The 55,175-nt window shown below is 60.0% G+C and carries 58 protein-coding genes and 1 tRNA gene (2 of these 59 only partly in view); 27 read left to right on the plus strand and 32 right to left on the minus strand.

What is annotated here, in order from left to right; genetic code table 11:
• The 4 genes in view from AB1E33_RS02790 to AB1E33_RS02805 are tightly spaced (at most 59 nt apart) and all read left to right on the plus strand, a layout consistent with a single transcriptional unit that may run on beyond the window.
• Window positions 1–994 carry the 3' portion of a peptidoglycan-binding domain-containing protein gene (locus tag AB1E33_RS02790; protein ID WP_372575721.1) on the plus strand. It extends 650 nt beyond the left edge of the window, so 994 of the gene's 1,644 nt are visible here — the last part of the coding sequence; its start codon lies off the left edge, out of view; the stop codon is at window positions 992–994.
• Between the two features lie 59 nt (window positions 995–1,053).
• Window positions 1,054–2,139: a histidinol-phosphate transaminase gene (hisC, locus tag AB1E33_RS02795; RefSeq protein WP_372575722.1), complete on the plus strand. Its 1,086-nt coding sequence runs from the start codon at window positions 1,054–1,056 to the stop codon at window positions 2,137–2,139.
• A complete protein-coding gene (locus tag AB1E33_RS02800; protein WP_372575723.1) occupies window positions 2,136–3,056 on the plus strand; it encodes a prephenate/arogenate dehydrogenase family protein in 921 nt (306 codons plus the stop codon). The genes hisC and AB1E33_RS02800 overlap by 4 nt, the downstream gene beginning before the upstream one ends.
• Complete coding sequence (locus tag AB1E33_RS02805) at window positions 3,053–3,901, plus strand: extensin-like domain-containing protein (protein ID WP_372575724.1); 849 nt, start codon at window positions 3,053–3,055, stop codon at window positions 3,899–3,901. Before AB1E33_RS02800 ends, AB1E33_RS02805 begins: the two co-directional genes overlap by 4 nt.
• Before the next feature lie 78 nt (window positions 3,902–3,979).
• Here the strand turns inward: AB1E33_RS02805 and AB1E33_RS02810 are convergent, their stop codons facing one another.
• The 4 genes from AB1E33_RS02810 to AB1E33_RS02825 all read right to left on the minus strand — a co-directional run bounded on the left by AB1E33_RS02810 (window position 3,980) and on the right by AB1E33_RS02825 (window position 7,320).
• On the minus strand, window positions 3,980–5,155 hold the full coding sequence (locus tag AB1E33_RS02810) for a peptidoglycan DD-metalloendopeptidase family protein (protein WP_372575725.1): 1,176 nt from the start codon (window positions 5,153–5,155) through the stop codon (window positions 3,980–3,982).
• A gap of 69 nt (window positions 5,156–5,224) precedes the next feature.
• Complete coding sequence (locus AB1E33_RS02815) at window positions 5,225–5,872, minus strand: protein-L-isoaspartate(D-aspartate) O-methyltransferase (RefSeq protein WP_372575726.1); 648 nt, start codon at window positions 5,870–5,872, stop codon at window positions 5,225–5,227.
• A complete protein-coding gene (gene surE / locus AB1E33_RS02820) occupies window positions 5,869–6,651 on the minus strand; it encodes a 5'/3'-nucleotidase SurE (protein WP_372575727.1) in 783 nt (260 codons plus the stop codon). Before surE ends, AB1E33_RS02815 begins: the two co-directional genes overlap by 4 nt.
• Before the next feature lie 81 nt (window positions 6,652–6,732).
• On the minus strand, window positions 6,733–7,320 hold the full coding sequence (locus AB1E33_RS02825) for a riboflavin synthase (RefSeq protein ID WP_372575728.1): 588 nt from the start codon (window positions 7,318–7,320) through the stop codon (window positions 6,733–6,735).
• Window positions 7,321–7,449: 129 nt separating this feature from the next.
• Between AB1E33_RS02825 and AB1E33_RS02830 the strand changes: the two genes are divergently transcribed.
• From AB1E33_RS02830 to AB1E33_RS02840, 3 genes are all read left to right on the plus strand, one after another.
• Window positions 7,450–8,766, plus strand: a complete 1,317-nt coding sequence (locus AB1E33_RS02830; RefSeq protein WP_372575960.1) for a capsule polysaccharide biogenesis protein — start codon at window positions 7,450–7,452, stop codon at window positions 8,764–8,766.
• Between the two features lie 95 nt (window positions 8,767–8,861).
• Complete coding sequence (locus tag AB1E33_RS02835) at window positions 8,862–9,992, plus strand: polysaccharide biosynthesis/export family protein (RefSeq protein ID WP_372575729.1); 1,131 nt, start codon at window positions 8,862–8,864, stop codon at window positions 9,990–9,992.
• A gap of 4 nt (window positions 9,993–9,996) precedes the next feature.
• Window positions 9,997–11,997, plus strand: coding sequence for a capsule polysaccharide biogenesis protein (locus AB1E33_RS02840; RefSeq protein WP_372575730.1), 2,001 nt, complete (start codon window positions 9,997–9,999; stop codon window positions 11,995–11,997).
• Between the two features lie 4 nt (window positions 11,998–12,001).
• Here AB1E33_RS02840 and ribD read toward each other — a convergent pair whose 3' ends face one another.
• The 15 genes from ribD to AB1E33_RS02915 all read right to left on the minus strand — a co-directional run bounded on the left by ribD (window position 12,002) and on the right by AB1E33_RS02915 (window position 27,536).
• A complete protein-coding gene (gene ribD / locus AB1E33_RS02845; protein ID WP_372575731.1) occupies window positions 12,002–13,102 on the minus strand; it encodes a bifunctional diaminohydroxyphosphoribosylaminopyrimidine deaminase/5-amino-6-(5-phosphoribosylamino)uracil reductase RibD in 1,101 nt (366 codons plus the stop codon).
• The gene (gene nrdR, locus AB1E33_RS02850; protein ID WP_372575732.1) at window positions 13,099–13,569 is read right to left on the minus strand and encodes a transcriptional regulator NrdR; all 471 of its coding nucleotides are present in this window, start codon (window positions 13,567–13,569) and stop codon (window positions 13,099–13,101) included. The genes ribD and nrdR overlap by 4 nt, the downstream gene beginning before the upstream one ends.
• Before the next feature lie 136 nt (window positions 13,570–13,705).
• Window positions 13,706–14,116, minus strand: coding sequence for a secondary thiamine-phosphate synthase enzyme YjbQ (locus AB1E33_RS02855; RefSeq protein ID WP_372575733.1), 411 nt, complete (start codon window positions 14,114–14,116; stop codon window positions 13,706–13,708).
• 64 nt (window positions 14,117–14,180) lie between these two features.
• Window positions 14,181–14,618, minus strand: coding sequence for a hypothetical protein (locus tag AB1E33_RS02860; RefSeq protein WP_372575734.1), 438 nt, complete (start codon window positions 14,616–14,618; stop codon window positions 14,181–14,183).
• Window positions 14,619–14,792: 174 nt separating this feature from the next.
• Entirely contained in the window at window positions 14,793–15,200 is a 408-nt protein-coding gene (locus tag AB1E33_RS02865) for a hypothetical protein (RefSeq protein ID WP_372575735.1), read from the minus strand.
• A gap of 280 nt (window positions 15,201–15,480) precedes the next feature.
• The gene (locus AB1E33_RS02870; RefSeq protein WP_445758217.1) at window positions 15,481–15,897 is read right to left on the minus strand and encodes a hypothetical protein; all 417 of its coding nucleotides are present in this window, start codon (window positions 15,895–15,897) and stop codon (window positions 15,481–15,483) included.
• Window positions 15,898–15,936: 39 nt separating this feature from the next.
• Window positions 15,937–17,934 carry an RNA polymerase sigma factor RpoD gene (rpoD, locus tag AB1E33_RS02875; protein WP_372575736.1) on the minus strand — a complete coding sequence of 666 codons (1,998 nt, stop codon included), beginning with the start codon at window positions 17,932–17,934 and terminating at the stop codon, window positions 15,937–15,939.
• A gap of 112 nt (window positions 17,935–18,046) precedes the next feature.
• Complete coding sequence (dnaG, locus tag AB1E33_RS02880) at window positions 18,047–19,999, minus strand: DNA primase (RefSeq protein ID WP_372575737.1); 1,953 nt, start codon at window positions 19,997–19,999, stop codon at window positions 18,047–18,049.
• A gap of 1 nt (window position 20,000) precedes the next feature.
• Window positions 20,001–20,336, minus strand: a complete 336-nt coding sequence (locus AB1E33_RS02885; RefSeq protein ID WP_372575738.1) for a hypothetical protein — start codon at window positions 20,334–20,336, stop codon at window positions 20,001–20,003.
• 35 nt (window positions 20,337–20,371) lie between these two features.
• Window positions 20,372–20,917, minus strand: coding sequence for a sarcosine oxidase subunit gamma (locus tag AB1E33_RS02890; protein WP_372575739.1), 546 nt, complete (start codon window positions 20,915–20,917; stop codon window positions 20,372–20,374).
• Entirely contained in the window at window positions 20,910–23,843 is a 2,934-nt protein-coding gene (locus tag AB1E33_RS02895; RefSeq protein ID WP_372575740.1) for a sarcosine oxidase subunit alpha family protein, read from the minus strand. The genes AB1E33_RS02890 and AB1E33_RS02895 overlap by 8 nt, the downstream gene beginning before the upstream one ends.
• Window positions 23,840–24,103, minus strand: coding sequence for a sarcosine oxidase subunit delta (locus AB1E33_RS02900; protein ID WP_372575741.1), 264 nt, complete (start codon window positions 24,101–24,103; stop codon window positions 23,840–23,842). Before AB1E33_RS02900 ends, AB1E33_RS02895 begins: the two co-directional genes overlap by 4 nt.
• 57 nt (window positions 24,104–24,160) lie before the next feature.
• Window positions 24,161–25,414: a sarcosine oxidase subunit beta family protein gene (locus AB1E33_RS02905; RefSeq protein WP_372575742.1), complete on the minus strand. Its 1,254-nt coding sequence runs from the start codon at window positions 25,412–25,414 to the stop codon at window positions 24,161–24,163.
• A 115-nt stretch (window positions 25,415–25,529) separates the two neighbouring features.
• Complete coding sequence (locus tag AB1E33_RS02910) at window positions 25,530–26,099, minus strand: DUF6151 family protein (RefSeq protein WP_372575743.1); 570 nt, start codon at window positions 26,097–26,099, stop codon at window positions 25,530–25,532.
• A gap of 6 nt (window positions 26,100–26,105) precedes the next feature.
• A complete protein-coding gene (locus AB1E33_RS02915) occupies window positions 26,106–27,536 on the minus strand; it encodes a Glu/Leu/Phe/Val family dehydrogenase (RefSeq protein WP_372575744.1) in 1,431 nt (476 codons plus the stop codon).
• A 435-nt stretch (window positions 27,537–27,971) separates the two neighbouring features.
• Between AB1E33_RS02915 and AB1E33_RS02920 the strand changes: the two genes are divergently transcribed.
• From AB1E33_RS02920 to AB1E33_RS02930, 3 genes are all read left to right on the plus strand, one after another.
• Complete coding sequence (locus AB1E33_RS02920; RefSeq protein WP_372575745.1) at window positions 27,972–29,684, plus strand: pilus assembly protein TadG-related protein; 1,713 nt, start codon at window positions 27,972–27,974, stop codon at window positions 29,682–29,684.
• Complete coding sequence (locus tag AB1E33_RS02925; RefSeq protein WP_372575746.1) at window positions 29,681–30,217, plus strand: TadE/TadG family type IV pilus assembly protein; 537 nt, start codon at window positions 29,681–29,683, stop codon at window positions 30,215–30,217. The genes AB1E33_RS02920 and AB1E33_RS02925 overlap by 4 nt, the downstream gene beginning before the upstream one ends.
• 91 nt (window positions 30,218–30,308) lie before the next feature.
• Complete coding sequence (locus AB1E33_RS02930; protein ID WP_372575747.1) at window positions 30,309–30,770, plus strand: pilus assembly protein; 462 nt, start codon at window positions 30,309–30,311, stop codon at window positions 30,768–30,770.
• Here AB1E33_RS02930 and AB1E33_RS02935 read toward each other — a convergent pair.
• Complete coding sequence (locus tag AB1E33_RS02935) at window positions 30,767–31,237, minus strand: hypothetical protein (RefSeq protein WP_372575748.1); 471 nt, start codon at window positions 31,235–31,237, stop codon at window positions 30,767–30,769. The two genes, AB1E33_RS02930 and AB1E33_RS02935, sit on opposite strands and share 4 nt — an antisense overlap.
• A 98-nt stretch (window positions 31,238–31,335) precedes the next feature.
• On the opposite strand from AB1E33_RS02935, the gene AB1E33_RS02940 reads away from it, so the two are divergent.
• On the plus strand, window positions 31,336–32,514 hold the full coding sequence (locus AB1E33_RS02940; RefSeq protein ID WP_372575749.1) for a 4Fe-4S double cluster binding domain-containing protein: 1,179 nt from the start codon (window positions 31,336–31,338) through the stop codon (window positions 32,512–32,514).
• A gap of 9 nt (window positions 32,515–32,523) precedes the next feature.
• On the opposite strand, the gene AB1E33_RS02945 is transcribed toward AB1E33_RS02940, so the two are convergent.
• A complete protein-coding gene (locus AB1E33_RS02945; protein ID WP_372575750.1) occupies window positions 32,524–33,705 on the minus strand; it encodes an adenylate/guanylate cyclase domain-containing protein in 1,182 nt (393 codons plus the stop codon).
• Window positions 33,706–33,843: 138 nt separating this feature from the next.
• Here AB1E33_RS02945 and AB1E33_RS02950 point away from each other — a divergent pair, with 138 nt between their 5' ends.
• Both AB1E33_RS02950 and AB1E33_RS02955 read left to right on the plus strand, forming a co-directional pair.
• Window positions 33,844–34,755 (plus strand): pirin family protein, encoded by a 912-nt coding sequence (locus AB1E33_RS02950; RefSeq protein ID WP_372575751.1) that lies wholly within the window; start codon window positions 33,844–33,846, stop codon window positions 34,753–34,755.
• A 50-nt stretch (window positions 34,756–34,805) separates the two neighbouring features.
• Entirely contained in the window at window positions 34,806–35,096 is a 291-nt protein-coding gene (locus AB1E33_RS02955) for an antibiotic biosynthesis monooxygenase family protein (RefSeq protein WP_372575752.1), read from the plus strand.
• A 3-nt stretch (window positions 35,097–35,099) separates the two neighbouring features.
• Here AB1E33_RS02955 and AB1E33_RS02960 read toward each other — a convergent pair whose 3' ends face one another.
• On the minus strand, window positions 35,100–35,687 hold the full coding sequence (locus AB1E33_RS02960; RefSeq protein WP_372575753.1) for a TetR/AcrR family transcriptional regulator: 588 nt from the start codon (window positions 35,685–35,687) through the stop codon (window positions 35,100–35,102).
• A gap of 94 nt (window positions 35,688–35,781) precedes the next feature.
• On the opposite strand from AB1E33_RS02960, the gene AB1E33_RS02965 reads away from it, so the two are divergent.
• The 5 genes from AB1E33_RS02965 to AB1E33_RS02985 all read left to right on the plus strand — a co-directional run bounded on the left by AB1E33_RS02965 (window position 35,782) and on the right by AB1E33_RS02985 (window position 40,568).
• A complete protein-coding gene (locus AB1E33_RS02965; RefSeq protein WP_372575754.1) occupies window positions 35,782–36,069 on the plus strand; it encodes a hypothetical protein in 288 nt (95 codons plus the stop codon).
• A 107-nt stretch (window positions 36,070–36,176) separates the two neighbouring features.
• The gene (locus AB1E33_RS02970) at window positions 36,177–37,463 is read left to right on the plus strand and encodes a homoserine dehydrogenase (protein ID WP_372575755.1); all 1,287 of its coding nucleotides are present in this window, start codon (window positions 36,177–36,179) and stop codon (window positions 37,461–37,463) included.
• Window positions 37,464–37,566: 103 nt separating this feature from the next.
• Window positions 37,567–38,544, plus strand: coding sequence for a class II fructose-bisphosphatase (gene glpX / locus AB1E33_RS02975; protein WP_372575756.1), 978 nt, complete (start codon window positions 37,567–37,569; stop codon window positions 38,542–38,544).
• Between the two features lie 93 nt (window positions 38,545–38,637).
• Window positions 38,638–40,389 carry a single-stranded-DNA-specific exonuclease RecJ gene (gene recJ, locus AB1E33_RS02980; RefSeq protein ID WP_372575757.1) on the plus strand — a complete coding sequence of 584 codons (1,752 nt, stop codon included), beginning with the start codon at window positions 38,638–38,640 and terminating at the stop codon, window positions 40,387–40,389.
• A 104-nt stretch (window positions 40,390–40,493) separates the two neighbouring features.
• Window positions 40,494–40,568: transfer RNA gene (locus AB1E33_RS02985), tRNA-Glu, on the plus strand.
• Here AB1E33_RS02985 and AB1E33_RS02990 read toward each other — a convergent pair.
• Window positions 40,556–40,678, minus strand: a complete 123-nt coding sequence (locus tag AB1E33_RS02990; protein WP_372575758.1) for a hypothetical protein — start codon at window positions 40,676–40,678, stop codon at window positions 40,556–40,558. The two genes, AB1E33_RS02985 and AB1E33_RS02990, sit on opposite strands and share 13 nt — an antisense overlap.
• A gap of 280 nt (window positions 40,679–40,958) precedes the next feature.
• Between AB1E33_RS02990 and AB1E33_RS02995 the strand changes: the two genes are divergently transcribed.
• Window positions 40,959–41,825 carry an SMP-30/gluconolactonase/LRE family protein gene (locus tag AB1E33_RS02995; protein WP_372575759.1) on the plus strand — a complete coding sequence of 289 codons (867 nt, stop codon included), beginning with the start codon at window positions 40,959–40,961 and terminating at the stop codon, window positions 41,823–41,825.
• A 296-nt stretch (window positions 41,826–42,121) separates the two neighbouring features.
• Here AB1E33_RS02995 and AB1E33_RS03000 read toward each other — a convergent pair whose 3' ends face one another.
• From AB1E33_RS03000 to AB1E33_RS03015, 4 genes are read right to left on the minus strand one after another with little or no spacing between them, the layout of a single operon-like run.
• Entirely contained in the window at window positions 42,122–42,613 is a 492-nt protein-coding gene (locus tag AB1E33_RS03000; protein ID WP_372575760.1) for a hypothetical protein, read from the minus strand.
• 56 nt (window positions 42,614–42,669) lie between these two features.
• Window positions 42,670–42,933 (minus strand): hypothetical protein, encoded by a 264-nt coding sequence (locus AB1E33_RS03005; protein WP_372575761.1) that lies wholly within the window; start codon window positions 42,931–42,933, stop codon window positions 42,670–42,672.
• On the minus strand, window positions 42,930–43,355 hold the full coding sequence (locus AB1E33_RS03010; RefSeq protein WP_372575762.1) for a hypothetical protein: 426 nt from the start codon (window positions 43,353–43,355) through the stop codon (window positions 42,930–42,932). The genes AB1E33_RS03005 and AB1E33_RS03010 overlap by 4 nt, the downstream gene beginning before the upstream one ends.
• Before the next feature lie 14 nt (window positions 43,356–43,369).
• Window positions 43,370–43,639 (minus strand): hypothetical protein, encoded by a 270-nt coding sequence (locus AB1E33_RS03015; RefSeq protein WP_372575763.1) that lies wholly within the window; start codon window positions 43,637–43,639, stop codon window positions 43,370–43,372.
• A gap of 56 nt (window positions 43,640–43,695) precedes the next feature.
• On the opposite strand from AB1E33_RS03015, the gene AB1E33_RS03020 reads away from it, so the two are divergent.
• On the plus strand, window positions 43,696–43,962 hold the full coding sequence (locus AB1E33_RS03020; RefSeq protein WP_372575764.1) for a helix-turn-helix transcriptional regulator: 267 nt from the start codon (window positions 43,696–43,698) through the stop codon (window positions 43,960–43,962).
• Between the two features lie 3 nt (window positions 43,963–43,965).
• On the opposite strand, the gene AB1E33_RS03025 is transcribed toward AB1E33_RS03020, so the two are convergent.
• Complete coding sequence (locus AB1E33_RS03025; RefSeq protein ID WP_372575765.1) at window positions 43,966–44,361, minus strand: hypothetical protein; 396 nt, start codon at window positions 44,359–44,361, stop codon at window positions 43,966–43,968.
• Between the two features lie 870 nt (window positions 44,362–45,231).
• Here AB1E33_RS03025 and AB1E33_RS03030 point away from each other — a divergent pair.
• The gene (locus AB1E33_RS03030; RefSeq protein WP_372575766.1) at window positions 45,232–46,455 is read left to right on the plus strand and encodes a hypothetical protein; all 1,224 of its coding nucleotides are present in this window, start codon (window positions 45,232–45,234) and stop codon (window positions 46,453–46,455) included.
• 577 nt (window positions 46,456–47,032) lie between these two features.
• The gene (locus AB1E33_RS03035) at window positions 47,033–47,278 is read left to right on the plus strand and encodes a hypothetical protein (RefSeq protein WP_372575767.1); all 246 of its coding nucleotides are present in this window, start codon (window positions 47,033–47,035) and stop codon (window positions 47,276–47,278) included.
• Between the two features lie 46 nt (window positions 47,279–47,324).
• Here the strand turns inward: AB1E33_RS03035 and AB1E33_RS03040 are convergent, their stop codons facing one another.
• The gene (locus AB1E33_RS03040; RefSeq protein WP_372575768.1) at window positions 47,325–47,678 is read right to left on the minus strand and encodes a hypothetical protein; all 354 of its coding nucleotides are present in this window, start codon (window positions 47,676–47,678) and stop codon (window positions 47,325–47,327) included.
• Between the two features lie 54 nt (window positions 47,679–47,732).
• On the opposite strand from AB1E33_RS03040, the gene AB1E33_RS03045 reads away from it, so the two are divergent.
• From AB1E33_RS03045 to AB1E33_RS03065, 5 genes are all read left to right on the plus strand, one after another.
• Window positions 47,733–48,389 (plus strand): SOS response-associated peptidase, encoded by a 657-nt coding sequence (locus AB1E33_RS03045; protein ID WP_372575769.1) that lies wholly within the window; start codon window positions 47,733–47,735, stop codon window positions 48,387–48,389.
• A gap of 94 nt (window positions 48,390–48,483) precedes the next feature.
• The gene (locus tag AB1E33_RS03050; protein ID WP_372575770.1) at window positions 48,484–49,281 is read left to right on the plus strand and encodes a family 16 glycosylhydrolase; all 798 of its coding nucleotides are present in this window, start codon (window positions 48,484–48,486) and stop codon (window positions 49,279–49,281) included.
• A gap of 1 nt (window position 49,282) precedes the next feature.
• Entirely contained in the window at window positions 49,283–49,534 is a 252-nt protein-coding gene (locus tag AB1E33_RS03055; protein WP_372575771.1) for a thermonuclease family protein, read from the plus strand.
• Between the two features lie 568 nt (window positions 49,535–50,102).
• Entirely contained in the window at window positions 50,103–50,603 is a 501-nt protein-coding gene (locus AB1E33_RS03060) for a hypothetical protein (RefSeq protein ID WP_372575772.1), read from the plus strand.
• A 510-nt stretch (window positions 50,604–51,113) separates the two neighbouring features.
• Window positions 51,114–51,668 carry a hypothetical protein gene (locus AB1E33_RS03065; RefSeq protein ID WP_372575773.1) on the plus strand — a complete coding sequence of 185 codons (555 nt, stop codon included), beginning with the start codon at window positions 51,114–51,116 and terminating at the stop codon, window positions 51,666–51,668.
• A 275-nt stretch (window positions 51,669–51,943) separates the two neighbouring features.
• On the opposite strand, the gene AB1E33_RS03070 is transcribed toward AB1E33_RS03065, so the two are convergent.
• The 3 genes from AB1E33_RS03070 to AB1E33_RS03080 all read right to left on the minus strand — a co-directional run.
• Window positions 51,944–53,680, minus strand: a complete 1,737-nt coding sequence (locus tag AB1E33_RS03070; RefSeq protein WP_372575774.1) for a hypothetical protein — start codon at window positions 53,678–53,680, stop codon at window positions 51,944–51,946.
• Window positions 53,673–54,365: a hypothetical protein gene (locus AB1E33_RS03075; RefSeq protein WP_372575775.1), complete on the minus strand. Its 693-nt coding sequence runs from the start codon at window positions 54,363–54,365 to the stop codon at window positions 53,673–53,675. Before AB1E33_RS03075 ends, AB1E33_RS03070 begins: the two co-directional genes overlap by 8 nt.
• A gap of 326 nt (window positions 54,366–54,691) precedes the next feature.
• A protein-coding gene (locus AB1E33_RS03080; protein WP_372575776.1) for a hypothetical protein crosses the window boundary here: on the minus strand, window positions 54,692–55,175 show its 3' portion. Its footprint extends 284 nt past the window's final position; the window shows 484 of its 768 coding nt (coding positions 285–768); the start codon falls outside the window, past its right edge; the stop codon is at window positions 54,692–54,694.

A 55,175-nucleotide genomic window follows, 5' to 3' on the forward strand; every position in this document is an offset into this window, starting at 1 on the left:
GGACCTGAAGGCGACCAAGACCTATAACAAGGCGGTCAAAACCTTCAAGAAATTCATTCAGGCCCGGATCGGCACGGCAAGTTCGATCGTCAGCAACCTGGAGATTGTGCGCGACACGTCCTTCTCCGTGGTCGAGGCTTATATAACCGCCCGTCTGGTGGTCACCAAGGGCATGACCCCGGCCAAGGCCAATGCCGTGGCCGCCGCCAGCACCGAGGCACTGAAATCGGGCGCTGGTCAGTTCGGCGAGTATATTGCCGGCAACAACGTGACCTGGGACGGCGCGGCCAAGAAGGTGTTCATCGACAGTTTCATCGCCGGTCTTGCGGGGGCCGCCGGTGGCAAGCTGGGCGATGCGCTCTCCAAGGGCCTGGCGACCAAGCTGGCGGCTGCGGTGCTGCCTAAACTGTCCGGCAAACTCTCGAAAAAGGCGGCCGAGGCGTTTTTCAAACGCTTCCTGACCTCCAAAGCCGGTCAGGCCATGGTCACCAACGCGCTGAAGGAAACGATTGGCCTGATGAAACCGCTGATCGAAAAGGGCCGCGCGCCCAACCTCAAGGAGATCAAGGAAGCGGTCGCCAAGACGCTGACGGCGGGCATCATGTCCCATGCCTCGGGCAAAGCGCTGGACGGGTTTACCAAGAAACTGCCCGGCGCAGGTGAGGCATTCCTGCGAAAAACCATGGCCCCCAAGGTCATGGACTCGATGCGCAAGGATCTGGTCAAGATCTATGGCGCCGATACGTTCGACACGCTGGCCACCAAACATGCGGGCGAGATCTATCTAAAAGTGGCCGAAAGCCTGACCGGCAAGGCGATCGAAAAAGCGGCGGTGGACGCGGTGAATGCCTCGGACGGGTCGCAGAACGCAGGCCAGATGCAGAAGCTTGCCAATGACGCGATGCGCAAGGACGCCGAGCTGCGCAAGAAGATGCAGGACATGATCCGCACCGAGTTCGAGCGCAAGGCCAAAGCGATGAAGAAAGCCGCCTGATCTTGCCGCTTTCCTCTGCGGTGTGAGGCCGTTATTAGGGGTCCATCAAGGAGCCCGACATGAACAAACTCACGCCGCAGCCCGGAATAATGGACATCGCCCTGTACCAGGGTGGGGCTGCGCATGTCGAAGGCGTTAGCAATGTCATCAAGCTGAGTTCCAACGAAAACCCCTATGGGCCCAGTCCCAAAGCAATGGCGGCGGTGCGTGACAGCGCGTCGCTGCTGCACCGCTACCCCTCGACCGATCACGCGCTGCTGCGCGCCGCGATCGGCGAGGAGCACGGGCTGAACCCCGACCAGATCATCTGCGGTGTGGGTTCGGACGAGGTGCTGCAATTCGTGGTGCATGCCTATGCCGGTCCCGGCGACGAGGTGATCTATACCGAACACGGGTTCTCCATGTACCCGATTCTGGCCCGGATGGTCGGAGCGACCCCGGTGCAGGTGGACGAGCGCGACCGCAATGTCGATGTGGATGCGATCCTGGCCGCGTGTTCGGACCGGACCAGGGTGGTGTTCATGGCCAACCCCGCCAATCCGACCTCGACCATGCTGGCCGAGGGCGAGGTCGCGCGGCTGGCCGACGCTCTGCCGCCGCAGGCGATCCTGGTGCTGGACGGGGCCTATGCCGAATTTGTCGACGATTTCGATGGCGGCGCCGCGCTGGTCGCTGCGCGCAGCAATTTGATCATGACCCGCACATTCTCCAAGATCTACGGTCTGGGCGGGATGCGGGTCGGCTGGGGCTATGCCCCGCAGGACATCATCGATGTGCTGAACCGCATCCGCCAGCCCTTCAATCTATCCTCCACCGCTTTGCTGGCCGCCGAGGCCGCCGTGCGGGACCGCGATTATGTCGATCACTGCCGCGCTGAGAATACCCGCCTGCGCGCCTGGCTGGCAGGTGAACTGGCCGAGGCGGGTGTGCCTTCGGACACCTCCTGCACCAATTTCATTCTGGCGCGGTTTGCCGATCGCGACGAGGCCGAGGCCTGCGACGCTTATCTGCAATCGCGAGGCCTTATCGTGCGCAAAGTGGCCGGTTACGGCCTGCCCAATGCACTGCGGATCACCGTGGGGGATGATGTGGCCTGCCAACGGGTGGCCGAGGCCGTGCGCAGCTTCAAGGCGGGTCAGGCATGAGCCAGATTTATGACCGTGTGGCCCTGATCGGTCTTGGCCTGATCGCATCGTCGATGTTCTGGGCGATCAAGCGCGGCGGCCTCGCCGGTGAAGTCACCGGCTATGCCCGCTCGCAGGAAACCCGCGACACCGCACGCCGCATTGGCTTGTGCGACCGGGTTTGCGACAGCGCCGCGGAAGCAGCCGAGGGCGCCGATCTGGTGGTGCTTTGCGTGCCTGTGGGGGCGATGGGCGCGGTTGCCGCCGAAATCGAACCGGTGCTGAAACCAGGCGCGACGGTCTCGGATGTCGGCTCGGTCAAGCGCAGCGTCGTCGGGGCGGTCTCGCCCCATATCCCCCAAGGCGTGCATTTCGTGCCCGCGCACCCATTGGCGGGAACCGAGCATTCGGGGCCGCAATCGGGCTTTGCCGAACTCTTTGACAATCGCTGGTGCCTGCTGGTCCCGGTCGAGGGCAGTGATGCCAAGGCAGTGGCAAAGCTACGCGCGTTCTGGGAGGGGATCGGCTCCAACGTCGAAGAGATGGAGATCGAGCGCCACGATCTGGTGTTGGCGGTGACCAGTCACGCTCCGCACCTGATTGCCTATACGATGGTTGGCGTGGCCGACGATCTGCGGCGCGTCACCGATAGCGAGGTCATCAAATATTCCGCAGCCGGGTTTCGCGATTTCACCCGTATCGCGGCCAGTGACCCGACCATGTGGCGCGATGTTTTTCTGACCAACCGGGATGCGACGCTGGAGATTCTGGGCCGCTTCACCGAAGAGCTTTTTGCGCTGCAACGCGCCATCCGCACTGGCGATGGCGAGATGCTGCACGACTATTTCACACGCACCCGCGCCATCAGGCGCAGCATTATCGAGGCGGGGCAGGATACCGACGCCCCGGATTTCGGACGAGGAAAGGTCAAGACATGACAAGGCGGGGTTGGGGTCTGGCGGCAATAGCCGCACTGGTAATCGGCGGCGATATGGCGCAAGCGCTCAGTCCCGACACCTCGCCCCGCCCCCAGATGCGCCCCCAGACACGCACCGTTGCGACCGCGCAGGTGACCCGCGCCGGTTTTGTGGCAACCGCCCCGCGCATGCGCCCGGTCGCACGTCCGGCCTCGGAACAAGCGATGCTTGCGACCGCGCGCATCCTCGACGATATCACCCCCGGCCCAGCCCTGTCGCTGCGCCCGGCAGAGCGACCAAAAGGACTCGAGCAGAAGGTGTTTTTCAAAAAGCGCAAACTGCGCAAGACCTCGGTCTGCGGCGATATCGACATTCAGGGCGAAAAGGTCGGCAAGATCCCCGCCAAGACGCGCGGCTGCGGAGCAAAAAATGCGGTACGGGTGAATTCGGTGGGCGGTGTGAAGCTGAGCCGCCCTTCGGTAATGACCTGCGAAACGGCAGAAGCGCTTAACAAATGGGTGCAACGCGGGGTGAAGCCTGCGTTCAAGCCGATGGGGCGGGTGGCTGAATTGCAGGTGGCGGCGCATTACGCCTGCCGCACCCGCAACAACAAGCGTGGAGCGAAAATCTCGGAACACGGCAAGGGCAAGGCGATCGACATCTCCGGTTTCACGCTGGATACCGGCCGCACCATCACGGTTGCGGGTGGCTGGCGCACCGGCCAGTCCCGCAAGGCCCTGCTGCGCGCCTGGCGCGCGGCCTGCGGCCCGTTTGGCACCGTGTTGGGCCCCAATGCCGACCGCTATCATCAGGACCACTTCCATATGGACACCGCCCGCCACCGGGGCGGCAACTACTGCCGCTAGAGCCCAATCTGAAAAATGAGACGCACGGGCCGTGATTCAGAAATTACGGTCCATGCTTTGGGTCGGGTCGCGCCGGGATCAGTTCAGATAGGGCTCGGGATCGACGCTTTCGAAGCCGTTGCGCACTTCGAAATGCACATAGGCGTCGTTACCGCTGCGCAGCTGCGCGATCTTCTGGCCGCGTTTGACCCGGCTGCCCTTCTTGACCTCGATACCGGAGACATTGGCATAGACGGTCAGCAGATTGTTCTTGTGGCGCACAACGATGATCGGCACCTCATCAGCGTCAGCGGTGATCGCGGCGACGGTTCCCGCCTCAGCGGCCAGAACCGCCGTTCCGGGTGAACCGGCGATGTCGATACCCTCGTTCTTGCCCTTGGCATAGGTCCGGATGACCTTGCCGGTCACCGGATAACCCAGCCGGGCAGAACTGTTCGTAGCTTTCTCGGTCAGCGATACATCCGGCGTTTCCGGCGGTTCGGCCGAGATTTTTTCATCCGGCAGCGCGGTGGTCGAGCTGGGAGGTGTCGGGGTCGGGCTGCCCTGCCCCGGCCCGCTGACCGCGGTGGTGGAAGTTGCGACAGCAACCGGGATCGGCGCTGGCTGATCCTTGACCGGGATCAGCAGATATTGCCCCTCGCGAATGGCGAAATCGGTTCCAAGCCCGTTCCATTCGGCCAGCGACTTGACCGGCACCTGATAAAGCCGCGAGACGGTATAAGCGGTCTCGCCGCGCTTGACCTTATGGCGGATCGGTTCGGGCCCGGCCGGGGCGGCGGGCGCAGCGGGTTTGGCCGGGGCCAGCGTCGTGGTCTGGACCGGTGTGGTGTCCGGTGCCTGATCGATGGCCGACCCCGCAATCGTGGCGATATCCACATTGCCAGTGCCGGGCGCGGGTTCGGACACCCGGCGCGGCAGTGACACGACCTCGCCATCGCGCAGCTTGTCATTGGCGTTGAGCCCGTTGAACCGCGCCACCTCTCCGGGCGACACCCCGATCCGGCTTGACAACGAGGTGACCGTGTCACCACGCCGCGCCACCGCGACCTGATAGTTCGGGTACGAGATCACGCCCCGGCTGTCGGGGCTCGGACGGGCCTGCGTATTGACGTTCTGGGCCGCTTCGGTGGTGTTAAACGCACCGACCTGGCCGCGCAGATCATAATCCAGCGGCCCTTCGCAGGCCGCAAGGAATCCCGTTGCTGCAATGGCCAACGACCAGCGCATACGGGAGCCGACAAAGGGTACTGCCATATCTCAATCCTCAAAATCCACGCCCCCTGTTGACCGGAGGCTTGATGTGCCAGGTCTGCCCTACCCGGTTCAGCCGTCTTTTCCCAGCCCTTCCAGCAAGGGTACGAAACGCACCGGGCGCAGCTCGTCATAGTCGTAGCCCGCTTCCGTCCGGCGCACCCGGATCAACGTCTGAACCGCGTCGGACTGACCAACTGGCACCACCATGATACCCCCGATCTTGAGTTGCGCCAAGAGCGGGCCGGGCGGATCTTCAGCGGCTGCGGTCACAATGATGCGGTCAAAGGGGGCCTGTTCAGGCAAACCATGCGATCCATCGCCGACAATCGCGGTGATATTGACCAGGTTGAGGTCCTGAAACAGCTGCATCGCCTCGCGCACCAGCCGCGCATGGCGGTCAATGGTATAGACCCGCCGCGTCAACCGCGCCAGAACCGCCGCCTGATAGCCCGAGCCGGTCCCGACCTCGAGCACCTTGTCGCGTGGCGTCAGCTCCAGCGCCTGGGTCATGATCCCCACTACCGAGGGCTGACTGATCGTCTGACCGCAGGCAATCGGCAGCGGCATGTCCTCATAGGCGCGCCCGGTGAACAGCCCGCGCACGAAGGGACCGCGATCGATCTCTTCCATCGCGGCCAGCACCTTGGCATCCGTCACCCCGCGCGAGCGTAGGTGATAGAGGAACTGCATCTTGGTTTCGGCGTCGGGTCCACTCATTCGATCGCTTTCAACGCCTGTAGCTGGTCATGGGCGGTCAGATCGGCGCGCATCGGCGTAACCGAGATAAAACCGTCGAGATTGGCAGCGACATCGGTGCCGGGTGCGCTCGGTTCCCGCTGGTCGCCGCCCTGTATCCACAGGAATCTGCGGCCAGAGGGCGAGTTCTGCGGCATGACCGAAAAACGCGCATGGGGGCGATAGCCCTGAGGCACCACCCGCATTCCGGCCAGATCCGCAGCGGGCACAGGCGGGAAGTTCACATTGTAGAACAGGCGGTAGTCGCCGTCATCCGGCGGGTTGTTATCGAGGATGGACCGGACCACCCGCGCACCATGCACGCGCGACACTTCGAACGGGTCGTCGCGATCACGATTGTCGGGGCCATAGAATTGCGACAGGGCGATGGCGGGCAGCCCTTGCAGCGCCGCCTCCATCGCGGCCCCGATCGTGCCGGAATAGAGCGTGTTCTCACCCGCGTTGTTGCCCCGGTTCACGCCCGACAGCACCAGATCGGGCTGCATATCCTTCATCACGTCATGTACGCCCACCATAACGCAATCCGCCGGGCTGCCCTCGGCGGCGTAACGGCGATCTGCCAGCTCGATGACCATCATCGGGCGGGTGTAGCTGATGCAATGGGCTACGCCGGATTGCTCGAAAGCGGGGGCGACAACCCAGACCTCGCCATCGGGTCCGGCAATCTCGGCGGCGATCTCTTCCAGCACGCTGAGACCCGGCGCATTGATGCCGTCATCGTTTGTCAAAAGAATGCGCATGATGTCTCTGCCTGTTTGATCCTTGCCCGTATTCAGCCTTGTTAGACGTCGCCCGGATGCACGGCAAGCTGCCGGTGCACTTCAGCTGACCTCGTTGAGCCGTGCGACATAGCGTGCCAGCGTGTCGATCTCAAGATTGATGTGATCTCCAACGCCAACCTTACCCCAGTTGGTGACCTCTTTGGTATGCGGGATGAAGTTGATGCCGAACTCGGGCCCTTGCACATCATTCACCGTTAGCGAGGTGCCGTTCAACGCGACCGAGCCTTTGGGTGCGATGAACCGCGCCAGATCACTCGGCGCTCGAAAAGTGACGCGGGTGCTGTCGCCTTCATCCTCAACTGCGATTACCTCGGCCACGCCATCGACATGACCGGAAACGATATGCCCGCCCAGTTCGTCGCCCACTTTGAGCGCGCGTTCCAGATTGACGCGCGTGCCGACCTGCCAAGTCCCGAGATTGGTTTTCGACACGGTTTCGGCGCTGATCTGCACGTCATACCAGTCTCTGCCCAGGGCGATCACCGTCAGGCACACGCCATCGCTAGAGATCGAGGCACCGATATCGATACCCGCAGTGTCATATCCGGTCCGGATGCGCGCCCGCAGATCGCCCTGCTGATCCAGTTCGATGACTGTGCCCACATCTGTGACGATACCCGTGAACATATTCGAAACCTCTGCGTGTTTGCCTTACTGCTGACCTAACGGCGCACCGGGCGGCGGGCAAGCCCCCGCTTGCCCAAGGACGCCGTTCTGGTCATAGTTTCGACCAAAAGACAGAGCAGTATCGCGCAGATGATCAACCGGGCAGTAAAACGGGACACGAAAACGCCGCAGTCGCGGCGCGTGTTCCTGTTTTTGCAGGGTCCGCATGGTCCGTTCTTTCACGGCCTTGCCCGCATGTTGCGCGCCACCGGCGCCGAGACCTGGCGCGTCGGCTTCAATGCGGGCGACCGCGCCTTCTGGCGCCAATCAAAGCACTACATACCTTATCGCGGCACCATCGCGGGCTGGCCCGAGACGCTGACCGCGCTGCTGGACCAACATGGTGTGACCGACATCGTACTTTACGGCGATGCCCGCCCGATCCATGCCAGTGCGATCCGGATCACCCGCTCGCAAGGCGTGACGGTGCATGTGTTTGAAGAAGGCTATCTGCGCCCCTATTGGGTAACCTATGAACGCAACGGCTCAAACGGTAACTCGCGGCTGATGGGTATGAATGTGGCGCAGATGCAGGACGATCTGGACCACTCGGATCACGATTCTCCGCCGCCGCCCGCTCATTGGGGCGACATGCGCGAGCACATCTTTTACGGCGCGCTCTATCATTGGTTCGTGATGTTTCGGAACCGGCGATACGGTAACTTCAGGCCGCATCGCGAATTTCCGGTGACAGTCGAATTCAGGCTCTACCTGAAACGGCTGCTGCTGATGCCAGCACATGCGATCGAGCGCCGCATTGCCACCCGACGCGTGCGCGACGGCGGGTTCCCCTATCACCTTGCCCTCTTGCAGCTGGAACAGGACAGCTCGTTTCAGACCCATTCGCCCTTTGCGCGGATGACCGAGTTTCTCGACACTCTGTTCAGCGGTTTTGCCGAGGGCGCGCCCGGTCACCACCATCTTGTCGTCAAGGCGCACCCGCTTGAAAACGACCGCATCCCTCTGCGCCGCGAGGTCAATAGACTGGCACGGCAACATGGCATTGGCGACCGCGTGCATTACGTGCGCGGTGGCAAACTGGCGCAATTGCTGGACGATGCACGCAGTGCGGTGACGGTGAATTCCACGTCCGGTCAACAGGTTCTGTGGCGCGGCATTCCGTTGAAAATCTTCGGTACGGCCGTCTATGCCAAACCCGAATTTGTCTCGGACCAACCCCTGCCTGCCTTCTTCGATGCGCCGACCCGCCCCGACAAGGAAGCCTATCGGTGCTATCGCCGGTACCTGCTGGAAACCAGCCAGGTACCGGGCGGATATTATGCCCGTAAAGGTCGGCAGCAGCTGCTGCGGCAGGTGGTTGACATGATGCTGGCCCCCGGTGATCCCTATGAAATGCTGAAATCCGGGAACGCGGCTCCTCGGCAACAGTTGCGTCTGGTGAACTGACTGTCGCACCTGCGACCTCTGGATATTTGCACTCGTTTTCGGTAGCTTGCCTCGAAATCCGAGGCAGGCATACAAAAAGGTCGAGGAGACCGACAGTGAATTCCATCTCCAATCGTTGGGTCAAACCCTTCGTATTGCTGACCGTTCTGGGTCTGGCGGCGTCATGTTCGCTGCCCCGTTCCGGGCCGAGCAAAAGCCAGATTTATGCGGGTTCGGTTCAAAATGAAGGCGATGCCTTTGTCGTGGCGGTCAACGACCGCGTCACGCGTGCGACCGCCGTGGTGCCCGCGCTTGGGTTTTCCGACAGTTTCAAAACAGCCACGCGTCTCACGTCAGACACGATTCGCCCAGGCGATGTTCTGGGCCTGACGATCTGGGAGAATGTCGATGACGGGCTGCTTTCGGGAGAGGTCAGCAACTCGACCCCTCTGGAAGAGGTGCAGGTTGACAGCGATGGATTTATCTTCGTGCCCTATGCCGGGCGCGTGCGTGCCACGGGCAGCACGCCCAACCAGTTGCGTCAGGAAATCACCGCAAAGCTCGAAGAGCAAACCCCGGACCCGCAGGTTGAAGTGCGACGCCTGGCAGGCGATGGCGCAACGGTGTCGGTTACCGGTTCGGTCGGAGCGCAGGGCGTCTTTCCCATCGAGCGTCCGACGCGCACATTGTCCGCAATGCTGGCACAGGCGGGCGGGATCGTTATCGAACCCGAGATCGCTCAGGTGACTGTCATCCGCGGGCGGCAGAAGGGCAAGATCTGGTACCAGGACCTGTTCCAGAATCCCGAGTTGGATGTGGCTCTGCGCGGCGGTGACCGCATCCTGGTCGAAGAAGACGACCGCACTTTCACCGCGCTGGGTGCGACCCAGAGCCAGGCGCGTGTCCCGTTCGAGACACAGGACTTGTCAGCGCTTGAAGCGATCGCACAGATCGGCGGTCTTGTTTCGGTCTCGTCGGACCCGACAGGTGTGTTTGTCCTGCGCAACGAACCAGCCGCAATTGCGGGGCAGGTTCTGGGCCGCAACGATCTTCAGGGCGCGCAGCGGATGGTCTACGTGCTGAACCTGACCGAACCCAACGGGCTGTTCCTGGCCCGGGATTTCGTGATCCGGGACGAGGATACGCTCTACGTGACCGAAGCGCCCTACGCGCAATGGTCCAAGGCGATCTCGCTCATTTCCGGTGGCCTGGCACCCTTTGCAAACTTCAAGACGCTGGCGAACTGATCTGGTGAACGCCGAATTTGAACAGGCAGCCGGAGGCAAACGCCTCCGGCTGTTCGTGTATAATGGGGGGTTCCTGACCCAAACCCGCATCCGCCGGATCCTCACGCTGGCAGGGTATGACGTCCGACTTGGCCTGCCCGGCCCGGATGATCTGGTCGGAATCTGGGGTAACGGCCCGACCGCACATCGCGGCAAAGCTATCGCCGCGCGCCGCGGGGTTCCCCTGCTGCGGGTCGAGGACAGTTTTTTGCGCTCGCTGCATCCCGGCCGGGGCGGAGAACCACCGATCGGCCTCAACCTTGACCGCGCGGGCGTGCATTTCGATGCCGCATACCCGTCCGATCTTGAGGTTCTGCTGACCACGTATCCGCTGGACGACACCGCCCTGCTCAACCGCGCACGGGACGCAACAGCCCGCATGCGCGACCAGCATCTGAGCAAATACTGTGCCGTCGATCCCATGCTGCCCCCACCCGATCCCGGGTATGTTCTGGTGGTGGACCAGACCCGTGACGATGCTTCGGTCCGGGCCAGTGGCGGCACGGATGCGCTGTTTCGCGAAATGCTGGTCTTTGCCCAGGAGGAACATCCCGGCGCGCGCGTCATCATCAAGACCCATCCCGAAACCATCGCGGGTCATCGCGGCGGCTATTACACGCAGGCGGATGCCAATCACCGTATCTCCCTGCTGGACCAACCCGTCAGCCCGTGGTCGCTGCTGGAGGGGGCGGTGGGCGTCTATACGCTCTCCTCGCAATTGGGGTTCGAGGCGATTCTGGCCGGACACAAACCCCGGGTCTTCGGCGCGCCCTTCTATGCGGGCTGGGGGCTGACACGGGACGAAAACCCTGTTCCCCGGCGCGAACGCAAACTGACACGGGCGCAATTGTTTGCGGCGGCGATGATCCTTTATCCGGTCTGGTATGATCCCTTTCGCGACCAGCTTTGCGAATTGGAAGCCGCGCTGGATGTGATGGAGGTGCAGGCACGGACCTGGCGGCAGGACCATCGCGGCTGGATCGCCTCGGGTATGCGGCTCTGGAAACGTCCCGCGATCCGGAGCGCGTTTGGCGGCCATGGCAAAGTCAGTTTTGCCGAAACGTGCGCACTGGGCGAACCACGCCCGCGCATGATCTGGGCCTCGAAAGCGGGTAATGAGACCGACGTCACCCGGGTCGAGGACGGCTTCTTGCGCTCTCGGGGGCTGGGGGCTGAACTGGTGCCGCCGCTGTCGCTGGTGACTGACGCGAGCGGCATCTACTATGATCCCAAGCGCCCTTCGGATCTGGAAGCGATGATCGCGCGGCGCGAGAGCCTGACAGACAGCGAACACAGGCGCGCTGAGCGTCTGGTGGCGCGCCTAACGGCGGATGGCGTGACCAAGTACAATCTGGAGGGGGATCGGCCAGCCCTGCCGGAAGGGCACCGCATTCTGGTACCAGGGCAAGTCGAAGACGATGCCTCGATCCTGCAGGGAACCGAAGCGGTGCGGACCAATTTGAGCCTGCTGCAGGCCGCACGCGCCGCGCACCCGGATGCGATCGTGATCTACAAACCGCACCCCGATGTCGAAGCGGGATTGCGCGCAGGCAGGATCGACGCCATCGGGTTGGCCGATCTGGTGACAGAGCATAGCGATCCTGCGGCGCTGCTGGAGCAGGTGGACGAGGTCTGGACCATGACATCTCTCATGGGGTTCGAGGCGCTCTTACGGGGCGTCAAGGTGACTACGCTGGGCGCGCCGTTTTATGCAGGCTGGGGGCTGACCGATGATCTGGGCCCGGTTCCAGCGCGGCGCGGCGCGCGGCCTGACCTGATGGGGCTGGTCCATGCTGTACTGATCGACTACCCGCGCTACCGCGATCCGGTGACCGGCCTGCCCTGCCCGGTCGAGGTTGCCGTCGACCGGCTGGCCAGCGGAAATATTCCCCATCCGGGTCTGGCCAACCGGCTGCTGTCAAAACTGCAGGGTGTCTTTGCGACCTATGCGCCCTATTGGCGCTGAGCGGTTACTTTAGCGCGCGCGTCCATCGGTGCAGGATATCCGCGCCGATCTGTCGGGTCTCGGACAGGGTAAAGCGCGGCGCATCCTCCAGCCGGTCCAGGCCCATCGCGCCGATTGCCGGCAGCCCTTCGGCTCCAATGGCAAGACCGGCGCCAAAGCCCACAAACTCGTCGACCAGATCTTCGGCCAAAAGCGACGCCGCAAGCGCCGAGCCGCCCTCGCAGAACACCCGGGTCAGCCCGGCACTCCCGAGTTGCTGCAGCAGATCACCGGCATCCAATTGCGAGCCGTCCACCGCGCAGGGGATCAGCTTTGCGCCCAGCCCCTCCCAGGCCAGCATACGCTCGGAATCGGCCCCCGGGGCGTGGCAGAGCCACACCGGATATTCTGCGGCGCTGCGCGCCAGTTGGCTCATCAAAGGCAAATCCAGATGGCGCGAAACGACGATCCGCACCGGTTGTTGCGTGACGCCCAGATCCCGCACCGTCAGCGACGGGTCATCCGCCCGCGCGGTTCCGGCCCCGACCATGACTGCGTCGTGGCGCGCCCGCATCGCATGCACGGCACGACGCGCTTGGGTGCCGGTGATCCATTTGCTCTGCCCGGTGGCAGTCGCGATCCTGCCATCAAAACTGCTGGCCAGTTTCAGCGTGACCAGAGGCCGCCCCTGCTCGGTCCGCAGGAAAAACCCCGCATGATCGCGCATCGCCTGCTGGTCCAGAACGCCGGTGTCCACCGTCACATTCGCCGCGCGTAGCATCGCAAACCCCTGTCCCGCTACGCGCGCGTCGCTGTCCTCGACAGCGGCCACAACCCGCGCGACACCGGCATCGATCAGCGCCTGCGCACAGGGCGGCGTCTTGCCCTGATGGGCGCAAGGTTCCAGCGAGACATAAGCCGTGGCGCCGCGTGCCGCCGCACCCGCCTGAGTCAGCGCCTCGGTCTCGGCATGAGGCTGCCCGCCCGGCTGGGTCCAGCCGCGCCCGACGATGCGCCCCTCGCGCACGATCACACATCCGACCGAAGGGTTGGGCCAGGTCATACCCTGACCGCGCCGGCCCAGGGTCAGGGCCAACGCCATGTATCTTTCGTCTGATGATGTCATTCTTCGCCGGGTACGCTTGGCGGGCGCAGTTCGTGAACGAAATCCTCGAAATCATCCGCCGCCTGGAAGTTCTTGTAAACGCTGGCAAACCGCACATAGGCCACGGTATCGATCCGAGCCAGTGCCTCCATCACGATCTCACCGATTCGGTTCGAAGGGATATCCGTCTCGCCCATGCTTTCCAGCCGCCGCACGATGCCCGAGATCATCTGGTCGATACGATCCGGCTCAATCGGCCGTTTCTGCATCGAAATTCGGATCGAGCGTTCGAGCTTGTCGCGATCGAAATCCTCGCGCTTGCCATTGGATTTGATGACCACCAGATCACGCAATTGCACCCGCTCATAGGTGGTGAACCGGCCGCCGCAAGCCGGACAGAACCGCCGCCGCCGGATTGAAACATGATCCTCGGCCGGTCTTGAATCCTTGACCTGTGTGTCGATATTTCCGCAAAACGGGCAGCGCATTCGCCGTCTCCCTCGTTGTCTTGACTTGTATTTCCGCCTCGAATTGTGAGCGCTTCGGCCCACTTATCCACAACTATAGGATACCCTCTGCATTTTGGGTAGCCGGAAAAATGCACCGCTAGATTATGGTGTGTCATTAGTCGAAATGAAGCGCGATCCGGCGTTTATGCGGTGCGTCGCGATGTTCGAACAGATAAACGCCCTGCCAGGTGCCTAGCATCGGCACACCACCCGAGACCGGGATTTGCAGGCTGACCGGCAACAGCGCCGCCTTGATATGGGCGGGCATATCGTCGGGCCCCTCATAGGTATGGCGCAGGTAAGACATCGATGGGTGATCCGAAGGCGGCACCAACCGGCGAAAGAAGGCTTTCAGATCGGTTTGCACTTCGGGATCGGCATTTTCCTGGACAAGCAGCGAACAGGAGGTATGGCGCACGAACAGGGTCAGAAGCCCGTCACCGCCGCCGGTCACGGCGTCGCACACCTGCCCCGTCACCTCATAAAGGCCCTGGCCCTGCGTTTGGATCTGAAGCTCCCGGTTCACCTGCGTTTCTGTCCCCGAGTTGGAGCGCACTGCGGATCAATGCCCTGCATATCCCGGTCAGTGGTCAGCCTCTTCCTCCGAGCGAAAACGGGCGCGCAGTGCTACAACGCATATCTGCCTGCGTGATGGACATGTTGTTGCCCACATTGATGCCGATCCGAAAGGTCTCGTCTGTGGGCGTGATCCCCAGCGCCGCGGGATCAAGCGTAAAGCGGACTGCCGAGCGCCGGTCGGTGGTGATACTTTGGCTGATCGGGCTGGCGACATAGACGCGGTCCGACCAAGCTGCACCGAGTTTCCGCCGCGCATATTCCGCAGCCCCACACCAGTAGCCGTCAAAGGCACCGCCGGCGTTCAGGATCACCTCGAATTCGTTGGCATCGACCGGGTTCACACGCGGACCATAAGGCGACACAAAGGCATATTTGGGCGCCTCTCCTCCAGTCGGAACCTCACATGCGGAGGCAAGCGCAAGACCTGCCAAAGCCAAATATCTCTTCATTTCGGAAACCTCGCTAACAATCCTTGGATGTAAGATAGCTTGGATTGCATGCTAGTCCCATAGTCTCATTACGAAATTTCCGTTATCGACGGGGCGGCCCTGAGGCCGTACGGTCAATCACTGATAGGCAAGGGTCGATTTCACCTGAGCAACGATAAAGAAAGCACCGTTGGCTTAGTCCATGCGAAACGGGATCTCAGCGCACCGAGTATTCGCCAACTGGATTGACACATTTGCCCCGGCTTGAAAACTGAAACCGCTTTCTCTGGGTGCAAGGCCTGTGTCTTTGGGATCAAGCGTGAATTGGACCGAAGTCGGGCGTCCCGTGGTGACGCTTCGGCCATAGCCCCGCTCTACATAGAGTGACTGACGCCAGTCCGCCCCCAGACGTCGCACCGCATACTCTGATGCCGCGCACCAGATGCGGTCCGTATTTGTCGCGCCTCTCGGAATGGCCTCAAAGACATTGGCATTCACCTGATTGATGTTAACCCGGTTGGACACAAAATCCGGAGTTGCCCCCGAAGCCAGAGTAGCTTGTGTAACAACAGCGAGTGCCGCGGGAAGAAAGAGTGTTTTCATGGCGATACATCCTGTCTGATCTGAACTTACCTATAGATAGGTGTCTCGCGCCGCGAGGAAACGGCGCGTCACGTGCTTGTCAGCGACTTTGCCCAATATCGCAAAAAACCCGCTGGAAAACCAGCGGGTTCAAGGGCTTGTCGATGTGATCGGAGCTTACTGATCCAGGAAAGACCGCAGCTTGCGTGACCGGCTGGGGTGTTTCAGCTTGCGCAGCGCCTTGGCCTCGATCTGCCGGGCGGGTTTGGGAGTTCGATGCTTTGAAAGTTAGAAAATACTTCTAGAAATCAAGAACAAGTAGGCCCGACCCAATCAACGCTCCGAACACAACAAACAAAGAACCTAACAAAAGCCGCGTGTTCGTCGGTGCAAAATACTGTGTTGGTTCCGAAGGATTGACCAACAGACCAATTGTGTCGCCGGGCTGCCAGTTTCCCGTTTCCTTGATCTCGCCTGAATGGACAGAACCGTTCATCGAATAGTTGAAGCGAACGATTTGCATGTCTTCATTATCCCGGGCATCACTGACATGGCCTTTCGTATGCTGCCAAAACCCAGCTGCGATAGCGGGCGGCAAGACCATGGCCATTCCAAGACAAAAGAAGCCCCAGCCGAAAAAGCTTAGGGCCCTAGGCCCGAGGATCAATCCGAACTTGTAAGCAATGAAAGTGGCCAAACAGGCCAGTCCCATACTCAAGAAGATAGTCTCTAGCCGCGCGATCAAATGACCAGAATTCTATTGATCAAGGAACGAGCGCAGCTTGCGCGACCGGCTGGGGTGTTTCAGCTTGCGCAGCGCCTTGGCCTCGATCTGCCGGATGCGTTCGCGGGTAACACTGAACTGCTGACCGACTTCTTCCAACGTGTGGTCGGTGTTCATGCCGATACCGAAGCGCATCCGCAGGACCCGCTCCTCGCGCGGGGTGAGCGAGGCAAGCACGCGGGTCGTAGTTTCCTTGAGGTTTTCCTGAATGGCGCTGTCCAGCGGCAGCACGGCATTCTTGTCCTCGATGAAATCGCCCAGCTGGCTGTCTTCCTCGTCACCAATCGGTGTTTCCAGTGAGATCGGTTCCTTGGCGATCTTCATCACCTTGCGGACCTTTTCCAGCGGCATCTGCAGCTTTTCGGCCAGTTCTTCCGGCGTTGGTTCGCGCCCGATCTCGTGCAGCATCTGGCGACCGGTGCGGACCAGCTTGTTGATCGTCTCGATCATGTGGACCGGGATACGGATGGTGCGGGCCTGATCCGCGATGCTCCGGGTGATCGCCTGACGAATCCACCAGGTTGCATAGGTCGAGAACTTGTAGCCACGGCGGTATTCGAACTTGTCCACCGCCTTCATCAGGCCGATGTTACCTTCCTGAATCAGATCAAGAAATTGCAGCCCGCGGTTAGTGTATTTCTTGGCAATCGAAATCACCAGGCGCAGGTTCGCCTCGACCATTTCCTTTTTCGCCTGACGCGCTTCCTTCTCGCCCTTCTGGACCTGTTGGACGATGCGGCGGAATTCGCTGATATCCAGACCAACATACTGACCCACCTGCGCCATGTCGGCGCGCAACTCCTCGACCTTGTCGGTTGAGCGTTCGATGAACATCTGCCAGCCCCGGCCCGGCTTTTCGGCCATCTCGGCCAACCAGTTCGGATCAAGCTCGCGTCCGCGATAGGCATCGATGAACTCGCGGCGGTTGATACGGGCCTGGTCGGCCAGCTTCACCATCGCACTGTCCAGCGACATTACCCGGCGGTTGATGCCATAAAGCTGGTCGATCAGCGCCTCGATCCGGTTGTTATGCAGGTGAAGCCCGTTCACCAATTCCACGATCTCCGAGCGCAGCGCCTGGTAGATGTCTTCGTCCGTGGTGCTGAACGAGCCATCCTCGTTCAGCGTGGCTGAAATGCGGTTGTCCTGCATTTCGCTAAGTTGCGCGTAATCCGACGAGATCCGCTCCAGCGTGGTCAGCACCTGATCCTTCAGGGCCGCTTCCATCGCCGCGAGCGACATGTTGGCCTGTTCGTCCTCGTCGTCATCGTCGTCCTGGACAATCGGGTTGCCATCGGCATCCAGTTCCGGCCCTTGATCGGTATTGGCCGGTTTCGTCGAATCTATTGGCGCCGCGGCGGGCGCGACAACCGGTGCTTCGGTGTCTTCCTCGTCACCCAGCTGGTTGCCAAAGGTGGTTTCAAGGTCGATCACGTCGCGCAGCAGAATGTCTTCGGATAGAAGTTCGTCATGCCAGATTGTGATCGCCTGGAAGGTCAGCGGGCTTTCGCACAGCCCCGCGATCATCGTGTTGCGCCCGGCCTCGATCCGCTTGGCGATAGCGATCTCGCCTTCGCGGCTGAGCAGTTCGACGCTGCCCATCTCGCGTAGATACATGCGGACCGGGTCGTCGGTGCGATCCAGCTTTTCGGTGGCGGCGCTGGCCAGCGTGACCTCGCGCGCACCCTCGGTGGTGACCAGATCGGTCGAGCCTTTCTGCTCTTCCTCTTCGGCCTCTTCATCCTCGATGATATTGATGCCCATTTCCGAGAGCATCGACATCACATCCTCGATCTGTTCAGAGCTGACCTGATCGGGCGGCAGCACCTGATTGAGCTGATCGTAGGTGATGTACCCCTTCTCGCGGGCCTCTGCGATCATCTTCTTGATCGCGGCCTGGCTCATGTCCAGCGATGTTTCAGGTTCCTGTTCGTCGGGCTTGCGGTCGTCGTTGGTGTCTTTGGCGGCCATTCAATGCTCCTGCAGGGCTGGGTGATTCGGCTGAAACGAATCATTAGCGCGAAGATCTGATTCGGCTACCCGTTTACCCGCTTTTTTCTACGTGTTCCTTAGCAAAACGCCCCTAACGGCGTTTTCGTTCAAAGTTGATTCCCGAAACGATAGCATCCAGAGCGTCTCGTTCGTCCCGCTTGATTCGCGCGCCATTGTCGGCCACGTCGAAGATCGCCTTGTCCTCATTCTGCGAGCGACTGGCGCGATTGTGCTCTTCGGCGGCCTGCGCCACGCGCCAGGTCACCGCCTCGTCTTCGAGCTCGGCAATCTCTTCACGTGCTTCTGCCATCTCAGCGGTCAGCCCGCGCAGTGCGGTGAGTTTTGCGAGTTCTTCAGCCAGAGTCATCTCGGCCAGTTCGACATCGCCAGGTCGGCGCACGCAGGGGCTGATGGCGACATGGCGAAGCCTATGCAGGTTTTCAAGGGCCTCGGGGCCAAGCGCCTCGCAAATTCGGTCCGACAGTTGTTCCGGCGCATCAATCGCATGGAGTAAGACCGCGTCGCGCAGTGCCGCGTAGTCGGGATCGCGGCATTCCATCTCTTCGATTTGCGCCTCGAACTGGACCACGATTTCGGGCGTTGCGATGGCGGCCGCCAGAATGACGGCCTCGCGCATCTGGATCTGGCTCTGTTCGCCTTGCGACGCCAGCAGCGAGGCGCGGGTTTGTGGCAGCGGCGTCGGCTTGGGTGGCTGCCATTTGCCGCGCGGCTGCCAGTTGCCCTGTTTCGGTTTGCGCTGCGGGCGGAACAACTCCCAACGCAAGTCCTTGATCTCCTGCCCGTAATGCGACCGAATCGACGGGTCGCGGATCAGCTTGATCTTTTCGCGCAGTCTCTTGTCCAGCGCCGCCTTGCGTTCGGGGCTGTCAAAAACCTTGCCTTCGGTTTCGCGCTGCCAAAGCAGGCGCACCATCGGCACCGCGCTCTCCAGCACGGTTTGCACCGCCGCCGGCCCTTCTGCCCGGATCAGATCGTCGGGGTCCTTGCCTTCGGGCATCAGCGCAAAGCGCAGGGATTTTCCCGCCTCCAACAGCGGCAGGGCCAGATCGACCACCCGCATCGCGGCACGCAGACCGGCGGTATCGCCATCCAGCGCGATGATCGGCTCATCGGCGATGCGCCAGAGCAGTTGCAACTGATGTTCGGTAACTGCCGTGCCCAGCGGCGCAACCGAGGCGCCAAAACCGCCCTCGGCCAGTGCAATTACATCCATGTACCCCTCGGCCACGATCAACGGCAGGCCCTTGCCCGCTGCAGTACGCGCGGGCCCGTGATTATAGAGGCTCCGCCCCTTGTCAAAAAGCTCGGTCTCGGGCGAGTTCAGATATTTGGCATTGTCATTGGGGTCCATCGCACGGCCACCAAACGCAATGCAGCGCCCGCGCACATCGCGGATCGGAAACATGATCCGGTTGCGGAAAGTATCATAAGGTTTGCCACCCTTGGTCGAGGGCTTGACCAGCCCCGCGCCGATGATCAGGTCTTCCTCGACGTCCTTGCCACGTAGATGATCCCACAGGCCTTGCCAACCATCGGGGGCAAAGCCGATCTCCCACCGCTCGGCAGCGGCCCCGTCCAGACCGCGCCGCACCAGATAGTCCCGCGCCGCCGTCCCTGCTCCGGTCTTGAGTTGCAGGCGGAAAAACTGCACCGCCTGTTCCATCACTTCGGCCAGTTGCGTGCGGCGGTCCTGTTTCTCTTGTGCCTTCGGGTCGCGCGCAGGCATTGGCATACCCGCCTCGCGCGCCAGGATCTCTACCGCTTCCATGAACGAGACATTCTCGGTCTCTTGCACAAAGCTGATCGCATCGCCCTTGGCGTGGCAGCCGAAGCAGTAATAGAACCCCTTGCGATCATCGACGTGGAAGGAGGCGGTTTTTTCGTGGTGGAACGGGCATGGTGCCCACATGTCGCCCTTGCCCTGATTGGATTTACGCGGGTCCCACATGACCTTGCGCCCCACCACCTGTGACAGGCTGGCGCGGCTGCGCAATTCATCCAGAAAGCCGGGCGGCAGCGACATATCAGTTCTTCAGCTGTTTCTGCATCTTCTGGATCTTATCCCAGTTCTCAAGACATTGGGTCTGCAATTGCGCGCCCAGATCGGTATTTCGCAGATCACGCTTATTCTGCTGGTAGACCCAAGGCACGAATTGCGGAATCGCGGCGCTGTATTTCGCGGGCCAGGTCGGGTTGCTGGCCGCGATCGTAGCCGCCACATCTGCCTCTTTCACCCGGTCCAGCCGCGCCTTCTGGATCGCCTGGATGACCTGGGCCTGATAACCGCAGCTTTCCTCCTTGGTTTCCTTGGCCAGAACGGGCGTCGCTAACAGAGAGGCTGCAAGCACATAGCGGATCATGGGTATACTCCGGAATCAGTAAAGACCCGGCAAGACTACCCGCGCGCTGCCACGGCTTCCATCGCCGTTTTCAGATCATGCACCAGCGACGCCGCCATGGACCTGAAAACAAGGATCAAAAAGCCGCTGTCATCGACCCGCGAGATCGACCCGCTCATGTGAAAGATCATGCTGCGCACGGTGTGACCCCGCTTGAACTGCGGCCGCCGCAGATCGACCGGTACCAGACGCGCCAGCACATCCTCGGCGCCCGCACCCTCCAGCCGCACCATGGCCCAGCCATCTGACTGATCGGTGATCGCGGCATGCTCGCCCAGCCCCGGATCAGGGTCCGGCCCCATCAGCAGGGCCTGCCCCTGACCGAACCAGAGCGCCCGCGCACCCGCCTTGCCCGTCACCCGATTGGGCGCGGGGAAACCCATGCCATGCGCCGCCTTCAATACGTCTGAGAGCAATTTCTGCCGCCCCTTGTAGGGCGAAAGCGCGGTCAAGCGCGCGCTCGCCTCTTCGGTCAGCGAGACCGGTCCGATCGTCACGGGCAGCAGCCCCGCGCAGGGTGTTATCTCCTTGAGCTCAACCACGCATCCGCCCTCCATCCGGGTCAAAGAAGATCGGGTCGACCACTTCGCACAGCGTTTCGACCCCGCGCAGATGGTCGGTCATCTTGACCACCTCGCCATGACGCGCCCGTCCGTTTCTCAGAAATCCCAGCCCCAGCATCGTGCCCAGCGTCGGCGAGAAACAAACCGAGGTCAGATAGCCCTGGTCGTTCTGCCGTACCGGCTTGTCCTCTTCGCGATAAAGATGCGCGCCTGCCAACAATTCGCGGCTTTCGCCCACCGGTTTCAGGCCCACCAGCTGCTCGCGGCTGTCTTCGGTCATGCCGGGGCGCTCGGACATGGTTTTGCCGATGCAGTCCTTCTTGGCCGAGACCATGCGACCCATACCGATGTCGAACGCGGTTATACGCCCGTGAATCTCGGCATGGGTGATGAAGCCTTTCTCGATCCTGAGAACGTTCAGCGCCTCCATCCCGTAGAGCCCGCCACCCTCGGCCTCGGCGGACTCTGTCAGCGCCTCGAATAAGCTCTCGCCATAGCGCGACGGCACCGCAATCTCGTAAGCCTGCTCGCCTGAGAAAGAGATGCGAAAAAGCCGCCCCTCGACATCGCCGATGCGCACCGGACCGCAGGCCATGAACGGCCAGTCCTCATCCGAGAGGTTCTGGCCCAGAACGGCCTCGAGAACCGCGCGCGATTTCGGGCCGGCCACGGCAAATTGCGCCCAGTGTTCCGTGACCGAGGTGAACCGCACGTCCAGATCGGGCCGCAGCCCCTGATGCACGAAATCCAGATGCCGCATCACCTCGCCCGCCGCTGCGGTGGTCGTGGTCATCAGATAGTGATGCTCACCCAGACGCGCGGTGGTGCCGTCATCCATGACATGGCCATCCTCGCGCAGCATCAGCCCATAGCGCACGCGGCCCACCTTCAGGGTCGAGAACATGTTGGTGTAGACAAAATCCAGAAACGCCGCCGCATCGGGGCCCTGAAGATCGATCTTGCCCAGGGTCGAGACATCGCAGATGCCTACCGCCTCGCGCACCATGCTTACCTCGCGGTCGCAGGATTGCCGCCAGGTGGTCTCTCCGGAGCTCGGGAAATAGCTGGGTCGGTACCAGAGCCCCGCCTCGACCATCGGCGCATTGCGCGCAACGCTCACCGGATAAGAGGTTGTGAAGCGTTGCGGCGCGAAACCCTCGCCCTCGCCACCGGCGCCCAGCGCGGCGATGGCAGTCGGCGTGTAGGGCGGACGGAAACTGGTGGTTCCGGTCTCGGGGATGGCCCGCCCGGTTGCGTCCGCCAGTACCGCCAGTGCAGCAACGTTCGAGCTTTTGCCCTGATCGGTGGCCATGCCCTGCGTCGTGTAGCGCTTCATGTGCTCGACCGAGCGGAAGTTTTCGGTGGCCGCCTGTTTGACGTCCTTGACGGTGACGTCGTTCTGAAAGTCGAGCCAGCCCCGCCCGCGCCCCGGCACGGCCCAGAGCGGCGACAGCGTGTCCGCTGCATCCTCGGCCTGCGGGATCGGCATATCGACGGGCGTGATGTTCAGGTCCGCCAAGGCTGCGCAGGCGACCTCGGCCCCTTGGCGCAGACAGGCGGCGGTCGAGAACGCGCCGTTGCAAGCACCTGCGGCACGCAGTCCCGCCACAGCGCCGTCCCGCGGGACAAAGGCTGCGATGTCGTGCCGCCAGTCCGGGCGGCCATTCATGTGGCAGGTCAGGTGCAGCGACGGATTCCACCCGCCGGTCACCGCCAGGCAATCGGCCTGTATCCGGTCAATCCCGCTGGCGCGCCGCAGGGTGATCGCCTCCAGCCCCTTGCGCCCCGAGGTGTCGCAGACCTGGGCGTCGCGATAGACCGGATAGTCATCCGACAAGGGTGCATCGTGGCGGCTATCGATTATTGCCGCCACATGAACGCCCGCCTGCAACAGATCGCGGGCGGTGCGGTGAATGCCATCGTTGTTGCCGAAGATCGCCACGCGCTTGCCCGCCGCGACGCCCCAGCGGTTCAGGTAGGCCCGCACCGCCCCCGCCATCATGATGCCGGGCCGGTCGTTGTTGCGAAAGGCGATGGGCCGTTCCAGCGCGCCTGCCGCCAGCACCGTGCGTTTTGCAACGATCCGCCAGAAGGTCTCGAGCACCGCACCAGAGGGGCATTGACCGCTATGATGCGACACCCGTTCCAGCGCCGAGAACGTGCCTTGATCATAGGCCCCGGTCACGGTGGTGCGCGTCATCAGCCGCACATTGGGCAGCGCGCGCAACTCCTCCAGCGCCTTATCGACCCAGAGCACACCCGGCTGCCCGTCCACCGCAAGCGTTTCAGCCAGCAGGCGACCGCCCATCCGGGCGTCTTCATCGGCCAGAATGACATCGGACCCGGCGCGGCCCGCCACCAGCGCCGCCATCAGGCCAGCAGGGCCCGCTCCGATCACCAGCAGATCGCAGAAGGCATAGGCCTTTTCATAGCGGTCGGTATTGGACGCACCCGACAGTGCGCCCAGTCCCGCCGCGCGCCGGATCACCGGCTCATAAAGTTTCTCCCAGAAACTGCGCGGCCACATGAAGGTCTTGTAATAGAACCCCGCCCCAAGAAACGGCGCCGCCAAATCGTTCACCGCCATCAGATCGACATCGAGGGACGGCCAGCGGTTCTGGCTGCGCGCGGCAAGCCCTGGATAGATCTCCTGCACCGTGGCGCGGATATTGGGCTCCTGACGGCCGCCATCGCCCAGAGTGACCAGCGCGTTGGGTTCCTCGCTGCCCGCCGTCAGCACGCCGCGCGGACGGTGATATTTGAAGGAACGCCCCATCAGCCGCACATCATTGGCCAGCAGGGCCGAGGCAAGCGTGTCGCCCTCGAAACCGGAATACGCCCGGCCATCGAAGGTGAACGGCATCGGTTTGTCCCGGTCGATCAGCCCCTTGCCCGCAATCCTCATGAGCGCGCCTGCGACGCAAGCTCGGTTTTCAGGACCGCATGGGTCACGGTGTTGCGGGTCACCACCAGCCAAGCGCCGCAGCCGCCCTCGTGATACCAGAGGTCGCGGGTTTCGCCCGCCGGATTGTCGCGCAGATAGACAAAGCTGTCCCAGGCCCCGGCCCCTGCATCGGGCGCAGGGCGCTCCAGATCGACCGCAGCCCCGCGATAGTAGAACTCGCGCCGGTCGCGCTCGCCGCAATGCGGGCAGGTGATCCTCATGGCGCTATCCCATGTTTGCTGGTTCTGAACATTCCCAAATCCGGCTTGCGCCGGCCCCTAGTGTAGATTGTGCTGAGAGCCTTTACCCTCTTCGTCGATGATCCCGCGCCCGGTGCGGAAACGGTCCAGCCGGAAACCGGTTGCGTTTTCGTGGTATGTCCCGGTCGCGATGAGATGGGCAAAGACATTGCCCGAGCCTGGCACCGCCTTGAAGCCGCCGTAGTTCCAACCGCAATTCAGGTAGAGGCCCTCGGTATTAGTTCGGTCGATGATCGGTGAGCCATCGGGTGACATGTCCATGATCCCGCCCCAGCTGCGCAGGACCTTCGCCTTGCCGATCATCGGCATCAGGGTCACCCCCGCCTCCATCACATGTTCGACCGTGGGCAGGTTGCCGCGCGCAGCATAAGAGGCGTAGAAATCCAGATCGCCGCCAAAAACCAGACCGCCCTTGTCGGACTGGCTGATATAGAAATGGCCCATACCGAAGGTCACCACATGGTCGATGCATGGTTTCAGCCCCTCGGTCACAAAGGCCTGTAGCACATGGCTTTCTATCGGCAGGCGCATGCCCGCCATCGCCGCCACCTGCCCAGACCGACCCGCAGCGACCATCGCGACCTTTTTGGCCCTGATCGGACCGCGCGAGGTCTGCACGCCGGTCACCGCTCCGTTTGCGATGTCGATGCCGGTGACCTCGCAGTTCTGGATCAGATCAACGCCGCGCTGATCCGCGCCACGCGCAAACCCCCAGGCCACCGCGTCATGCCGGGCTGTTCCCCCGCGCGGATGATAGAGCCCGCCATAAATCGGGAAGCGTGAATTGTCGTATTTGAGGTAGGGCAACATCTTGCGCAGTTCGTCACGCCCCAGCAGGATCGCGTCGTCGCCCTGGCTGATCATCATGTTGCCCCTCCGCGCCGCCTCATCGCGCTGACCGTCCGAGTGGAACAGGTTGATGACGCCGCGCTGCGAATGCATGACGTTGTAATTCAGGTCCTCTTCCAACCCTTCCCAGAGCTTCAGCGAATGGGAATAGAACTCGGAGTTGCCAGGCAGAAAGTAATTGGCGCGCACGATGGTGGTGTTGCGCCCGACATTGCCGCCACCGATATAGCCCTTTTCAAGCACCGCGATATTGGTCAACCCGTGTTCCCTGGCCAGGTAATAGGCGGTGCTCAACCCATGCCCACCACCGCCGATGATCAGGATGTCGTATTCCGATTTCGGCTCGGGATCGCGCCAGTGCGGCGCCCAGCCCTTGTTGCCGGTCAGCCCCTCTTTCAGGACCCGCAGCCCGGAAAACCGCATGTGTCACCCTCCCCGTCGGCGCGATGAAGCGCGCCTCTTCAGGACTATAGGCGGATTGGGTCCGGACCTAAGCGGTTTTCGACAGATACTTGTCCATGACCGACCCGATCGCAGATCACCTGCGCGGGGCAAGCTCTGGCGTGACCACCGGGTGTCCGGTTGCGTCGAAAAACGGCGTTCTGCGGGTTTGCGCGCTGAAGCCCGCCTTGAAATGCCGCCACAGGATCTTGGCCGTCAGCGCCGCCATGCCCCGTGCTTTCACCCCGGCTTCGGCCGCCTCTGCGCTGACATTGACCACGGCCGTGGGTGGCCCCATCACCTGCGCCATCTCACCGGGTTTGTAACCGGCCAGCAGCGTGCCCACAAAGCGCAGTTTCGGACCGCCCGTGTTGGCAAGAGGGGTGTTGCAGCAATTGGCGTACCAGCGATAGGTCCCTTTCGGCGTCAGCCGCAGGCAGGCAAGGTTTTTAACACCCTCGGTCAGCTCCAGCCGGGCCGGAAGGGTCTGATAGATCGCGGTTCCGCCGTTCTCATCCAGGATGTGATCGGCGCCAAGAAGGCGGGCAAAGGCCTGACAGTCCTTGCAGTAGCAGTCAACGCGCGCGCCATTTCGCGGTGAAACACCGCGCACGACACCGCGCAGCTTGCCACATGCGCAGCCGAAGGTCAGATCCCTGCCCGCCATGATCGGTCAAAGCCCTTTGGCCCGATAGCTGGCCGCGACCTTTTCGATCGAGACAATATAGGCCGCCGTGCGCAAGTCCTCGATATCGGCCCGGTCATGCCAGACATCGCGCATCGACTGATAGGCGATCCGCATCGTGTCATCGAGACCCGAGCGCACTAGCTCCAGCTCGCCCGCGCCGCGCAGATACTTGTTCTTGAACTCCGGCGTCATCGACCAGGCGTCGCCCAGATACCGATCCAGACGCTCCAGCTCGTCGATCACAAGCTGGTGCCGCGCCTCTTCCTGGCGGCGCTGCATCCGGCCAAAGCGGATATGGCTGAGGTTCTTGACCCATTCAAAATAAGATACGGTCACACCACCGGCATTGGCATACATGTCGGGAATGATGACGCAGCCTTTCTTGCGCAGCACCTCATCTGCGCCCGCTGTGACCGGGCCATTGGCGGCCTCGATGATCAGCGGCGCCATGATGCGCTCGGCATTGCCGAGGTTGATGACCCCTTCCAGCGCCGCCGGAATGAGGATGTCGCAGTCCTCCTCCAGCAGAACCGCACCGTCCTCCACATGGGTGGCATCCGGGAAGCCCGACACACCGCCATGTTTGACGATCCAATTGCGCACGCCCTCCACATCCAGCCCGTCAGCGTTGAAGATACCGCCGTCGCGCTCGATGATGCCGATAATCTTGGAGCCGTCCTCTTCGGCCAGGAACTTGGCGGCGTGGAAGCCCACATTGCCCAGGCCCTGCACGATCACGCGCTTGCCGTCGAGCGAGCCGGTCATGCCAGCCTTTGCCATGTCGCGCTTGTCGCGGAAAAACTCGCGCAGGGCGTATTGCACGCCGCGCCCGGTGGCTTCGGTCCGGCCCTGGATGCCACCCGCATTGATCGGCTTGCCGGTGACACAGGCGCGGCCATTGATGTCGGTCGTGTTCATGCGCATGTACTGGTCCGCGATCCAGGCCATCTCACGCTCGCCGGTTCCCATATCGGGGGCCGGCACGTTCTGCGAGGGATGGATCAGGTCGCGTTTGGCCAACTCGTAGGCAAAGCGGCGTGTGATCTGTTCCAGCTCATGTTCATCATACTGTCGCGGATCAATGCACAACCCGCCCTTCGAGCCGCCGAACGGCGCCTCGACCAGCGCGCATTTGTAGGTCATCAGCGCCGCCAGCGCCTCGACCTCGTCCTGGTTGACCGACGGCGCGTAGCGAATACCGCCCTTTACCGGTTCCATATGCTCGGAATGCACCGAACGGTAGCCGACGAAGGTCTGGATCTGACCGCGAAGCCGCACACCGAACCGTACCGTGTAGGTGGCGTTGCAAACCCGTATCTTTTCTTCGAGGCCCGGAGGCAGGTCCATAAGGGCCACCGCCCTGTTGAACATCAGATCCACACTCTCACGAAAACTGGGTTCGTTCCTTGGGCTCATATTGGTCCTCCCTGACCTTCTGCGACTCGAGATACACACCGAGTATTTTTTTCACCTTAAGCAGGTTCGGCACAGCTATGCGACATTTTTGAGCACTCCGGTAACGTCTCTTTCAGGTCTCTGACACGAATCGCTCGGCCAGAGGGCAGCATTGTGGCACTGTCGCCTCGCGGGAAACAGAAGCCCGAATGCACGCTTAAGTGTCCTCGAAAAGCCCCTATTCATCTACCTTTAGGGCGGGTTTTGCCCCATTATCGCCATGTTCACAGCGCATCTAGGTTAGTCGAAGAAACTCTTCGGAAGTGGATCAAACGATCCGGGGGATAGAGGTGTAGTATGCGCAAACATGTTACTGAACCGCACGTATGGGGGCGTCGTGCGGTAAAAGAAATTCAAAAACGCAGTAAGTCTTTTCTGTCAGATGACACGGGAACCATGACGATTTTCTCGTGCTACATTTTCTTGATTATCGTCGCTTTGGGTGGAATCGGCGTCGACGTGATGCGTCACGAGCGCGACCGGGCCCGCCTTCAGAGCGTTCTTGACCGGGCCGTGCTGGCTGCCGCCGACCTCGATCAGACCCAGGACCCCAAGGACGTGGTCATGGATTATCTGACAAAGGAGGGGCTGCAGGAGTACATCGATCGAGACACCGACATCATCGTTACCCCGGAACGATCAGGCGAAGAGAATATCGGCCCGCTGGGTTACCGGATCGTCGAGGCCACGGCCCGGTCCAGCTTCCCGACACAATTCATGCACATCTCCGGTGTCGACACATTAAGCGTGCAGGCCCACAGCATTGCCGAAGAACGGATCGGCGAGGTCGAGATCTCGCTGGTGCTCGACGTTTCGGGTTCAATGAACGATCATAGTCGCCTTGTCGACCTGAAGGTTGCGGCGAAGAACTTCGTCAACCAGATGTCGGCGAATACTCGTGACGGTGATCTTTCGATCTCGATCATCCCCTATGCGACGCAGGTGTCTTTTCCGGACAGCATGTTGCCCTATCTCAGCCTGAGCGGTCAGAATGATCATGCCAACTGCCTCAACTTTGCAGATGACGAGTTCCTGTCGACGTCCATGGACCTCTCGCGCGAACGCGAGCGCACGCTTCATATGAGCTCTTGGAACTTTTCCAGCAGCACGTATTCGTATGATAACCGACCAAACGCTCAGCGCGTGCACTTTGAGATGTGCGACGATGGTGTTCGCTTCGAAAGCCCGCACAACGAGACCGACGCCAGCGTTCCCCGCAACAATCGCGAGATCTTGCTGTTCCAGAAGGACGCCGGCGCAATCAATAGCTATATCGACGACCTGACGGCCTGGGGCAACACATCGATCGATCTGGGCATGAAATGGGGCTCGGCCTTGCTTGATGACAGCGTCGCCGACATGATTGCCGGCATGGCCGACGGATCCGAGAGCGCCACTATTCCCAGTGATTTTGCCGATCGGCCATCCTCATACAGCAGCGGCGACGCGATGAAGGTGATCGTGTTGATGACCGATGGTGCAAATACCTATCAGGGTGCGATCAAAGCGCCCTACCGGGAAGGACCGTCGACTATTTGGTGGAATGCCCAGGAAGAGGTCTATTCCAGCTACAAGGAATCGACCAACCAGTATTACTGGCATCACGAAGGTATCTGGCAGGACCATGCCTATGGCGCGCAGCCCGGATCGGAGTATGACATCCAAACCCGTGTTCGCGTCTGCAATTACTATGGTTGCTGGTACGAAAACCAAACCGAAACCAAAGAAGAAGGTGGAAACGCGACACGGCTTGATTATGTCGAGCTCTGGGAACAGACCACCGTCCGCTTTGTGCGCAACCTTCTTGATGACTGGATGGGCAGTTCCGGCGCGAACAACTGGTACAACTCGGTTGTCGACTGGACCTACAGCGAAACCAAGGATCAGCGCGTCAGAGCGATGTGCGATCTGGTGAAATCCGCTGAGCGCGGCACTTATATCTATAGCATTGCCTTCGAGGCTCCGGCAGCGGGCGCGACCCTGCTGGACTACTGCGCAAGCTCGGACAATCATTTCTACAAAGTCGGTGACGCATCCAATGAGGTGACGATTGACCAAGCCTTCTCGTCCATCGGATCTTCGATCCGCAAACTGAGGTTGACACAATGAAACCTCGTTTCCTGAAACGGCTCCGCCGTTCTCTAAGAAACGAGGACGGCACTGCGACCATCGAATTCGTGATTGTGTTTCCCGTCTTCATTTTTCTGATCGCCTCTGGCGCCGAGATGGCGATGCTTAACATCCATCGTGGGATGCTGGAGCGGGCCGTGGACATCACGGTGCGTGACATCCGGCTTAGCACTGGCACCACCTTCGAGCATGACGGTGTCAAGCAGACCATTTGCGAAAGGGCAGGCTTCATTAAGGATTGTGACAGCAATCTAAAGCTGGAGCTGGTGCCTCAGGATCCCCGTGCCTCGTTGACCATCACGGGTGAGGTCGATTGCGTCGACCGGGACGAGGAGATCAACCAGCAGTACAAATTCGAGAATGGTCAAAGCAACGAGTTGATGGTGATGCGCGCTTGCGTCAAGATCGCTCCGGTCATGCCCACAAGTGCGCTTGGTACTGCCTTGGCTGACAACGACGACGGAAAATACAGGCTGGTCGCAACAACCGCCTTTGTGCAGGAGCCTCAGTAAAACCATGGTACCTTTTATTGCACACAGACTTAGGCGCTTCTGGAAAGAAGAAAACGGCGTAGTTTCCTTCGAAGCCCTGTTGGTAATGCCAATGCTGTTTTGGGCTTTCCTGGCAGTATTTACCTTCCTCGACGCCTATAGAAGCAACGCGATGAACCTCAAGGCGGCCTATACGATCGGTGATCTGGTCTCGCGCGAGACCGAAGTGATCAACAACACCTATATCGATTCGATGGCCACCATGTTCAGGCTTATGGCCCAGCCCAACTCGGAAAGCCGCATGCGCATCAGCGTCGTGCACTACGACGAGGAGACCGACGGGTATTATCTGGACTGGTCGGCAAATCGCGGCTTTGCGGATGAACTGGATGACACTCAGCTTGCGGAAATTCGCGACCGCCTGCCAATCATGCCAGATGAGGAACGGGTCATTCTGGTCGAGACTTCCAACACCTATGTTCCGCCCTTTGCGGTTGGTGTGGATATCACCGACATGGAAAACCTTGTTTTCACCCGGCCCCGTTTCACTGGTCTGGTGCGAGCAGAGCTTTAGTTCCGCTCCGCCATCAGGGTGGCGATGGCCTCGGCCATGAATCTGCCCTGAGAACCGGGCGTGACCCCGCCGATACCGATACGGCGTCCCAGACGCCACCAAAGCCCCGGTTGCCAGTTACGGCCACCGGGTTTTTTTGTGCGCAGCAGGAACCCGTTTGACGGTTTGAAGGCAAACGCGCCGCGATCCAGTCCCTCGATTTCGGTAATCTCGGTGATCACTTCTCCTTCGCTGCTGCGCAGTTGGGTTGCGGTCAGTTCGATCCGATGTGCAGTCGCCCGGTACAGACGCAAAGCGAGCCAGACCGACACGCCCCCTGCCCCGATCAGAAACAACTGCCATCCCGGCGCAGGCGGCGTTGCCAGCGCGACATAGAACAGCAAAGCCCCAAGAGCGCCCAGCATGAAAATCGCCAACCAGCGCCGGGGCGCAGATGCTTCAACCACCGCCAAAACCTCATCCGACATGCTGCCACTCCACCTGTTCCGCCCGTCTGCCTACCGCATCACACAGCCAGCGAACAGGGGGGATTGCCCGGCCTTCCCCACGCCGCTAGCCTGACCGTATGATCTACCCTGCCAATCGCGACGACTTGACCCGGCCAAGTGATGCCGCCGCCGGGATCGAGGTGACGGACGCCTTCGAGCGCTTCAGCCAGCGCAACGACATCTTCACGCGCGCGATGTGGGACGAGCAAGTCAAATCCAAACATAGCGAGAGGTTCTTCAACTCCTATCGGATGGACGCGACGCCGCGTCGGGGCGACGGATTCTCGCAGCGTGATTTTGCCCTGCGCAACGCGGCCTGGCTGATCTCGGACGTGATGACCAACCGCCATGCCGATCAGGGGCGGCGCGAAGGGTTTCAGGCCGCGATCAGCGATGACACTCCGGTTGCGCCGAAGGCGCTCGAAATCGATGATCCAGAAAAAATGTCGTCGGAAATCAAGCGCGTGGCCGCCTTTTTTGGTGCAGACCTCTGTGGCATCACCGAGTTGGACGCGCGCTGGCTTTACATCGCGCGCGTGGACACCCGCGACATGAGCGAGGCGCCGTCGGACCTGCCCGAAGGCATGACCTCGGTGATCGTGCTGGGGCATGAGATGGACAAGGATCTGGTCGCCACCTACCCCTCGGCGCTGGCCGGAGCGGCGACGGGCCGGGAATACAGTCATGAGGCGTCGGTTGTGATGCAGGTGGCGGGGTATATCCGCAATCTGGGCTACCGGGCGGTGCCGTCGATGAATGACACCGCGCTGGTGATCCCTTATGCGATCAAGGCGGGCCTCGGCGAGTATGCCCGCAACCAGATGGTGATCACACCGGACTTCGGCCCGCGCCTGCGGTTTTCCAAGATCTTCACCGATCTGCCGCTTGCCCATGACCTGCCGCGCCCGCTGGGCGTGCGGGCATTTTGTGACATCTGCACCAAATGCGCCGATGCCTGCCCGGTCAAGGCGTTGCCCTATGGTCCACCGTCGACCGAAACGGCCAATGTCTCGGCGATCAAAGGCGTGCGCAAATGGACCTCGGATGCCGAGAAGTGCTTTTCATTCTGGGCCAAGCTATCCACCGATTGCGCGATCTGCATGCGGGTCTGCCCGTTCAACCGGGACTATTCGCGCCTGCGCGACCGGCTCTGGCTGAAACTGGCGCTGTCGCCCCTGCGCAGGTTTGCGCTCTGGCTCGACCGCAAACGCGGCGGGCGGGTCAAGCCAAGTGCCTGGTGGGGTGGAGAAGATTAAGTTCGAACCTTAACCACAATAATTACATGCGAAAATCTCTTTCGGATGGTCGATCCCCTTTAGCGAATGAGCACCGATCGAGCGTCCCTCCCGTTCGATACGCTGCCGGAATTCCTGCGACATCAACAATGTCTCGTCCGCAGAGCTGCAGAGGGCAGCGATCCGCGCCGCGATGTTCACGTCGCGCCCGACAACCGTATAGTCAAGCCGCATCCCCGACCCGACATTGCCATAGGCGACCTCGCCGAAATGCAGCGCGATGCCGACCTCGAATTCGCCCCGCTCTGCAACACGGCGCAAGCCTTCGCTTGCCGCCAGCAAAGCACGCGCACAGGTCTCGCGCCCGTCTTCATCGGCCCGAAATATGGCCAATACGCCGTCTCCGATAAGCTTCAGAACCTCGCCACCGTTTTCCTCGACTGCCGGAATGATGCAGTCGAAATAATCGTTCAGAAACTGGGTGGCCGCCTCGGCGCTCATGCTAGAGGTCAGCTCGGTGAAACGCCGCATATCAGCAAACAGAATCGCCGACCGGATATGCATCACCTCGCCGCGATGCACGTCGCCGGAAATGATCCGCCTTTGCGGTTCTTCGCCCACATACATCCGCAGCGATTCGCTCATCGCGCGATGTGTGGCAAGCAGCTCCTGACAGGCGGCGAGCGCCGGGAACACGGCGTGCAGAAAGGCCAAATGCGCCTCCGAGAACCCGCCCCTGGCCCGCGTTGCGAAGCTGAATGTGCTGGCCATGCCATTGCGCATGAAAACCGGGGCCATGGCGTAGTGGATATAGCCGGCTTCTTTCAGTTCGAGCACGATTTCATAGGTGTCGTCGGCGGTATCGGGCAGCCACAGAACCTCCCATTCGCCGGTATCATGCACCTTGGCGGCGGGCGATCTGGCATAGCCTTTGCCGCTGTCCTCGTTATAGGGAAACATGTAGCTGCGCGCGCCTTGCCCGCGCTCCCAGAACCGCGCGCTCGCAACGGCTTCGGCATGCAGCAGCGGCACGATCGACGTTGCGCGATCAAGGGGCACGCCAGCCGCCCGGATGCGTTCGGACATCGAGGTGAGCACCTCGTCGGCGTCCTGCGCCTTGGTGCCCTCGACCAGCATGTACTCCATCAACCGCAACGCCGCGCGTAGGGCGTCAGGCGCAAGCTTGGAAAGGATATCGGCGGATCCCTGCATCGGCAAAGTTTAGGCAATTCGCCGGATCGCCGCCAGCACCCTGCGCAAATTCGCACAGGACCCGTTTGGCTCGTGGCAATTGTGTTGCCGGGTGAAACCCATAGTTTTGCGCCAAACCGACGTTTCAGGAGACGGGATATGTCCCTCAGACCCACTATCGAAACCCGCAAAGCCATGCCGCATGTCGAAGGGGCCGGTGTGAAGCTGCACCGCGCCTTTGGTTTTCAGGACCCCAGCGAGCTGGATCCGTTTCTACTGTTCGACGACTTCCGTAATGACCGCCCCGAGGACTATCTGCGCGGCTTTCCCTGGCATCCCCATCGCGGGATCGAAACGATCACCTATGTGCTGTCGGGCACCGTCGAACATAGCGACTCGCTGGGCAATTCTGGCACTCTGGGCGCGGGCGACGTGCAATGGATGACTGCAGGATCAGGGATCATGCATCAGGAGATGCCACACGGCAACGCGATGGGCCAGATGCACGGCTTTCAACTCTGGGGCAACCTGCCCGCCAGCCAGAAGATGACCGCACCGCGCTATCAGGACGTGGCCGCGGCCGAGTTCCCCGAGGTGATCGACGATGATGGCACGCGCGTGAAGGTGATCGTGGGGTCGTTCTGGGGCAAGACCGGCCCGGTAGACGGTATCGCCGCAGACCCGCAATATCTGGATATCCGGGTACCGGCGGGCGTACGCAAAACCTTTCGTATCGACACCTACCGGCGCGCTTTTGCCTATGTGTTCGAAGGTCAGGCCGCGTTTGCTGATGCCGCTGCCCCCTCGGGCGTGTTGCTGGAGAAAGAGGTGGCGGGCGAAGAGGTCAATATCCGCGACATGTCCGGCGACCGCACGCTTGTGCGGTTCGGCACCGGGGATGAGATCACGGTGCAGGCAGGTCCCGACGGCGTGCGGTTTCTGCTGATCTCGGGCGCGCCAATTGCCGAACCGGTGGCCTGGCACGGGCCGATCGTGATGAACACGCAGGCCGAGTTGCAACAGGCGATGCGCGACCTCAGAAACGGGACGTTTATCCGCCCGGCACACTGAGATTGACGCATCTATGCTAGAATGGCCTCCACCAGACGAGGGAGGCCAACATGATCATCCGCATATTCCGCGCCGTTATCTATGAGGAACGCGTGGACGAGTTCCGCACGTTCCTGACCCAAACCGCACTGCCCCTGATGCGCGAGCAATCAGGGCTGGTCTCGATCACCGCCGGACTGCCCCGGCCAGAAACGCCAAACGAGTTCTGTCTGGTGATGGTTTGGGACTCAGTGGCCTCGCTGGCCGCGTTCGCTGGAAAGGACTGGCAGAAACCGCATGTAATGCCGGAAGAGGAAGGCATCGTGCGCGACCGCTTCCTGCATCATTTTGACATGGCATAGCTGTCAGGCGGCCACCGCCTTGCGCACCATAGACCAATAGACTGCCTCGACCTCGTCCAGCGACAACCGCCCGCCGCTGCGGTACCAGGTGTTGACCCCGTTCAGCATGGCAATGACGCCCAGCGTGGCCAGCTTGGTGTCGGGCACCGAAAACACCCCCGCAATACTGCCATCGCGCAGGATGTTTTCCAGATCGCTCTCATAGTCTCCGCGCAACTCCTCGATCCCGGCGAAGTTTTCAGGCGTGAGGTTGCGCAGCTCCATGTAGGCGATGAACACCGCGTCGGGCCGTTCCAAATGAAAGCGGATGTGAAAGCGCACGAAATCGCGCAACCGCGCCTCGGGTTCGCCCTGACCCGCCTGCGTGCGCCGCGTGTCCAACAGCGTCTCCATATGGTCCCGCATAAGACGGAACAACAGGGTCTGCTTGTCGGGAATGTAGTTGTAAAGCGCCCCGGCCTGCACCCCCACCTGCGCCGCGATTTGGCGCATCGAAACGGCGGCATAGCCATGCTGGGCAAATAGTTCCAGCGCCGCCGCCTGAATGCGCGGGCCGGTTATGTCGGAATGAGAGCCTTGGGTACGTGCCATTGGGACATGCTATATGAACGTGCGTTCAGATAAAACCCCGCTTGCGTACGGGGCTGCGCCGTTGCATCACCAAGATGTGGAAGGATGAGCGGTTATGATGGGACGATCTTTCTTGTTGGTGGGTGCAACACTGCTGGCGGCGACCGCCTGCACCAATGTGCCCGAGCTTGAAGACGAGCTGAGCCCGCAACTGCGCGATGCCAGGTTTCCCAAACTCATTGAGTTGGACAAGGCGCTCGGACCCCCGGTCGACCCGGAATCCGAAGCCAAGGAAATCGAGCAGGAGCTGGATGCGCGCGCCGCAGCCTTGCAGAAACGGGCACGGCAATTGCAGGCCCCTCAGCCTGATGAAGCCACCTCCACGCCCGACATCACAGAATAAGCAGCCGCGCTCCATTGCACCGGCCCGGTGAACCCGCTAAGGCACGGTCGCAACCGATATGCCGCAACTTAGGCGCGGCCAATACGAGCAGAAAGGACCGTTGAAACATGGCGCAGCCGCTGCGGTTAGGAATTGCAGGTTTGGGAACCGTCGGCACCGGGGTCGTCAAGATCATCCGCCGTCAGGCCGACCTTCTGGAAAAACGCACCGGACGTCGGATCGAGATCACCGCCGTGTCGGCCCGCGACGCGGGCAAGGATCGCGGTGTGGCCCTGTCCTCTTACGCGTGGGAGACTGACCCGGTTGCGCTGGCCAAGCGCGATGATGTGGATATCTTTGTCGAGTTGATGGGCGGCTCGGAAGGGGCTGCGAAAGACGCGACCGAGGCGGCGCTGGCTGCTGGCAAGGATGTGGTCACCGCCAACAAGGCACTGCTGGCCATCCATGGCCAGGCGCTGGCCGAACAGGCCGAGGCCTCCGGTCACGTAATCCGCTTTGAGGCCGCCGTCGCGGGTGGCATCCCGGTGATCAAGGCGCTCACCGAAGGACTGGCAGGCAATCAGATCACCCGCGTCATGGGAGTGATGAACGGCACCTGCAACTATATCCTGACCCGGATGGAGGCCGACGGGCTGGGCTATAACGCGCTTTTTGAAGAGGCCGGGCGGCTTGGCTATCTGGAGGCCGACCCCAATCTGGACGTGGGCGGCATCGATGCCGGGCACAAGCTGGCGCTGCTGGCCTCGATCGCTTTCGGAACCAAACCGAACTTTGATGACGTTGTGCTGGAAGGCATCCAGCGGATCAGCCTGGAAGACATCCATCAGGCCGCTGATATGGGCTTTCGCATCAAGCTGCTGGGTGTCGCCCAGCGCACCGCGCGCGGTCTGGAACAGCGCATGCAGCCCTGTCTGGTGCCTGCTCATTCGCCGCTGGGCCAGCTTGAGGGTGGCACCAACATGGTGGTGATCGAGGGCGACGCGGTCGAGCAGATCGTGCTGCGCGGCCCCGGTGCGGGCGAAGGCCCCACCGCCAGCGCCGTTGTCGGTGATATCTGCGATCTGGCGCGGGGGTTGCATATCTCGACATTCGGACAGCCCGCAACCACGCTGGAGGCGGCGCAACCCGCCCGCACCGGCCTTCCCGCGCCCTATTACCTGCGCATGGCGCTGCTGGACAAGCCCGGTGCGCTGGCCAAGGTGGCGGCGATCCTCGGCGACGCGGGTGTGTCCATCGACCGGATGCGCCAGTATGGCCATAGCGACGTCAAGGCGCCGGTGCTGATCGTGACCCACAAGACCACGCGCGCCGCTCTCGATGACGCGCTCGAGGCTTTCGACCAAACCGATGTCATCGCAGGTCAACCGGTGGCGCTAAGGATAGAAGAGGTCTGAGCCAGCCGGAGGGCATTTGCCCTGCTCCGCCAATTCTCTTGCCGTGGCCTTGCCCGTCGCGCTATGCCCGAAACACCTGTTCAAATGACCAAAGGACTTTGCAATGAGCCCCGCCAAATATGATTTCAATGACCGGATGCTGTCGCTCGGGCTTGCCCGCGTGGCCGAACAGGCGGCGCTGGCCTCGGCCTCGCTTGTGGGACGAGGCGACGAAAAAGCCGCCGATCAGGCGGCGGTGAACGCCATGCGCGAACAGCTGAATCTGCTGGATATCGCCGGTGTTGTGGTGATTGGCGAAGGCGAGCGCGACGAGGCGCCGATGCTCTATATCGGCGAAGAAGTCGGCTCGGGCGACGGCCCCGGCGTCGACATCGCGCTGGACCCGCTGGAAGGCACCACGCTGACCGCCAAGGACATGCCCAACGCGTTGACCGTGATTGCCATGGGTCCGCGCGGTTCGATGTTGCATGCGCCAGACGTCTATATGGACAAGCTTGCCGTTGGTCCGGGGTTCCCCGAGGGCGTCGTCTCGCTCGACATGAGCCCGGTAGAACGGGTCGAGGCGCTGGCCAAGGCCAAGAACTGCACCGCCGCTGATATCACCGTCTGCATTCTGGAACGTCCGCGCCACGAGCAGATGATCGCAGAAGTGCGCGACACCGGCGCGTCGATCCGGCTGATCACCGATGGCGATGTGGCCGGTGTGATGCATTGCGCCGAAAGCGAAATCACCGGCATCGACATGTACATGGGCCAGGGTGGCGCGCCCGAGGGTGTGCTGGCCGCTGCTGCGCTGAAATGCATGGGCGGGCAGATCTTTGGCCGGCTCGTCTTCCGCAACGATGACGAGAAGGGCCGCGCCGCCAAGGCCGGGATCACCGATCTGGACCGTATCTATGCCCGGGACGAGATGGTGACGGCGGATGTGATCTTTGCCGCAACCGGCGTCACCGGCGGCTCGCTGCTGCCGCGCATCAAGCGCGAGCCGGGCTGGGTCGAGACCACCACGCTGCTGATGCGCTCCAAGACCGGCTCGGTGCGCCGGATGTCCTACCGGACCCCGCTGGATTCGCATCAGTAACCGCGCGCTCAGCGCCGCGTTGGTCAAAAACACAGGCCGGGCCCGACGAGGTCCGGCCTTGTCATGTCCGGGCAAGAGTGAGAACACGGGGTCATGAGCTTTCTTGGGGTTGAGACATCGCTGACCGGTCGCCGTTGGGTGGGACCGTCAGCAGACACGGACCGGGCCGCCAACATGATCCGGCAACAGGCGGACCTGCCCGATGCGGTCTGCAAGGTACTGGCCCGGCGCGGCGTCCCCGCGATCGAGGCCAAGGGGTTCCTGCAACCAACCCTGAAAGACCTGCTGCCCGACCCGCGCGGCTTGAAGGACATGGAAGCCGCCGCCGCCCGGTTCCTTTATGCCGTCTCCAAACGGCAAAGGATCGCGGTCTTTGCCGATTACGATGTGGATGGCGGCAGTTCAGCGGCCCTGTTGCTGGTTTGGCTGCAGCAGATGGGCCTGAAGGCGACGCTGTACGTGCCCGACCGCATCGACGAAGGCTATGGCCCCAACGCCCCCGCCATGGCGGACCTGGCCGGGTCCCATGACCTAATCATCTGCGTCGATTGCGGCACGCTCAGCCATGAACCGATTGCGGCGGCCAAGGGGGCGGATGTGATCGTACTGGACCACCATCTGGGTGCCGAAACCCTGCCCGACTGCATGGCGGTGGTGAACCCCAACCGGCAGGACGAAAGCGGCGATCTGAGTTACCTCTGCGCCGCCGCCGTGGTGTTCTTGATGCTGGTAGAGGCGCGGCGGCAATTGCGTGATGCAGGCCAGCCGACCGGCCCCGATCTGTTGGCGATGCTGGATCTGGTTGCGCTTGCCACGGTGGCCGATGTCGCCCCGCTGGTGGGCGCAAACCGCGCGCTGGTACGGCAGGGGCTCAAGGTCATGGCGGCACGCCAGCGCCCCGGTCTCGTTGCCCTGTCCGACATCGCGCGGATGGAGACAGCGCCGAACTCCTACCATCTGGGCTTTCTGCTGGGCCCGCGCGTCAATGCGGGCGGGCGGATCGGCAAGGCCGATCTGGGCGCGCGGCTACTGGCCACCAACTCGATGGTCGAAGCGGAAGTGCTGGCGCAGCAGTTGGACCAGTTGAACACCGAACGGCGCGAGATCGAGAATGCCGTTCGCGCCGCAGCGCTGGCACAGGCCGAAGAACGCGGGCTGGACGCTCCGCTGGTCTGGGCCGCTGGAGAGGGCTGGCACCCCGGCGTGGTCGGCATCGTCGCCTCACGTCTGAAGGAAACCGCCAACCGCCCCGCGATCGTGATCGGTTTTGACGGGGATGAGGGCAAGGGCTCGGGCCGCTCGGTGCCCGGCGTCGATCTGGGCGCTTCAATCCAACGGCTGGCCGCCGAAGGGCTGCTGGTCAAGGGTGGCGGCCACAAGATGGCCGCTGGTCTGACGGTGATGCGCAACAAGCTGGAACCGGCGATGGAACGGTTGTCGGAACTGCTGGCCAAACAGGGCGCTGGCCAGGGCGGCCCCCGCGACCTGCGGCTGGACGGCACGCTGATGCCGGGGGCCGCCACCGTAGAGTTGATCGAGAGGCTGGAACAGGCCGGCCCCTTCGGCGCCAGCGCCTCAGCCCCGCGTTTCGCCTTGCCCGACCTTGCGGTGCGCTTCGCCAAAAGGGTGGGAGAGTCGCACCTGAAACTGTCGCTGACCGATGGAATGTCGGGCGGCATCGATGCTATCGCCTTTGGTGCTTTCGACAGCGATCTGGGTCCCCGGCTCAGCAACCATGGCGGCGCGCGTTTTCACGTCGCGGGCCGGCTGGAGATCAACAGCTGGGGCGGCCGCCAGAGCGTCCAGCTACGTCTGGACGATGCGGCAGAGACCGTAAGCAACTGAAACAAAATCTAAAAATTGCGATGGCAAAAAAATCCCCAAAAAGCTCGTTTTTCCGCTTGCAGGGTTACCCGCTAGACCGTAAAAGCCCCTCCACAAGCTAGAGTGGCCCGTTCGTCTATCGGTTAGGACGCCAGGTTTTCAACCTGGAAAGAGGGGTTCGATTCCCCTACGGGCTACCAAAAGCTTTCCCCAACACGCTGAAAAACAATAGCTTTCCAATGGGCTTCTCAGCGATACCCAACATTTCACCCAACAACTCAAAATCGATGCTCTCGCCAAACTGGTCCATGGCACATATCCGCACCTTGGAGCCAGGACAGGTGCATTAGGGTAATCTTAGGGTGTGACACCGACCACCAACTAAGAGAAGTCGGGACGTTGCACCAAGGTCGGCAGCCCGGCGTGGCTTCAACGGATCGGCGCAACACTTTGGTCTTTTCTGAGAGATGAAGTGTTGAGCATGAAATACCTTCAGCGAGCAGCCCTTCCCGCTCGTGGGAGGAATAAAGTTGACGCTACGCAATCGGGCCTGACACTGTTGTCATATCCATATTCCAGGGAGGGTTATTATGCGCTTTATTTCAGCATTCGCAGTCGTTTTTGCAGGAAATCTGGTTGGTTTGTCAGCGTCAGCACAGGAGGTCGTCTGGACGCTGGAAGGACTAGAGACTCCTGAGAGTGTCTTCTTTGATGAGGCACGCGACATTCTCTACGTTTCCAACATCAACGGCGAACCAACGGCCAAGGACGGCAACGGATATATTTCGCGCGTCAGTCGCGACGGACAGATGCAGGAGGCAAAATGGGTCACCGGGATGGATGCGCCCAAGGGCTTGGTGAGCGACGGCGACACTCTTTACGTAAGCGATATTGACCGGCTGGTTGCAATCGACATCGAGTCGGGTGAAATTTCCGGGTCGTGGGATGCCGAAGGCGCAATCTTCCTCAACGACACTGCGCTCGACGGGTCGGGAAGAGTCTATGTTTCAGATATGATAGCGGACAAGATCCATGTTCTGGCTGATGGCGAGCTCTCTGTCCTTGCAGAAGGCGAGGCGCTACAGCACCCCAACGGCCTCAACATGCGCGAAGGCAATCTGCTCGTCGCGCCGTGGGGTCTCGACCTGCAGAAGGATTTCACTACCAAGACTGGTGGCCACCTGATTACTGTTGATGTCGAAACCGGCAGCGTGTCACCCTTGGGTTCCGGCGATCCTGTAGGCAATCTCGATGGGCTGGAACCCGACGGCAAGGGCAACTGGATTGTTTCAGACTGGATCGCTGGGGCTGTTTATCGTATCGCTGAAGACGGGAGCAAAGAGATGCTACTTGACCTTGATATGGGTAGCGCTGACCTCGAGTACATTCCCGACCAATCCCTGCTAATAGTGCCGATGATGCGCAACAACACGGTTGTCGCCTACCGGATTGAGTAGAGGCTGCGCCCTCTGAATCTCTCGGGTCAGGTTGTCCACGATATCGACCACATGTCCGGACAGGGTAGCAATGGCATTGCTATCTGGACTTCAGATTGGTCTTTGCCCAAGTGCTCGTCTTCAGCAACCTCAGCCAAAGAAGAACGGGCACGCCCTGATGCGTGCCCGTATCCTTTGGGGAAACAATTGAACTGACGTCTCACAGACGTAACCACTTAACAATTCCAGTATGACTTAAGACCCTGCTGGCCTTCAGTGAAGTAGGTCACGGTTGAGGAAGAAAGTTTGGCTGGGTCTTAAGAGCTCGCCACCACCAACGGCGGATTATCTGGGAACGACCGGATATCAAACCACTTGAAGCACGTCCCGTCCGGGTTTCGCTTGTCGCCCATCCGAATAGACGTGCCATTGATGCCGTGGCGGATCAATGAAGCCCTGAAGGCACGTAGGTCTATCAGCCACCAGTTTTGCAGAGTTCGACCATCGGTGCCTGCATGGCCGTAGAACATCCAATCCCCGTAGCCGTTCACTATCTTAGATAGCTCGGTCTGTGCGCCTGACGGAACCTGTGCGCGGATGGTGAACTGGTTGGGGTAGAGCATCGAGTATCCGGGACGTCTGACGCGGGCGGCGATGCGCATGTCCTTTGCGTCCAGCATGACCAGATCCGTAGCCTGAAAGTGGTCGAGGGGATCAGGCGCGGCCTTGAGCAAGTGGCCCCCGACAATGCGCCTAATCTCCGGCAGGAACTGATCCGACCAGCTCCGGTTCACTTGGTAAAAACTCATGAAAACACTCGTTACAAAAAGGGACGCAAAGAACACTGCGCCCCGGTTAATCTCAACTAAGCCGCTTTGGCGCTCTCCCTTGTCAGTTTGCGTTCCAAATCCTGTGCCAACTGCACATTGTCGGTCAGGCTGTCCGCGATTTCGACCACGTGACCAGACAGCGCGGCCAAGGCGTTCCTTGCGCGCATCTCCGGTTCATCACGGCCCAACACCTCATCAACCAGGATTTCAAGCCCTTGCAGAAGGCCGTGCAGCAGCACCGCGCCTTCATCAGCTTTCGACAATTTGGCATCCAATGTTCTTGCCATGAGGTCAGTCATGCTGCTGTCTCCCTTATTTCTGCCAAGGCCGCCTTTGACGCTTCGATGGTCTGTTCAAGCGGGGCGAGGCCAGCGATGTAAGCCTTGATGGACACCGTGAAGACGCGCATCTGCTCGGGGTCCAGTTCCTTCAAGTTCTCCTTAACCGGCCTGAATTCTTCGCATGCCTTACGATATGTTCTGACCATTCCCTTCGGATCACCGCAAACAATCCAGTCGATGCTTGCGCCCTGTTCCCGGCACCAACCCACAATGTTGTCGGTCAGAAGCAGGGAGCCGTCATCGTCAAAACTCAGGTCAGGTGGCTCGCAGTCGTTCCAATCGCAGAAAGCGTCAATACGATGCTCGATGGTCAGAAGATCCTCGACGCCGTAGAGCCTGTTGTTCGTCAGTTCTCTTGCGCAAATGGTTTCATCGTTCATTGTGCTTTCCTCCTTCAGATGTCCAGTTGTTCAATGCGTTCCATCAACGCCTCAGAACGCGTGTTGATGGTGCGAATAAGTGCGCTGACGGCCTCGGGGTTCTCCATGCCGTTGTCATCCCATGTCAGTGCATCAAGGGCTTTGGTGAGACCGCTCAAGGTCATCGCGTCCACCTCGATTTTCAGCTTCTCGTCTTTGATTGCCTGGGTCTTATCGGACGGGCTCGTGCCTTTCTGGCTGTCGAGCATGACGGTATTGGTCGCGCTGGCGCGTTGTTCTGCCATTGTGTTGGCCTCCGATTGTGGTAATGATAGAAATCATATCATATCGAGCAGCGCAAATGTCAATAGAAATTCTATCAATTAGGCAAATCAAAGCCGCAAGAGCATTGCTGGATTGGTCCCAAATGGATCTGGCGGAACAATCTGGCGTTTCCTATCCAACCATAGCCAGACTAGAGACAGGAGACGGTCCAGTCGGGGGCCGCAAGGATACGGCAAGCAAGATTCGATCAGCACTCGAAACCCAAGGCATTCAGTTCCTTGACAGTGGCGAAGTTGCTGCCGGCCCGGGGGTGGCGCTTGCTCAAAGCTCCAGTAACGATTGATCTTCAGTTTGATGAAGTTAGTTCAGCCTTCAGCAAACGGATGCTCCTTAGCTCGTCAATCAATGCGTCGCGCTCGGGCTCGGTCAACTCGCCCTCGCGACGAACGAATTCCAGACGCAGGTTCTGAAAGCGCGTCTTGGCATCGCGATACCCAGCCGCGTTTTTTCCGAACGAAAATGTCTTCTCGAACGTTCCCGCGATTGTCGTCAAAAAAGCTAGGCCAGCGGTGATGTACTGTGAATCCAGCTTGGTTGCAGCGAAATAGGTCGTTAGACCTCCAGAGATTATGACTACAGCGATAGAGATAATATGTAGAAGATTGTTCCACTCGTGCTGTCGCTTTGCACTATTGATCTCATCATCAACAATGGCCCGTAGGTCAGTCAGGTTGTCACCCATGCCCACACCTCTTTGAAATTGTGGTTAATGCTCAGGCTAAGCACTGTGCTCCCGAAAGAAAACCACCTCAAAAACCTCAAAAGCAGACCAGGCAAGCTGCTGCGCTTCGCCTACCTTCTGGCACACACAATTCCGGCGGATTGCCCCTGCTGCATCTGCTACATAGGTACCTCATCAGCGCGTCAAAACTGATTAAGATGCAAAAGCCGGAGGCCCAAAAAAGCGAAACCACCGGCAGAGGAATAAATGCCGGTAGCCTCAATATCGTCACCGTTACAGGGCTGGCAACGACACTTGCTATAGGTGTGGCGGGTGAGTGTGGCTCGCGTAAGGCAGGTTTGTGGTGGTGGGGTGATCGAGGGCAAGGGGCTGCGGTTTCGCTCTTTTCTAAGCTATTCCCGCTAATCTTGCTAAACGAGTGTTTCGATGCCTGAAAAGCGAAGCCACCGACGATTGGGGGCCTGTCGGTGGCTTCATAACTCGTCACTCTCCTGGAAGAGCAACGTCACTACCCAGAATTGTATCTATACAGGGTGAGTCGCGCAATCCTTGGCTTGGAATTCCGCCGCACACGCTGGAAGTAAACCCCAACTCGGCGCTTACCCAAAAAACAGTATCGGCCCCCGCCCCTGCTACATCTGCGACTTCTGCTACACGGGTCACCGAAACAACACCCGATTTGCGGATCGCTCGAACATGTGCTGGGACACCAGTTTCGACCTAACCAGATCCTTGCCAATACTCGCGGTGAGTTAGTTTCAGCGGCAACGAGTTGGGTGCTTGCCAAAAGTCCGCACGTCGGTCGTGCGAAACTGCCCGGAATCATTCTATTGTGTTGTGAGTGAGTAGCTGACCAGGGAGGAAACGGTTTTGGACCAGAGAAAAATTGCTATGGGATTGGGAGGCGTGGTGGCCATTTTGATGGTGATTGCATTGGTTTCGTCCGGTCGTGAGGACGTGGATGTTCACGACATCGTCGCAGAAGCTCTTGCAGGCGCTGAAGATAAAATCTCGGTACTTGAAAGCAAAATTGGTCAGCTTGAATCTTCGTTGAGCGAGGTCACAGAGAAGACGGCGTCTTCGGCGAAGGCTGAGGATCTGGCATCGTTGGAATCCCGTGTTGAGGATCTTGGCGGCCTGCGAGGGGACATTGATGCGCTCTCGGAGAAATCTGCCTCGGTCACCGGAGAGATTAGCGGCATTCATGACAGAATAGCGCAAACGGAGGCCGCCTTGGAAAAAGCCGTCCAATCGGCAGAGGTGGCGACTATGGCCATGGTTCGGCCTTCTGAGCCTGCTCAAGCAGATACCGCACCAGCTAGTGACACCGAAGCTGGAGCGGACACAACAGCGTCCGACGCAATCGCAACAACAGCAAGCAATGCGGTCTCAAATGGTTTTAAGCCGGGCGAGACGGCGATTTTTGATGACGGTGCGTTAGCTGTATTCGTGTCGCGACTCATTCCCGACAGCGGGCAAGCAGTCGTGTCTATAGGGCAAGAGACAAAAACACTGACAGCCGGAAGCGGTTTGGTTCTGCCGGTTGGTGATAGCCACTGCAAGCTCATGCTCGACAGCGTGTCAGCCGATGGCGCAGCCCTTTCTGCAATTTGCGGTGATGCCTTGCCAGCGCCAGAGGGCTATGTGGCAGGCGGCACTGCACTGCTCAAAGAAGGGGCTATTCGCGTGTTCATCTCTTTGGTCAGCGAAGAAGCTGCGCGCCTGTCCATCAACGGAAGTATGGTCAGTCTGCCGGTGCGCAGGTCCACTCCGGTTTCAGTAGGTGAAGACGAGTGCCGCGTTCGGGTCGATGACATAGACCGAGGGCATGTTCGCGTGAGTGCTGCTTGTGGATCGGAAATATCGGTCTCTAATGCAGTTACGGCTGGCAATACAGTCATCCTCGGCGACGGATCGGCACGAATTTTTGTGGGTTCAGTTACCGAAGGCGGCAAAGTGCGCTTTGCAGTAAACGGTCAAAACCTGTCCACAGGCTCGTCAGGAGATAGCTTTGATATTGGTAGCACATGCTCGGTGGTAATTGAGGACGTTTCTGACGGTGCGGCTAGCTTCAGTTATGAGTGTTCAGAATAGCGCGGGCAAAACTGAAAAATCGGTTGATGCGTCTTAGATTGGCAGGGGGACAATCAATGAACTTTGGTTCCCCTGCCCCCACATTTGAGTTCGCTTGAAACGCTATCGATTCAGCCCCGACTTCGGCCCCATCAGCCTGAACGAACTTTCACCGGGGCGCTCTGGTTCACCCTGTGCCAATTCAAGGCCGAACGCCTCAAGAAACGGCACCAAAAGCCTCGGATCTGCCATGTAGAAGGCCGTAGTGTCTCTGAGGTCGTACCTAGCTGTGCAATCGGCATTCTGCCCCCACATGCCCCTTCCTGCGCGCTCATTCATCCACTGGTCAATATCTCCACACCACCGCCCAAAACCATCGACTGGAACCAGCACCCGGACCCGGAGCGGGTAGAACAGTTCGTCAGCGGCTTTCTTTCGGGATCGGGATTTCGTTCGCATGACGGGAAAGCTAGGGGCGATTTTCAGCTTGGGCAAGTTGCAATGTTCCCTTTATGTTCTTAACATGCCTGTCTCTCATCCGCCTGCTCATCCGTACCCTGGAAACTTCCGCACGTTGCGGGATGCTGCGAGCGACAACATGATTGTCACGCTTCGGTGCAACCTTTGCCGCCGTAAGGTCCATTTCCTTGCCTCAGACCTCGTTGACATCGTTGGTCCAGACTGGCCGATGCATGAACCGGTGATGCCCTGTCACAAGCATGGCCGGGAGTATGTGGATATGCGGGCGCGGATGCCGCGACAGGAAGAACTGGGAAAGCTGCCTGTGCGTCGCCCCGCAAAGCTGATCCAGACATGGAAGACGGTGATGCTGGGTGATAACTAGCCGCGTGGGATTGCGGGGAGAATTCCAAGCGTATCGTCTCCTGCAACTAGCTTACAAGAGCCATGACCAGAAGCAGTATCCCGACAATTAGCGCTATGAGAGTTGCGTTGTAGAAATTCTCAGGGCGGGAAAGGCCTCCGATACTTCTGGAAGGAAGGCCAAGGGTTCTCGCGATACGGCGCGCAGAAATAACCTGATACACCAGACCACAAACCACCGCCAAACCAAGTGAAAACCATGCGATGACGAGGAAAGCGTTGAACTCCAACGGTGAATCCGTGCTGGTTGCCCTTAATACCGTAATTGGGAATATCAATGCAGCAGAGGCAATCGTTACGCACGACTTCATTGTGTCCGAGAACTGCTTCATAGCATCTACGTAGCTTTCTGACGTCAACATGGCATTATCTCCGAGTCGATGACTTCGAACAAACCTTAAGGGGCCAACATATCCTTGTGTAACCTTTACTCACACACATCTGCCCGTCAGGCGGTTCTTGACTTCACCAGGGCCATGACGGCCACGCCTGCGGTCGGAAACATGCCGCCACAGACCGGCATCTACCCCGATTACGCGGCCCCTGTTGTCCGCAACCACGACGGCCAACGGGAACTGGCAATGTGCCGATGGGGCATGCCAAGCCCTGCTTTCGCCCTGAAGGGCAAGAAGGTGGATCGTGGCGTCACGAACGTCCGCAACACAAAAAGCCCCCACTGGCGGCGCTGGTTGGCTGTGGAGCATCGTTGTGTGGTGCCGTTCACCTCATTCTCAGAGCCGGGACGGAACGCAGAGGGGAAATCGGAGCAGGTCTGGTTTGCAGCCAACGAGGATCGACCACTGATGTTCTTCGCAGGCGTCTGGACGAATTGGACCAGCGTGCGCAAGCTCAAGGAAGGCGAGGTAAATGCTGATCTCTACGGCTTCCTAACCACCGAACCAAATGACGTAGTGGGCGCGATCCATCCCAAGGCCATGCCGGTGATCCTGCAAACGTCCGATGAGGTCGAGGCATGGCTGACAGCGCCATGGGAAGAAGCTGGGGCGTTACAGCGACCGTTGCCTGATGGAGTGCTTGAGGTTGTGGCGAGGGGTGGCACACAGGACGGTTAGCTGCTCGACCCTAGTGGCCCAACGCTGACGAAATTCTGTTACCTTTTGGGCGAAGGCCGATTAGGTTAAAGGCGAAGTATTTGGATACAACACGATGCCTGTTTGCAATTTTGTTCAGAGATTCATCATTGGCTTGTTCGCTTTGGTCTCCTTAGCAGTCTTTTTGAAGTCAGCCTCCGCTGAAACTCAATACGAGGGTTTTGTTTCATACTCAGATGACCTGATATCCGAGAGCTGGTATATCTCTAGTTACAAGAACAAAGCCGCTTGGATCGATACCATTTGGAGCCGCGACGCCGTGCACTATGATCCGGTCGATGGCGCGCTCGTCCTATCCTTTTACCCCGCAGAAAACGGCACGGGCAAGCACCACGAAAGCGGCGAAGTGCAGCGTCCCGGCCGTACGTCTTATGGTCGCTATGAAGTTGTTATGACTGCGGCACGCGGAGAGGGAGTAATCTCATCTTTCTTCACCTACACTGGTCCCCACTTCGAAACGCCCCATGACGAGATTGATTTCGAGTTCTTGGGCGGAGACACAACCAAGGTTTTGCTTGGAACCTTCGTAAACGGGGAAAAGTTCTCGGGTCATTCAGTCAATCTTGGATTCGATGCGGCCGAGGGGCCACATCTATATGCTTTTGAATGGCTACCAGACAACTTGACTTGGTATGCGGACGGACGGCAGCTTCTGCGAGTGAACTCGGACGAGACATCAATCCCTTCCCACCCTCAAAAAGTGTTTATCAACGTCTGGGCTGGCGGCGAGGCGCAACGTGATTGGTCAGGAAGAGCCCCAAAAGACATCCGTACGGCTGCGCGCTATTATTGCCTATCCTATCGCCCGCCAAAGGCCGATACAGTTCAATGTTCGGACTGGTGGACTCAGTGACATGCGACGCAAGCACTGGCAAACGCAATTGCAGGCCAACTTCCTGCGCGGCAAGGCCGTGTACTGCGACCTGACGGGCGAGAAGACCTATGACCGGTATGTCGGGGTCTGTTACGCCGATAGCAAAGACATCGGGGCTGCTGTGATAGCTGCCGGACATGCCCTTGATTGTCGCCGGTACTCAGGTGGACGGTATGCCCAGCTTGAGACGCCTGCCGCCAAATCTCGATTGAAGCGGGCGCGGTATTGTTGATCCGAATGGATCAGTGGTTGAAGTTTTCCCAATGCTGATCCATTCCTTGATCCTGAAAAGCGTGACCCACTTGTGTCGGCTCACCGGCTCCCAATGTGACACAAACGCCGAATTACGTTACAGTTGTGGCATTTGATCTGCATATGAAACGCTGGCCGCTGCTATGAAAGCTGCATTGCCAATAGCCCTTTTAGTGACTTGCTTGGCTTACCGAGCGGGAGCGCAAGACCTTGTTCCTTTGCACAGAGATGACGACTGCCCCGGTCCGGGTTGCCCAGCTGCTACGCCGCCGCCAGAGCGCCCCACATACAATCCGGAGGATGACGAAGGCGATAGCAGGGACTCCGATGGCGGTGGCAATGGCGGGGACTGGGGAGGAGGGAGCGACGGAGGAACCGGAAATGGCGACGGGTGGGAGGGTGGAAATGGAGACAACAGCGGATGGAGTGGCTAATGGGTGCAACGTTACACTAATTAGCCAACTCAAAGCATTCGAAAGAATGCACCGAGGATGCACGATCCCGCTCCTTGATTGCCACTTGTTACCAAATTTGCCTTCGGTAGGATTATGGATGAGCATTCAATAACTTACATAGCCCTAACCAAGTGGGCTCCGCCGCTTATTACCATTTTTGTTGGCGGCCTTATGGCGTCTATCCTCTTTCCGCGCTGGCAGGACCGGTATAACCGGCATCGCGCCCGTGAAGACCGAAAGTTAGCATTGGCTGAAGAGGTCGCACAGAACATGAAGAAATACATTCAGGCGTGGAACCGCCTCAGAGCAATAGCCGAACTAGAAGCAAGCAGGCCGGATGGGCTTACCGAAGTAGAGTTTGAACGAAAGAAAAGCTACGTTGAGGAACGCAGCAACGCGCGCGATGAACTGCACGACAACCTTGTCAGTGCCCAACTATACTTTTCGGCTGACGCCCAAGCCGCGATTGGCGATTTCTTCCGATGGGACGAGCGGTGCTCCGAACTGCACTTGGATCAACTGCCAGAACGGTCGGAGTTTGCCGTTGAAAGCAGAAAGGTCGTGTCGACCATCCACGCCGAGATTGAAGCATGAAATTGTTACTTCCGATATCATTGGCTGCTCTTATTTCAGCGACACTTCTGCATGCGCAAGAAGCACTGCCAAACAGGTCAGACTCAGACTGTCCGGGTCCCGGTTGCCCAGCCCAAACACCGACTCAGCCGAGCTACGGGAGCGGCTGGGGATCAAGTACTGGCAACAGCTCTGGTTACATCCTCGAAGAAGATGGTTACATCATCATTGTGCCGTCTGAGAAGCTGGTTTGCGTTACGCCGAAGCTTGAATGCGAAGCGCCGGAAAAAGCACAATCGGGCTCTTCATGCTCATGCACGGATTTTCTGGGGACTTCCAGCAAAGGAACAGTGCGCTGACTAATCAGGTCGTATCCTTCAATTGGGTTAAGGATCGTTAGGGTTACGTGCAGACCTGTTCACCGCACTCTCGCCTTCGTCTAACAGTATTTCTCGGAGCAAAAATTGGCGCATGCACAAAATCGCGGCTAAGCTGTCAAACGTAGAGCTCGAAAATGTGGTCCGTTGATAGATGGAATTTCTGAAGCTGTTGCAGTTCATTGCCGATGCCATTCAATGGAGGGCTCGGAAGGACCGAAAGTTCTTTGAAGAAATCGTCCAGCCCCTGTTTGAACAGGCCGAAGCTGTATTCAATGACTTCGTGCGGATCTTCGACAAACTGATCGAAATGCTCGATGAGGGTGAGACGGGATTGGAAGAGGCGCGACGATTTTTGCTAAAGGAACGTAGGCTCAATCAGTCAACCCGAACCAAGGTCCGCGAGACGATCAAAATACTCAAGGAGAAACACACGTTTTCGAGCGAGTCATTTGAGCGCGGGCTTGAGGGCATATTATGCGCAAACGTGTCGCACTCTGAACCAAGCGACCATGTGGATTTCGCCGGTTACTACCAAAAGAACCACACCATCCTTGGATTCCTAAGTGAAGTATCGAACAATGAAGTCCCTGCCCACATGCTTCCTGACTTTTGTCGGGCACAGTCAATGAAGCAGTTAGAAGCGCTTGAAACCTCTTTTTCATCGCTTACTGCTGGGTATTTGGAACTGAAGAAACGGCTTCTATGAACACGGGCCACCCTGGATCCGCTCAACCGTGATTGGTGCATATTCGCGGTCATTCACACCCTGTCACTTTATCCGGGTTCGGCCTTTGATATCGTTTGATATTCTGAACTAACTTGTCGCTGCCGGGATGCTGACTCTGGAACCGCAAGGGCGCATTGCTTACATTGCCTCCATGGGTAGATTTATCGGACTTCTGTTTCTCTTCGCGTTCGTTTTTGCTTTGAGCGCTGGTGCCGGATGGTTTGCTCTGCCCTTCGGCTTTATCGGGGCTTTCCTCATCGGCTAGACGCAACGCCCGAAAACAGTGGGATAAGCGATTGTTCAACTGGCGTACTGCCCTGAATCAACTGATTTCCGAGATAGGCCTGTCCGGTTCGACTTGCCGCCATTGCATTGCGAGCCGCTGGGAGCGCACCCATACCAATGCCTGCCGTCGCCGACAGAATTGGATCGCGGGTCAGTGCATATGTCATAGCGCCAGCGCCTGGACCAAGTACCGCCTCACCAGCAGCACCCAATCCAGCCCTGGGAAATGCCCCGGTCTGAGGCAGCTTGCCCGTCACTGTCGCCCCGGCCCGTGCAAGTTCGCCAAGCTCCCGTTCCCCCTGTGTGTACGAGCGCCTGCTTTGACCCGCGATGGCATTGCGGAGTGTCTGGGGGCTGAGAATGCCCGCTGCTGCGTCTTCACCCGCTCGCGATACCGCCGTCTCAATTGCGAGGAAGTCTTGCCATTGGCTTCGGGCGTCTGCCAGGGTCCGCATGGCCTGTGTATTGCCCGTGGCAAGCAGACTGTTGGTCATCGCGTCATCCAGTACGCCAATCAGATCCTTTGCGGCTTCTGCAAGCTGGCTGTCCGTGGACGTGGTGAGCTTCGAAAGCTGACTGCGATAGTTCTTGTACTGTGTTCCCTTCATCGCCTGATAGAGACCGTTCTGAACAGGCTCAAGTTCTGCGGCGATATTGCGGATGACAGGTGCGATGTTGGTCTTGGCGGTGTTCTCGCCGTAGGTCCGAACAACGTCGCGCGCAGCCTGGGAGATCCTGTCATTGGGCAGCAACTCGATATCAGAGGTGACCTCCGCGAAGGTCTTGCCGATCCGCTCCTTGGCATCCCTCATAATCTGCGGTGTTGCGCGATCCGCATCCGCTCCGATCCGCTTTAGGGCCGCGCGGGTAAACTGTTGGTTCTGATCCGCAACCATCTGGTTAGTACGCGGTGAAAGCGCCTCGCGATACTTCAATGCCTCCCGACCGGTCTTCTGACCGGCGGTCACGTCTACCCCTTCGGCCCTCAGCTTCTCTGTCGCGGCCACACGGGTCGGATCAGCCGGATTGGGCGTGATGGCCCTGCGTGCTGCGTTCAGGGCGCTGGGAGCTGCCACAGCAGCCCCCACGCGGGCGAACGGCTCTGTATCCATCCCACCAACCAACGGGATGTTACCGGGGATGGTCTGGCCCTGTGCGGCCTCTCCTGAGAGTTCCGATGCCACGCCGGGAATAACGCCCAGCGAGACAGGCGCGCCACCAGCCATTGCGAGGGGCATGAACTCACCCACGGTCGATGCAATGCGGGATGCCCGGCTATCGCCTCGATACTCTGTCGCGCCTCCTGTGGCGTCTGAGGCCAGTTGCGAGGCGTTGTTGCTCTGGACGGGGAATGCCGCTCTGAGGCCCTGTGCAAGCCCCTCATCCGCCCCCATGGCCTCAAGACCGGTTGCCGCCGCATCATTGGCCGCGTTGAACACGTTCGGGACCATATCCAGTAGACCGGTTACTCCGCGCGATGCGCCCGCTATGAAAGCCTGACCCGCATCATTGACTGCAGCACCAAACCTTTCGCCGGGAGTGTCCACCTCTGCGGAGCCAATGACATTCTCGTACACGGTCTGCCCAAAACTGCGCTGCGGCTGCGTTGGCGGGAACTGCTCGCGCAATGCTTGCAGGATTTCCTCGTCGCCCATGTGGTCGGGGAAGCGGCCTATGGTGCCGTCTGGGAGTTGAACGTCAGTCATTGAAGCCCCCTGTCTCCGGGTTGTAGATGCGTACCGTTGGGGCCGCCTGTGGCGCTGCCGAAAGGCCTTGCATAAACCCCGGATCGAATACCGGGTTCTGCGCGGCCCATTGTGCCAGGACCTGATCGAAGCCAAGCAGCGTGCCGTTCTCTGCTTCGAACTGACGGGCCATCTGGGAGATATCAATTTTGCGCTGCTGGATGCGGCGCTGCACCTCGATCAAGGTCCGATTGCCTTCGGGTGTGTTCGAGAGGTTCGGTACCTGATCCAGGACAAAATCCCGGTCAGCGTTCGAGAACCCCGTGCCCAGAGATCCGCCCATCACGTCCAGCGCGGCGGACTTGGATTGTGCGTTGAAAGTTTCCATCGAGTCGATGCCGTCCACGTCAAATCCCAGGGTCTTGCCAACCCGCTTCAAGAGCAACGCATTGTCGCCACCCGCGCCGGAATAAAACCCCGGATCACTCATCGCCTGTTCCATCACGTCAAGGCTCGTGAGGGCGCTCAGAGCGGATGTAGCATCGGTCTGGATGCCCTGCATCCGTTCGGCCAACCCCTTGCCTCGGGCCTTTTCGTATTCCGTCTGTGTCTCGCCAGTGTTGACTGTCACACCGCCACTGAAGGCGCGGCCCATGGCGTCCTGTGGGTCCATGCCTTGAGATACGAGGAACTGATAGTTTTGCATCGCTGATGTGCCTTGGTCGGGCTGTTGCATCATGGCATTGAATGCGGTTTTGCCGTCGATAAAGGCCGGTCACTTCCTCGACTTCCTTGCGGCGGTAATGCTTCTCAACCATCGCTTTTCCCACTGTTTGCCGCTGGCAACTGGTGTCCTGCGGCTTCAATGGTTCGCAATAATATGCGCATCTAGCGCCTTGAAAATATGTAAGAAATTTTTACCACGGTAATCTGAAAAATAGTTTTTACCGCTGTCTTTACCGAACAAATTACCGAACTTTACCGACTGCTGACGGATTTTACCGGACCATTACCGAGCGGACACAAAGGCTGTTACGGTTTCGTTGGGCCAAACACCGCTTTCGCCGCTCGCTGCATGTTTGAATAACCCACCTTCTCGCCCGTTTCGGCAGTATAGGCGACCCGCATCTCATCAATGGTCATTTCGGGTCGTACCGTGCCAAACTGGTCGCGTAGCCAACGCTCAACCCGTTGCGGCAAGCTGAGACTTGGGGCTTCATCTTGATCGGCTGGCGTGTCGTCCCTCTTCTCGTCAGCGCCATGTGCCGGAAACCGCCTGTCCAGTTCGTCGCGGTTGAATATCATCTGCACTCTTCCCGATGGCATTGGCGATTGACTGTTAGCAAACACCTCGACTCTGCCACTATCCAGCGCCCGTCCTGCTATCTCACCGTCAAGCCAAACGTTGTTGTCTTTGAGTTGGTGAATGCCTGTACGGTCTGTGAAATATGCGGCTATCTGCTGCTGATACAGTGCGTCCCGCATTGCGTTGCGGATCGAATGCCAACGCGACCGA

This window comes from Ruegeria hyattellae, assembly GCF_041537925.1.
Classification (GTDB): domain Bacteria; phylum Pseudomonadota; class Alphaproteobacteria; order Rhodobacterales; family Rhodobacteraceae; genus Ruegeria_C.

Bases quoted from the DNA above. Each gene is read 5' to 3' on its own strand.
- AB1E33_RS02830 (WP_372575960.1), top strand. From the start codon at position 7,450: ATGATCAACCGGGCAGTAAAACGGGACACGAAAACGCCGCAGTCGCGG.
- ribD (WP_372575731.1), bottom strand. From the start codon at position 13,102: ATGACATCATCAGACGAAAGATACATGGCGTTGGCCCTGACCCTGGGC.
- AB1E33_RS02815 (WP_372575726.1), bottom strand. From the start codon at position 5,872: ATGAGTGGACCCGACGCCGAAACCAAGATGCAGTTCCTCTATCACCTA.
- AB1E33_RS02920 (WP_372575745.1), top strand. From the start codon at position 27,972: ATGACGATTTTCTCGTGCTACATTTTCTTGATTATCGTCGCTTTGGGT.
- recJ (WP_372575757.1), top strand. From the start codon at position 38,638: ATGAGCTTTCTTGGGGTTGAGACATCGCTGACCGGTCGCCGTTGGGTG.
- AB1E33_RS03065 (WP_372575773.1), top strand. From the start codon at position 51,114: ATGGAATTTCTGAAGCTGTTGCAGTTCATTGCCGATGCCATTCAATGG.
- AB1E33_RS02970 (WP_372575755.1), top strand. From the start codon at position 36,177: ATGGCGCAGCCGCTGCGGTTAGGAATTGCAGGTTTGGGAACCGTCGGC.
- AB1E33_RS02935 (WP_372575748.1), bottom strand. From the start codon at position 31,237: ATGTCGGATGAGGTTTTGGCGGTGGTTGAAGCATCTGCGCCCCGGCGC.
- AB1E33_RS03035 (WP_372575767.1), top strand. From the start codon at position 47,033: ATGATTGTCACGCTTCGGTGCAACCTTTGCCGCCGTAAGGTCCATTTC.
- AB1E33_RS02810 (WP_372575725.1), bottom strand. From the start codon at position 5,155: ATGGCAGTACCCTTTGTCGGCTCCCGTATGCGCTGGTCGTTGGCCATT.
- AB1E33_RS02905 (WP_372575742.1), bottom strand. From the start codon at position 25,414: ATGCGGTTTTCCGGGCTGCGGGTCCTGAAAGAGGGGCTGACCGGCAAC.
- AB1E33_RS03040 (WP_372575768.1), bottom strand. From the start codon at position 47,678: ATGTTGACGTCAGAAAGCTACGTAGATGCTATGAAGCAGTTCTCGGAC.
- hisC (WP_372575722.1), top strand. From the start codon at position 1,054: ATGAACAAACTCACGCCGCAGCCCGGAATAATGGACATCGCCCTGTAC.
- AB1E33_RS02865 (WP_372575735.1), bottom strand. From the start codon at position 15,200: ATGAAAACACTCTTTCTTCCCGCGGCACTCGCTGTTGTTACACAAGCT.
- surE (WP_372575727.1), bottom strand. From the start codon at position 6,651: ATGCGCATTCTTTTGACAAACGATGACGGCATCAATGCGCCGGGTCTC.
- AB1E33_RS02895 (WP_372575740.1), bottom strand. From the start codon at position 23,843: ATGAGGATTGCGGGCAAGGGGCTGATCGACCGGGACAAACCGATGCCG.
- AB1E33_RS02950 (WP_372575751.1), top strand. From the start codon at position 33,844: ATGTCCCTCAGACCCACTATCGAAACCCGCAAAGCCATGCCGCATGTC.
- AB1E33_RS02945 (WP_372575750.1), bottom strand. From the start codon at position 33,705: ATGCAGGGATCCGCCGATATCCTTTCCAAGCTTGCGCCTGACGCCCTA.
- AB1E33_RS03000 (WP_372575760.1), bottom strand. From the start codon at position 42,613: ATGAGTTTTTACCAAGTGAACCGGAGCTGGTCGGATCAGTTCCTGCCG.
- AB1E33_RS02925 (WP_372575746.1), top strand. From the start codon at position 29,681: ATGAAACCTCGTTTCCTGAAACGGCTCCGCCGTTCTCTAAGAAACGAG.
- AB1E33_RS03055 (WP_372575771.1), top strand. From the start codon at position 49,283: ATGCGACGCAAGCACTGGCAAACGCAATTGCAGGCCAACTTCCTGCGC.
- dnaG (WP_372575737.1), bottom strand. From the start codon at position 19,999: ATGTCGCTGCCGCCCGGCTTTCTGGATGAATTGCGCAGCCGCGCCAGC.
- AB1E33_RS02910 (WP_372575743.1), bottom strand. From the start codon at position 26,099: ATGGCGGGCAGGGATCTGACCTTCGGCTGCGCATGTGGCAAGCTGCGC.
- AB1E33_RS03070 (WP_372575774.1), bottom strand. From the start codon at position 53,680: ATGACTGACGTTCAACTCCCAGACGGCACCATAGGCCGCTTCCCCGAC.
- AB1E33_RS03050 (WP_372575770.1), top strand. From the start codon at position 48,484: ATGCCTGTTTGCAATTTTGTTCAGAGATTCATCATTGGCTTGTTCGCT.
- AB1E33_RS03060 (WP_372575772.1), top strand. From the start codon at position 50,103: ATGGATGAGCATTCAATAACTTACATAGCCCTAACCAAGTGGGCTCCG.
- glpX (WP_372575756.1), top strand. From the start codon at position 37,567: ATGAGCCCCGCCAAATATGATTTCAATGACCGGATGCTGTCGCTCGGG.
- AB1E33_RS02990 (WP_372575758.1), bottom strand. From the start codon at position 40,678: ATGGACCAGTTTGGCGAGAGCATCGATTTTGAGTTGTTGGGTGAAATG.
- AB1E33_RS02800 (WP_372575723.1), top strand. From the start codon at position 2,136: ATGAGCCAGATTTATGACCGTGTGGCCCTGATCGGTCTTGGCCTGATC.
- nrdR (WP_372575732.1), bottom strand. From the start codon at position 13,569: ATGCGCTGCCCGTTTTGCGGAAATATCGACACACAGGTCAAGGATTCA.
- AB1E33_RS03010 (WP_372575762.1), bottom strand. From the start codon at position 43,355: ATGAACGATGAAACCATTTGCGCAAGAGAACTGACGAACAACAGGCTC.
- rpoD (WP_372575736.1), bottom strand. From the start codon at position 17,934: ATGGCCGCCAAAGACACCAACGACGACCGCAAGCCCGACGAACAGGAA.
- AB1E33_RS02915 (WP_372575744.1), bottom strand. From the start codon at position 27,536: ATGAGCCCAAGGAACGAACCCAGTTTTCGTGAGAGTGTGGATCTGATG.
- AB1E33_RS03075 (WP_372575775.1), bottom strand. From the start codon at position 54,365: ATGCAAAACTATCAGTTCCTCGTATCTCAAGGCATGGACCCACAGGAC.
- AB1E33_RS03025 (WP_372575765.1), bottom strand. From the start codon at position 44,361: ATGGGTGACAACCTGACTGACCTACGGGCCATTGTTGATGATGAGATC.
- AB1E33_RS02995 (WP_372575759.1), top strand. From the start codon at position 40,959: ATGCGCTTTATTTCAGCATTCGCAGTCGTTTTTGCAGGAAATCTGGTT.
- AB1E33_RS03015 (WP_372575763.1), bottom strand. From the start codon at position 43,639: ATGGCAGAACAACGCGCCAGCGCGACCAATACCGTCATGCTCGACAGC.
- AB1E33_RS02805 (WP_372575724.1), top strand. From the start codon at position 3,053: ATGACAAGGCGGGGTTGGGGTCTGGCGGCAATAGCCGCACTGGTAATC.
- AB1E33_RS02900 (WP_372575741.1), bottom strand. From the start codon at position 24,103: ATGAGGATCACCTGCCCGCATTGCGGCGAGCGCGACCGGCGCGAGTTC.
- AB1E33_RS02955 (WP_372575752.1), top strand. From the start codon at position 34,806: ATGATCATCCGCATATTCCGCGCCGTTATCTATGAGGAACGCGTGGAC.
- AB1E33_RS02930 (WP_372575747.1), top strand. From the start codon at position 30,309: ATGCTGTTTTGGGCTTTCCTGGCAGTATTTACCTTCCTCGACGCCTAT.
- AB1E33_RS02960 (WP_372575753.1), bottom strand. From the start codon at position 35,687: ATGGCACGTACCCAAGGCTCTCATTCCGACATAACCGGCCCGCGCATT.
- AB1E33_RS02940 (WP_372575749.1), top strand. From the start codon at position 31,336: ATGATCTACCCTGCCAATCGCGACGACTTGACCCGGCCAAGTGATGCC.
- AB1E33_RS03020 (WP_372575764.1), top strand. From the start codon at position 43,696: ATGTCAATAGAAATTCTATCAATTAGGCAAATCAAAGCCGCAAGAGCA.
- AB1E33_RS02860 (WP_372575734.1), bottom strand. From the start codon at position 14,618: ATGAAGAGATATTTGGCTTTGGCAGGTCTTGCGCTTGCCTCCGCATGT.
- AB1E33_RS02965 (WP_372575754.1), top strand. From the start codon at position 35,782: ATGATGGGACGATCTTTCTTGTTGGTGGGTGCAACACTGCTGGCGGCG.
- AB1E33_RS02825 (WP_372575728.1), bottom strand. From the start codon at position 7,320: ATGTTCACGGGTATCGTCACAGATGTGGGCACAGTCATCGAACTGGAT.
- AB1E33_RS03005 (WP_372575761.1), bottom strand. From the start codon at position 42,933: ATGACTGACCTCATGGCAAGAACATTGGATGCCAAATTGTCGAAAGCT.
- AB1E33_RS02885 (WP_372575738.1), bottom strand. From the start codon at position 20,336: ATGATCCGCTATGTGCTTGCAGCCTCTCTGTTAGCGACGCCCGTTCTG.